Annotated in this window: 71 protein-coding genes, 3 tRNA genes and 9 pseudogenes (1 of these 83 only partly in view); 38 read left to right on the top strand and 45 right to left on the bottom strand. The window is 47.9% G+C overall.

Annotated features, from left to right (window positions below):
- Positions 1-472 (top strand): annotated as a pseudogene (locus tag JCM11216_RS09275) (SDR family oxidoreductase) (it extends 328 nt beyond the left edge of the window).
- Positions 473-500: 28 nt separating this feature from the next.
- On the opposite strand, the gene JCM11216_RS09270 reads toward JCM11216_RS09275, so the two are convergent.
- The 4 genes from JCM11216_RS09270 to JCM11216_RS18565 are packed head-to-tail and all read right to left on the bottom strand — an operon-like array spanning position 501 to position 3474.
- Positions 501-1319, bottom strand: a complete 819-nt coding sequence (locus tag JCM11216_RS09270) for a PAC2 family protein (RefSeq protein WP_054854035.1) — start codon at positions 1317-1319, stop codon at positions 501-503.
- A 24-nt stretch (positions 1320-1343) separates the two neighbouring features.
- Entirely contained in the window at positions 1344-1769 is a 426-nt protein-coding gene (locus tag JCM11216_RS18575) for a molybdopterin-dependent oxidoreductase (protein ID WP_243675928.1), read from the bottom strand.
- A gap of 20 nt (positions 1770-1789) precedes the next feature.
- Positions 1790-3166, bottom strand: coding sequence for a molybdopterin-dependent oxidoreductase (locus JCM11216_RS18570; protein WP_243675909.1), 1377 nt, complete (start codon positions 3164-3166; stop codon positions 1790-1792).
- Positions 3124-3474, bottom strand: coding sequence for a hypothetical protein (locus tag JCM11216_RS18565; RefSeq protein WP_243675908.1), 351 nt, complete (start codon positions 3472-3474; stop codon positions 3124-3126). Before JCM11216_RS18565 ends, JCM11216_RS18570 begins: the two co-directional genes overlap by 43 nt.
- A 100-nt stretch (positions 3475-3574) precedes the next feature.
- On the opposite strand from JCM11216_RS18565, the gene JCM11216_RS09260 reads away from it, so the two are divergent.
- Genes JCM11216_RS09260 through JCM11216_RS09250 form a run of 3 tightly spaced genes read left to right on the top strand, consistent with a single transcriptional unit; the run spans position 3575 to position 6689 of the window.
- Positions 3575-4114: a gamma carbonic anhydrase family protein gene (locus JCM11216_RS09260; protein WP_054854034.1), complete on the top strand. Its 540-nt coding sequence runs from the start codon at positions 3575-3577 to the stop codon at positions 4112-4114.
- Between the two features lie 2 nt (positions 4115-4116).
- Complete coding sequence (locus JCM11216_RS09255; RefSeq protein ID WP_054854033.1) at positions 4117-5226, top strand: glycosyltransferase; 1110 nt, start codon at positions 4117-4119, stop codon at positions 5224-5226.
- A gap of 35 nt (positions 5227-5261) precedes the next feature.
- Entirely contained in the window at positions 5262-6689 is a 1428-nt protein-coding gene (locus JCM11216_RS09250; protein ID WP_054854032.1) for a phosphoglucomutase, read from the top strand.
- 11 nt (positions 6690-6700) lie between these two features.
- On the opposite strand, the pseudogene JCM11216_RS09245 reads toward JCM11216_RS09250, so the two are convergent.
- From JCM11216_RS09245 to JCM11216_RS09225, 8 genes and pseudogenes are all read right to left on the bottom strand, one after another.
- Positions 6701-7818 (bottom strand): annotated as a pseudogene (locus tag JCM11216_RS09245) (M42 family metallopeptidase).
- 73 nt (positions 7819-7891) lie between these two features.
- A complete protein-coding gene (locus JCM11216_RS09240; protein WP_243675907.1) occupies positions 7892-9385 on the bottom strand; it encodes an NCS2 family permease in 1494 nt (497 codons plus the stop codon).
- Between the two features lie 140 nt (positions 9386-9525).
- Positions 9526-9765 carry an ERAP1-like C-terminal domain-containing protein gene (locus tag JCM11216_RS18560; protein ID WP_243675906.1) on the bottom strand — a complete coding sequence of 80 codons (240 nt, stop codon included), beginning with the start codon at positions 9763-9765 and terminating at the stop codon, positions 9526-9528.
- Between the two features lie 62 nt (positions 9766-9827).
- Positions 9828-10541 (bottom strand): ERAP1-like C-terminal domain-containing protein, encoded by a 714-nt coding sequence (locus JCM11216_RS18555; RefSeq protein WP_243675905.1) that lies wholly within the window; start codon positions 10539-10541, stop codon positions 9828-9830.
- A gap of 70 nt (positions 10542-10611) precedes the next feature.
- Positions 10612-11642, bottom strand: a pseudogene (locus JCM11216_RS18550) (M1 family metallopeptidase).
- 16 nt (positions 11643-11658) lie between these two features.
- On the bottom strand, positions 11659-11880 hold the full coding sequence (locus JCM11216_RS18545; RefSeq protein ID WP_243675904.1) for a hypothetical protein: 222 nt from the start codon (positions 11878-11880) through the stop codon (positions 11659-11661).
- 129 nt (positions 11881-12009) lie between these two features.
- On the bottom strand, positions 12010-12900 hold the full coding sequence (locus tag JCM11216_RS09230) for a hypothetical protein (protein ID WP_054854031.1): 891 nt from the start codon (positions 12898-12900) through the stop codon (positions 12010-12012).
- 104 nt (positions 12901-13004) lie between these two features.
- A tRNA-Ser gene (locus JCM11216_RS09225) sits at positions 13005-13108 on the bottom strand.
- A 109-nt stretch (positions 13109-13217) separates the two neighbouring features.
- Between JCM11216_RS09225 and JCM11216_RS09220 the strand changes: the two are divergent.
- Positions 13218-13519 (top strand): annotated as a pseudogene (locus tag JCM11216_RS09220) (ATPase).
- A gap of 44 nt (positions 13520-13563) precedes the next feature.
- Here JCM11216_RS09220 and JCM11216_RS09215 read toward each other — a convergent pair.
- From JCM11216_RS09215 to JCM11216_RS18535, 4 genes are all read right to left on the bottom strand, one after another.
- Positions 13564-13977 (bottom strand): M20/M25/M40 family metallo-hydrolase, encoded by a 414-nt coding sequence (locus JCM11216_RS09215; protein ID WP_054854030.1) that lies wholly within the window; start codon positions 13975-13977, stop codon positions 13564-13566.
- Positions 13978-14159: 182 nt separating this feature from the next.
- Positions 14160-14891 carry a M20/M25/M40 family metallo-hydrolase gene (locus tag JCM11216_RS09210; protein WP_243675903.1) on the bottom strand — a complete coding sequence of 244 codons (732 nt, stop codon included), beginning with the start codon at positions 14889-14891 and terminating at the stop codon, positions 14160-14162.
- A gap of 122 nt (positions 14892-15013) precedes the next feature.
- A complete protein-coding gene (locus JCM11216_RS18540; protein ID WP_243675902.1) occupies positions 15014-15232 on the bottom strand; it encodes a hypothetical protein in 219 nt (72 codons plus the stop codon).
- The gene (locus JCM11216_RS18535) at positions 15225-15650 is read right to left on the bottom strand and encodes an ATPase domain-containing protein (RefSeq protein WP_243675927.1); all 426 of its coding nucleotides are present in this window, start codon (positions 15648-15650) and stop codon (positions 15225-15227) included. Before JCM11216_RS18535 ends, JCM11216_RS18540 begins: the two co-directional genes overlap by 8 nt.
- Positions 15651-15890: 240 nt before the next feature.
- Between JCM11216_RS18535 and JCM11216_RS09200 the strand changes: the two genes are divergently transcribed.
- Positions 15891-15997: transfer RNA gene (locus JCM11216_RS09200), tRNA-Leu, on the top strand.
- Between the two features lie 454 nt (positions 15998-16451).
- On the opposite strand, the gene JCM11216_RS18530 is transcribed toward JCM11216_RS09200, so the two are convergent.
- From JCM11216_RS18530 to JCM11216_RS09190, 3 genes are read right to left on the bottom strand one after another with little or no spacing between them, the layout of a single operon-like run.
- Positions 16452-16979, bottom strand: coding sequence for a glycosyltransferase family 4 protein (locus JCM11216_RS18530; protein WP_243675901.1), 528 nt, complete (start codon positions 16977-16979; stop codon positions 16452-16454).
- Between the two features lie 59 nt (positions 16980-17038).
- Complete coding sequence (locus tag JCM11216_RS18525) at positions 17039-17716, bottom strand: hypothetical protein (RefSeq protein ID WP_243675900.1); 678 nt, start codon at positions 17714-17716, stop codon at positions 17039-17041.
- Positions 17703-18443: a hypothetical protein gene (locus tag JCM11216_RS09190; RefSeq protein WP_054854028.1), complete on the bottom strand. Its 741-nt coding sequence runs from the start codon at positions 18441-18443 to the stop codon at positions 17703-17705. The genes JCM11216_RS18525 and JCM11216_RS09190 overlap by 14 nt, the downstream gene beginning before the upstream one ends.
- A gap of 157 nt (positions 18444-18600) precedes the next feature.
- Between JCM11216_RS09190 and JCM11216_RS09185 the strand changes: the two genes are divergently transcribed.
- Positions 18601-18930, top strand: coding sequence for a PaREP1 family protein (locus tag JCM11216_RS09185; RefSeq protein WP_054854027.1), 330 nt, complete (start codon positions 18601-18603; stop codon positions 18928-18930).
- A gap of 145 nt (positions 18931-19075) precedes the next feature.
- On the opposite strand, the gene JCM11216_RS18520 is transcribed toward JCM11216_RS09185, so the two are convergent.
- The 3 genes and pseudogenes from JCM11216_RS18520 to JCM11216_RS09175 form a co-directional block, all read right to left on the bottom strand.
- The gene (locus JCM11216_RS18520) at positions 19076-19777 is read right to left on the bottom strand and encodes a 2Fe-2S iron-sulfur cluster-binding protein (protein WP_243675899.1); all 702 of its coding nucleotides are present in this window, start codon (positions 19775-19777) and stop codon (positions 19076-19078) included.
- Positions 19774-20534, bottom strand: a pseudogene (locus tag JCM11216_RS18515) (xanthine dehydrogenase family protein subunit M). Before JCM11216_RS18515 ends, JCM11216_RS18520 begins: the two are co-directional and overlap by 4 nt.
- Positions 20535-20539: 5 nt before the next feature.
- Positions 20540-22839: pseudogene (locus JCM11216_RS09175) on the bottom strand (xanthine dehydrogenase family protein molybdopterin-binding subunit).
- A 127-nt stretch (positions 22840-22966) separates the two neighbouring features.
- Between JCM11216_RS09175 and JCM11216_RS09170 the strand changes: the two are divergent.
- Both JCM11216_RS09170 and JCM11216_RS18510 read left to right on the top strand, forming a co-directional pair.
- Positions 22967-23365, top strand: coding sequence for a DUF367 domain-containing protein (locus JCM11216_RS09170; RefSeq protein WP_054854026.1), 399 nt, complete (start codon positions 22967-22969; stop codon positions 23363-23365).
- Positions 23353-23523, top strand: a complete 171-nt coding sequence (locus tag JCM11216_RS18510; RefSeq protein WP_243675898.1) for a hypothetical protein — start codon at positions 23353-23355, stop codon at positions 23521-23523. Before JCM11216_RS09170 ends, JCM11216_RS18510 begins: the two co-directional genes overlap by 13 nt.
- A 3-nt stretch (positions 23524-23526) precedes the next feature.
- Here the strand turns inward: JCM11216_RS18510 and JCM11216_RS18505 are convergent, their stop codons facing one another.
- Genes JCM11216_RS18505 through JCM11216_RS18495 form a run of 3 tightly spaced genes read right to left on the bottom strand, consistent with a single transcriptional unit; the run spans position 23527 to position 24227 of the window.
- On the bottom strand, positions 23527-23682 hold the full coding sequence (locus JCM11216_RS18505) for a hypothetical protein (RefSeq protein WP_243675897.1): 156 nt from the start codon (positions 23680-23682) through the stop codon (positions 23527-23529).
- Positions 23645-23797: a hypothetical protein gene (locus JCM11216_RS18500; RefSeq protein WP_243675896.1), complete on the bottom strand. Its 153-nt coding sequence runs from the start codon at positions 23795-23797 to the stop codon at positions 23645-23647. Before JCM11216_RS18500 ends, JCM11216_RS18505 begins: the two co-directional genes overlap by 38 nt.
- 58 nt (positions 23798-23855) lie before the next feature.
- Positions 23856-24227 carry a hypothetical protein gene (locus tag JCM11216_RS18495; protein ID WP_243675895.1) on the bottom strand — a complete coding sequence of 124 codons (372 nt, stop codon included), beginning with the start codon at positions 24225-24227 and terminating at the stop codon, positions 23856-23858.
- A 152-nt stretch (positions 24228-24379) separates the two neighbouring features.
- Here JCM11216_RS18495 and JCM11216_RS09160 point away from each other — a divergent pair, with 152 nt between their 5' ends.
- The 3 genes from JCM11216_RS09160 to JCM11216_RS09150 all read left to right on the top strand — a co-directional run bounded on the left by JCM11216_RS09160 (position 24380) and on the right by JCM11216_RS09150 (position 25625).
- The gene (locus JCM11216_RS09160) at positions 24380-24514 is read left to right on the top strand and encodes a transcription elongation factor subunit Spt4 (protein ID WP_243675894.1); all 135 of its coding nucleotides are present in this window, start codon (positions 24380-24382) and stop codon (positions 24512-24514) included.
- A 57-nt stretch (positions 24515-24571) separates the two neighbouring features.
- On the top strand, positions 24572-24970 hold the full coding sequence (locus JCM11216_RS09155) for a 30S ribosomal protein S24 (protein ID WP_054854025.1): 399 nt from the start codon (positions 24572-24574) through the stop codon (positions 24968-24970).
- 73 nt (positions 24971-25043) lie between these two features.
- Positions 25044-25625, top strand: coding sequence for a hypothetical protein (locus tag JCM11216_RS09150; RefSeq protein WP_243675893.1), 582 nt, complete (start codon positions 25044-25046; stop codon positions 25623-25625).
- Between the two features lie 89 nt (positions 25626-25714).
- Here the strand turns inward: JCM11216_RS09150 and JCM11216_RS18490 are convergent, their stop codons facing one another.
- The 5 genes from JCM11216_RS18490 to JCM11216_RS18470 form a co-directional block, all read right to left on the bottom strand.
- Positions 25715-26467, bottom strand: a complete 753-nt coding sequence (locus JCM11216_RS18490) for a radical SAM protein (protein WP_243675892.1) — start codon at positions 26465-26467, stop codon at positions 25715-25717.
- On the bottom strand, positions 26413-27141 hold the full coding sequence (locus JCM11216_RS18485) for a cobalamin-dependent protein (RefSeq protein ID WP_243675891.1): 729 nt from the start codon (positions 27139-27141) through the stop codon (positions 26413-26415). Before JCM11216_RS18485 ends, JCM11216_RS18490 begins: the two co-directional genes overlap by 55 nt.
- A gap of 4 nt (positions 27142-27145) precedes the next feature.
- Positions 27146-27313, bottom strand: a complete 168-nt coding sequence (locus JCM11216_RS18480; RefSeq protein WP_243666711.1) for a hypothetical protein — start codon at positions 27311-27313, stop codon at positions 27146-27148.
- Positions 27298-28119 (bottom strand): radical SAM protein, encoded by an 822-nt coding sequence (locus tag JCM11216_RS18475; protein ID WP_243675890.1) that lies wholly within the window; start codon positions 28117-28119, stop codon positions 27298-27300. Before JCM11216_RS18475 ends, JCM11216_RS18480 begins: the two co-directional genes overlap by 16 nt.
- 178 nt (positions 28120-28297) lie before the next feature.
- On the bottom strand, positions 28298-28669 hold the full coding sequence (locus JCM11216_RS18470; RefSeq protein WP_243675889.1) for a hypothetical protein: 372 nt from the start codon (positions 28667-28669) through the stop codon (positions 28298-28300).
- A 235-nt stretch (positions 28670-28904) separates the two neighbouring features.
- Here JCM11216_RS18470 and JCM11216_RS18465 point away from each other — a divergent pair, with 235 nt between their 5' ends.
- The 6 genes and pseudogenes from JCM11216_RS18465 to JCM11216_RS09120 all read left to right on the top strand — a co-directional run bounded on the left by JCM11216_RS18465 (position 28905) and on the right by JCM11216_RS09120 (position 32544).
- Positions 28905-29372, top strand: a complete 468-nt coding sequence (locus JCM11216_RS18465) for an FAD-binding protein (protein WP_243675888.1) — start codon at positions 28905-28907, stop codon at positions 29370-29372.
- A complete protein-coding gene (locus JCM11216_RS18460; RefSeq protein WP_243675887.1) occupies positions 29369-30202 on the top strand; it encodes a hypothetical protein in 834 nt (277 codons plus the stop codon). Before JCM11216_RS18465 ends, JCM11216_RS18460 begins: the two co-directional genes overlap by 4 nt.
- Entirely contained in the window at positions 30199-30399 is a 201-nt protein-coding gene (locus JCM11216_RS09130; RefSeq protein ID WP_243675886.1) for a hypothetical protein, read from the top strand. The genes JCM11216_RS18460 and JCM11216_RS09130 overlap by 4 nt, the downstream gene beginning before the upstream one ends.
- A complete protein-coding gene (locus JCM11216_RS18455) occupies positions 30333-30494 on the top strand; it encodes a 4Fe-4S dicluster domain-containing protein (protein WP_243675885.1) in 162 nt (53 codons plus the stop codon). The genes JCM11216_RS09130 and JCM11216_RS18455 overlap by 67 nt, the downstream gene beginning before the upstream one ends.
- 165 nt (positions 30495-30659) lie before the next feature.
- Positions 30660-31487, top strand: a complete 828-nt coding sequence (locus JCM11216_RS09125; RefSeq protein WP_054854024.1) for an electron transfer flavoprotein subunit beta/FixA family protein — start codon at positions 30660-30662, stop codon at positions 31485-31487.
- Positions 31484-32544, top strand: a pseudogene (locus JCM11216_RS09120) (electron transfer flavoprotein subunit alpha/FixB family protein). The gene JCM11216_RS09125 and the pseudogene JCM11216_RS09120 overlap by 4 nt, the downstream one beginning before the upstream one ends.
- A 378-nt stretch (positions 32545-32922) precedes the next feature.
- On the opposite strand, the gene coaBC reads toward JCM11216_RS09120, so the two are convergent.
- On the bottom strand, positions 32923-34179 hold the full coding sequence (gene coaBC, locus JCM11216_RS09110) for a bifunctional phosphopantothenoylcysteine decarboxylase/phosphopantothenate--cysteine ligase CoaBC (RefSeq protein WP_054854022.1): 1257 nt from the start codon (positions 34177-34179) through the stop codon (positions 32923-32925).
- Between the two features lie 308 nt (positions 34180-34487).
- Here coaBC and JCM11216_RS09105 point away from each other — a divergent pair, with 308 nt between their 5' ends.
- The 6 genes from JCM11216_RS09105 (at position 34488) to JCM11216_RS18445 (ending at position 37229) form a co-directional block, all read left to right on the top strand.
- Positions 34488-34826 (top strand): AbrB/MazE/SpoVT family DNA-binding domain-containing protein, encoded by a 339-nt coding sequence (locus tag JCM11216_RS09105; protein ID WP_054854051.1) that lies wholly within the window; start codon positions 34488-34490, stop codon positions 34824-34826.
- A gap of 178 nt (positions 34827-35004) precedes the next feature.
- Positions 35005-35292 carry a hypothetical protein gene (locus JCM11216_RS09100; RefSeq protein ID WP_054854021.1) on the top strand — a complete coding sequence of 96 codons (288 nt, stop codon included), beginning with the start codon at positions 35005-35007 and terminating at the stop codon, positions 35290-35292.
- 221 nt (positions 35293-35513) lie between these two features.
- Positions 35514-35669, top strand: a complete 156-nt coding sequence (locus tag JCM11216_RS18450; RefSeq protein ID WP_243675884.1) for a hypothetical protein — start codon at positions 35514-35516, stop codon at positions 35667-35669.
- Positions 35670-36305: 636 nt separating this feature from the next.
- Positions 36306-36578 carry a hypothetical protein gene (locus JCM11216_RS09095; RefSeq protein ID WP_054854020.1) on the top strand — a complete coding sequence of 91 codons (273 nt, stop codon included), beginning with the start codon at positions 36306-36308 and terminating at the stop codon, positions 36576-36578.
- Between the two features lie 10 nt (positions 36579-36588).
- A complete protein-coding gene (locus JCM11216_RS09090) occupies positions 36589-37035 on the top strand; it encodes a hypothetical protein (protein ID WP_243675883.1) in 447 nt (148 codons plus the stop codon).
- Positions 37026-37229 (top strand): hypothetical protein, encoded by a 204-nt coding sequence (locus JCM11216_RS18445; RefSeq protein ID WP_243675882.1) that lies wholly within the window; start codon positions 37026-37028, stop codon positions 37227-37229. The genes JCM11216_RS09090 and JCM11216_RS18445 overlap by 10 nt, the downstream gene beginning before the upstream one ends.
- Here the strand turns inward: JCM11216_RS18445 and JCM11216_RS09085 are convergent.
- The 3 genes and pseudogenes from JCM11216_RS09085 to JCM11216_RS18435 all read right to left on the bottom strand — a co-directional run bounded on the left by JCM11216_RS09085 (position 37226) and on the right by JCM11216_RS18435 (position 38986).
- A pseudogene (locus JCM11216_RS09085) lies at positions 37226-38029 on the bottom strand (hypothetical protein). The gene JCM11216_RS18445 and the pseudogene JCM11216_RS09085 overlap by 4 nt on opposite strands.
- A gap of 74 nt (positions 38030-38103) precedes the next feature.
- The gene (locus JCM11216_RS18440) at positions 38104-38562 is read right to left on the bottom strand and encodes a hypothetical protein (RefSeq protein ID WP_243675881.1); all 459 of its coding nucleotides are present in this window, start codon (positions 38560-38562) and stop codon (positions 38104-38106) included.
- Positions 38519-38986: a hypothetical protein gene (locus tag JCM11216_RS18435; protein WP_243675880.1), complete on the bottom strand. Its 468-nt coding sequence runs from the start codon at positions 38984-38986 to the stop codon at positions 38519-38521. The genes JCM11216_RS18440 and JCM11216_RS18435 overlap by 44 nt, the downstream gene beginning before the upstream one ends.
- 537 nt (positions 38987-39523) lie before the next feature.
- Between JCM11216_RS18435 and JCM11216_RS09075 the strand changes: the two genes are divergently transcribed.
- The gene (locus JCM11216_RS09075; protein ID WP_054854019.1) at positions 39524-39916 is read left to right on the top strand and encodes a hypothetical protein; all 393 of its coding nucleotides are present in this window, start codon (positions 39524-39526) and stop codon (positions 39914-39916) included.
- Here the strand turns inward: JCM11216_RS09075 and JCM11216_RS09070 are convergent.
- The 3 genes from JCM11216_RS09070 to JCM11216_RS18425 form a co-directional block, all read right to left on the bottom strand.
- Entirely contained in the window at positions 39913-40167 is a 255-nt protein-coding gene (locus tag JCM11216_RS09070; RefSeq protein WP_243675879.1) for a hypothetical protein, read from the bottom strand. The genes JCM11216_RS09075 and JCM11216_RS09070 overlap by 4 nt on opposite strands.
- A gap of 150 nt (positions 40168-40317) precedes the next feature.
- Positions 40318-40773, bottom strand: a complete 456-nt coding sequence (locus tag JCM11216_RS18430; RefSeq protein ID WP_243675878.1) for a thermopsin family protease — start codon at positions 40771-40773, stop codon at positions 40318-40320.
- A 96-nt stretch (positions 40774-40869) separates the two neighbouring features.
- Positions 40870-41508 (bottom strand): thermopsin family protease, encoded by a 639-nt coding sequence (locus JCM11216_RS18425; protein ID WP_243675877.1) that lies wholly within the window; start codon positions 41506-41508, stop codon positions 40870-40872.
- A gap of 121 nt (positions 41509-41629) precedes the next feature.
- On the opposite strand from JCM11216_RS18425, the gene JCM11216_RS18420 reads away from it, so the two are divergent.
- Together JCM11216_RS18420 and JCM11216_RS18415 are read left to right on the top strand one after the other, a co-directional pair.
- Entirely contained in the window at positions 41630-41770 is a 141-nt protein-coding gene (locus JCM11216_RS18420) for an AIM24 family protein (protein WP_243675876.1), read from the top strand.
- Positions 41767-42197, top strand: a pseudogene (locus JCM11216_RS18415) (AIM24 family protein). The gene JCM11216_RS18420 and the pseudogene JCM11216_RS18415 overlap by 4 nt, the downstream one beginning before the upstream one ends.
- Before the next feature lie 100 nt (positions 42198-42297).
- Here JCM11216_RS18415 and JCM11216_RS09055 read toward each other — a convergent pair.
- The 3 genes from JCM11216_RS09055 to JCM11216_RS09045 all read right to left on the bottom strand — a co-directional run bounded on the left by JCM11216_RS09055 (position 42298) and on the right by JCM11216_RS09045 (position 43533).
- A complete protein-coding gene (locus JCM11216_RS09055; RefSeq protein WP_243675875.1) occupies positions 42298-42870 on the bottom strand; it encodes a hypothetical protein in 573 nt (190 codons plus the stop codon).
- On the bottom strand, positions 42777-43181 hold the full coding sequence (locus JCM11216_RS09050) for a hypothetical protein (protein WP_054854017.1): 405 nt from the start codon (positions 43179-43181) through the stop codon (positions 42777-42779). The genes JCM11216_RS09055 and JCM11216_RS09050 overlap by 94 nt, the downstream gene beginning before the upstream one ends.
- Before the next feature lie 82 nt (positions 43182-43263).
- Complete coding sequence (locus JCM11216_RS09045; RefSeq protein ID WP_054854016.1) at positions 43264-43533, bottom strand: hypothetical protein; 270 nt, start codon at positions 43531-43533, stop codon at positions 43264-43266.
- A gap of 54 nt (positions 43534-43587) precedes the next feature.
- Here JCM11216_RS09045 and JCM11216_RS09040 point away from each other — a divergent pair, with 54 nt between their 5' ends.
- Genes JCM11216_RS09040 through JCM11216_RS09030 form a run of 4 tightly spaced genes read left to right on the top strand, consistent with a single transcriptional unit; the run spans position 43588 to position 45437 of the window.
- A complete protein-coding gene (locus tag JCM11216_RS09040; RefSeq protein ID WP_054854015.1) occupies positions 43588-43965 on the top strand; it encodes a nucleotidyltransferase domain-containing protein in 378 nt (125 codons plus the stop codon).
- Positions 43953-44120: a hypothetical protein gene (locus JCM11216_RS18410; protein ID WP_243675874.1), complete on the top strand. Its 168-nt coding sequence runs from the start codon at positions 43953-43955 to the stop codon at positions 44118-44120. The genes JCM11216_RS09040 and JCM11216_RS18410 overlap by 13 nt, the downstream gene beginning before the upstream one ends.
- Positions 44120-44353, top strand: a complete 234-nt coding sequence (locus tag JCM11216_RS09035; protein WP_054854014.1) for a DUF86 domain-containing protein — start codon at positions 44120-44122, stop codon at positions 44351-44353. The genes JCM11216_RS18410 and JCM11216_RS09035 overlap by 1 nt, the downstream gene beginning before the upstream one ends.
- Before the next feature lie 34 nt (positions 44354-44387).
- Complete coding sequence (locus JCM11216_RS09030) at positions 44388-45437, top strand: hypothetical protein (protein WP_054854013.1); 1050 nt, start codon at positions 44388-44390, stop codon at positions 45435-45437.
- Positions 45438-45484: 47 nt separating this feature from the next.
- Here the strand turns inward: JCM11216_RS09030 and JCM11216_RS18405 are convergent, their stop codons facing one another.
- The 3 genes from JCM11216_RS18405 to JCM11216_RS09015 all read right to left on the bottom strand — a co-directional run bounded on the left by JCM11216_RS18405 (position 45485) and on the right by JCM11216_RS09015 (position 48389).
- Positions 45485-45694 (bottom strand): hypothetical protein, encoded by a 210-nt coding sequence (locus JCM11216_RS18405; RefSeq protein ID WP_243675873.1) that lies wholly within the window; start codon positions 45692-45694, stop codon positions 45485-45487.
- Positions 45695-46031: 337 nt separating this feature from the next.
- A complete protein-coding gene (locus tag JCM11216_RS09020; RefSeq protein ID WP_054854011.1) occupies positions 46032-48023 on the bottom strand; it encodes a hypothetical protein in 1992 nt (663 codons plus the stop codon).
- 48 nt (positions 48024-48071) lie between these two features.
- Positions 48072-48389 carry a hypothetical protein gene (locus tag JCM11216_RS09015; protein WP_054854010.1) on the bottom strand — a complete coding sequence of 106 codons (318 nt, stop codon included), beginning with the start codon at positions 48387-48389 and terminating at the stop codon, positions 48072-48074.
- A 69-nt stretch (positions 48390-48458) separates the two neighbouring features.
- Here JCM11216_RS09015 and JCM11216_RS09010 point away from each other — a divergent pair, with 69 nt between their 5' ends.
- The 7 genes from JCM11216_RS09010 (at position 48459) to JCM11216_RS18400 (ending at position 52522) form a co-directional block, all read left to right on the top strand.
- Complete coding sequence (locus JCM11216_RS09010) at positions 48459-49283, top strand: hypothetical protein (protein ID WP_054854009.1); 825 nt, start codon at positions 48459-48461, stop codon at positions 49281-49283.
- Positions 49284-49407: 124 nt separating this feature from the next.
- A complete protein-coding gene (locus tag JCM11216_RS09005; protein ID WP_054854008.1) occupies positions 49408-50517 on the top strand; it encodes a hypothetical protein in 1110 nt (369 codons plus the stop codon).
- Complete coding sequence (locus JCM11216_RS09000) at positions 50514-50771, top strand: hypothetical protein (protein WP_054854007.1); 258 nt, start codon at positions 50514-50516, stop codon at positions 50769-50771. Before JCM11216_RS09005 ends, JCM11216_RS09000 begins: the two co-directional genes overlap by 4 nt.
- Before the next feature lie 116 nt (positions 50772-50887).
- Positions 50888-51238 (top strand): hypothetical protein, encoded by a 351-nt coding sequence (locus JCM11216_RS08995; protein ID WP_054854006.1) that lies wholly within the window; start codon positions 50888-50890, stop codon positions 51236-51238.
- Positions 51198-51872, top strand: a complete 675-nt coding sequence (locus tag JCM11216_RS08990) for a hypothetical protein (protein WP_054854005.1) — start codon at positions 51198-51200, stop codon at positions 51870-51872. The genes JCM11216_RS08995 and JCM11216_RS08990 overlap by 41 nt, the downstream gene beginning before the upstream one ends.
- Before the next feature lie 233 nt (positions 51873-52105).
- Positions 52106-52291, top strand: a complete 186-nt coding sequence (locus tag JCM11216_RS08985) for a hypothetical protein (protein WP_054854004.1) — start codon at positions 52106-52108, stop codon at positions 52289-52291.
- Between the two features lie 131 nt (positions 52292-52422).
- Positions 52423-52522, top strand: a tRNA-Ile gene (locus tag JCM11216_RS18400).
- 45 nt (positions 52523-52567) lie between these two features.
- On the opposite strand, the gene JCM11216_RS18395 is transcribed toward JCM11216_RS18400, so the two are convergent.
- Both JCM11216_RS18395 and JCM11216_RS08980 read right to left on the bottom strand, forming a co-directional pair.
- Complete coding sequence (locus JCM11216_RS18395) at positions 52568-52834, bottom strand: hypothetical protein (protein WP_243675872.1); 267 nt, start codon at positions 52832-52834, stop codon at positions 52568-52570.
- A 1-nt stretch (position 52835) separates the two neighbouring features.
- Entirely contained in the window at positions 52836-53507 is a 672-nt protein-coding gene (locus tag JCM11216_RS08980) for a glycosyltransferase family 2 protein (RefSeq protein WP_243675871.1), read from the bottom strand.
- Positions 53508-53889 lie beyond the last annotated feature (382 nt).

Raw genomic sequence — 53889 nt, 5'->3', positions numbered from 1 at the left:
AGTACGCAACGAGACTACTGCTCCTAAGTGCCGTGTGGCTCACGAAGCGTGTCGTTAATAACATGGTCAGTAGGGGGGGCTGGGGGGGTAGGTTGATTTACGTAACATCGCTAACCCTTAGGCAGCCAATACCGAACCTGGTACTCTCAAACACCGTCAGGCTCAGCCTAGCTGGTTTAGTTAAGTCGTTGGCCGTTGAGTATGGGCAGTATGGAATAACGGCTAATGGAATAATGCAGGGCTACATAATGACCGAGAGGATAAACCAACTGGCTCAGGAGGAGCTAGGGCCAGGGGGGGTATTAGTGTTGATGAGGTTATTAAGGCGTGGAGTAGGGAGATACCGGCGGGTAGGTATGGAAGGCCTGAGGAAATCGGTTACTTGGTTGCTTTCCTAGCCAGTGATAAGGCTGCGTATATAAATGGATCAATGATCCTAATTGATGGCGGCTATGTGAGGTGTGTATTTTAGTGAATGCCTGATCAATTCCTTAAAATGATTAATAGTATACAGGTAATTCCTCCTCCTTCGGCGGCTTCATATACATCTCCAGGTTTTTGTCAATTAAGAAAGCATACTTACTTGCATGCTCGGCTAACTTATCGGCAGGTATATCAAAACCAACAACCTTACTTAATGCCTTAACTAATTTTAGGGCTGCAGTAACGTCGGGTCCATACCTACCAACCATTTGATTAAGTATTGTCAATACATCCTTGTGGCTCGATAACTTACCACTCTCGATTAACCTATTGATCGCGGTTAATACCTTTGATTCAGCAAGTAGCAACACACCGTTTATATTCCTGGAAAGTACTGAATCAAGGAACACGGCCTCGATACCCGTTATCGTAGCTTCACGAAGCGGTATTAAGCCAAGTTGTTTATACTCATCGACGTGTTCTTCCTCAGAGACAAAATAAACATTATCGCTCTCTTGCTCGCCAAGGAGTGGTGTCGAGGTCAGACATACGACCCTGCCCACGGCATTATCCTCAGCCCAATCCAGTATTTTATCCACGAACTGCCTATAGAGCATTGGTGGAATCGGCACATGCTGCCTAATCACAACAATTGCGTGTTCCCTATCGAAGAATAACCTATAGGGTAACTTGGCCGCACCGTCAATGACGGTGACGATAGGTACATGACCCCTCGGCTTTATTGAACCAATCTCCTCCATCTTGAGGGTCTCTACGAGATACTCAATGGCCACTATGGAGGCCAATGACGGTTCAGGGCATGCCATTATGAGTGTGTTACGTGGATCCCTTGGTATAGACTTAATCTTGATATCGAATGTGGTGGTTGAGGACATACCATGGCTCAATTGATACTTAATTTAAATACTTTGTGTAAGTAATGCTGGGTCAATGGGCACCTTATCAATCCTAACCTTACCAACCCTCCTCCTTAGTATGTCCTCCACGGCGCTTGTCACGGCAGCCGCGGCCACGCCCACGGGCACCTCACCAATCCCCTTAACACCCATTGGAGTCACCGGGGGGGATGGTGATGGGACAAGATGAACCTCAATCTCCGGTATGTCCATGACCGTTGGCAGCCCATAATCACCGAAGCTCAGTGTTAGTAGGTTGCCGTCCTCATCATACCTGTAAGCCTCGTAAAGCGCCAATGATATTCCTATCGCGGTGCCACCCATTACCTGCTCCTTAACGAGCTCCTCATCTATTACATTGCCCGGGTCAAGATAAACCACGTGTTTAATGGGCTTAAGCCTGCCATCCTCATACCTAACAACGGCAATGTCACAGGCAAATGGGTATGCTATGTACCTACCGATCTTCGCCTCCGCGGTGTATGTGAAGGTGACCTCCTCATCGCCAAGCTCGAGAATACTGACTTTCCTACCATCACTAGAGCGGAAGTACCCCCCCTCTCATACGTAATGTTACTGCCGAGCACCCTAACGGCCTTATTATACAACCTAGCCCTCAACTCCTCGACAGCGCCAAGCACGGCACCTGCCGTGAACACTGCCATGCGGCTACCACCAGGCCCAAAGGCCTCCGGGCTCTCATCACTTGGTAAGTACTCATAGGTGACCCAATCCATGGGCACATCGAGGAGTTGGGACACGAGCTTAACAGCCGTGTGTTCATTACCCTGGCCCTCACCACCAAACCCAAGACCCACGACTATCTTACCATTCCTAATCCTCAACTTAATACCCTCAGTACCCTGCGGCGTTGACGGGTCTGTCGACACGGCAATACCAACGCCCGTATTCCCATCCCTCAGGGAGAATAGGTCATTGCGCGACAGGGCGAGCTCGAGAAGCCCCTTTGGATTACCTGAGTCATAATACGCGTAGGGTGCCTCGTACGGGAATGAATCAATTAAGTTCCTCCTCCTTACCTCCGCCCGATCCACGTTGAGCTCATCAGCTATCGCATCCATGACTCTTTCCAAAGCCCAGGTATGAGGGGGGGCGTTCCAGCACCTAAAGGCGCCTGCGGGGGGGTTCTTGTTGGTTGCCACGACCGTGGCGTTATACCTCAGGTTCCTAATCTTGTACGGACCAGCCAATATTCCCAGGGGGGGCTTAAAGGCCTGTCCACTACTCCTGCTGGCGCCCGCGTCCTCCCAAATACTGATGTCCAGTCCCTTGACAATGCCGTCACCGTCAAAGTAAGCCTTAATTCTAAACCTCCTCTCGGGTCCACTTGAGTTGGATGCCATTAGGTGCTCGGTTCTCGTCTCAACCCACTTAATCGGCGTCTTAAACTTATAGGCGGCGTATGCCAGGATTATTAAGTACCTGACTAGGGAGAACTTAGAGCCGAAGCTACCCCCCCCATGCCTCACCGGGACATGCTTAATGGGTATACCCAGCGACCTCTCTATCTCGGCGGTTATTGATTTACCTCCCTGCAGGTTGGAAATTATTGTGACTCCATTACCCTCCGGGTATGCTATGGCTGCGAAGGTCTCTATGGGGTTTCCAGAACTCCTTGACCAATAAAGGTTAAGCTCTAATTCCCTTGGCCCACTGGGCATTTGGCCGTACTCAATCACCTGCGATTGAACGATATTAGTACCCAACTCCTCGAAGACCAGTGACTCGTTTTTCAAGGCGTCATCTATATTACGCACGGGCTTTAGCGGTTCATACTGAACATCAACGAGTTCCGCCAAATCCATGGCCCTGTAGGATCATCAGCAATCACTAGGGCCACCGGTTCGCCTTGGTAACGGGCCTTATCTACTGCCAAAGGCAATGTCTCGAGACCGGCACCCTCCCTCTCTGTCGAGCCCAGGGTTCTCGCTATGAAGTCCTTACCAGTGAGTACGAGGGCTCCCTCGCTAACGGCCTTTGATGCATCAATACTTAGTACCCTGGCGTGTGGGTATGGGCTTCTAATGAATACTCCGAACTTCCCCTTATACGGATAATCATCTAGGAATCCGCCCCTACCAAGCAATGCATTGAGTACATCAATCCTAGGCATGCAATCAATGACTGCTCAATGCCTTTTAAGCGTTTAAGCGGCATTACTTTACGTGATGTATGCCTTAATACTTTAAATAATGCAGATTAATGACTAGGCTATGCCCATCGTGAGGGTTGGGGGGGATAAGGTGCCTAGGATTGGCAGGAACGTCTTCATAGCGAGTACGGCCTACGTAATTGGGGGGGACGTGGTTATTGGGGGGGATAACGTGAGTATCTGGCCCCACGCCGTCATCAGGGGGGGTGATGAGGATAGCATAGTGATTGGCGATAGCTCGAATATTCAGGATGGCGCTGTAATACATACAGACGTTGGTTTTCCAGCTAGGATCGGGCGTGGCGTCACCATTGGGCATAGGGCTATCGTGCATGGCGCCACGGTGGAGGATGAGGTAATAATAGGTATGGGCGCCATAGTCCTAAATGGAGCAGTAATTGGCAGTGGTAGTATTGTGGGGGGGGCTGGCGCCGTAGTTACCCAGGGAACTAAGGTACCACCCAATAGTATTGTTGTTGGTGTGCCTGCCAAGGTAATTAGGCAGGCCACGGATGCGGATAGGGAGTACATTAGGAATAATTACCAGGCCTACCTAAGGCTTGCGAGGATGTACATGGACAATGGGGGGGTTAACCTATAACCATGCCATGCATATCATTGATAACTGACGGGATTGATGGGATAACGGGGGGGCCAATTAGGGTTGCCTATTTACTCGGTAAGTCAATCATTGAGATGGGATTTAACGTTAATGTTGTTGCGCCATATGTGAGTAAAGAGGTTGAGAAGGACCTTGAGTACGTAGGTATTAAGGTAAGGGACCTTGGACTAAGGCCTCCGCTTTCTGGGCAGTCTGGGCATTTTTTAATATGGCTAATGAATGGTATAAGGGGTTTGATCAATTATCGCGATGATTGCCTAACAATAAATCTATCCTTTGAGTTACCAATACCAGCAACCATATTCTATGCGCAGGGCTACGTAGGTGACCTACTCAGGGATTTAAGTAGGGAATTCCCAATACACTATAGGCTGGGTTATTACCTTGCAACACCACTAATAATTGCCGCGGATTCTACATACCATAGGGCACTATCACGCTCTAAATACGTAATAGCCAACTCGAGGTACTCAGCGGAAGCTGTAATATCAAGAAACGTTAGGGTTTGGGGGGGTGTGATAAATCCGCCGGTGAATACGGACTTCTTTAAACCCGTGCCCAACCCCCCCACCCAGGACTATGTGTTGACCTACGTGGGTAAGGAGACCCAATTTAATGTACTTAGGGCCATGGCCAATGCGGGGGGGATAAGGATAGTGGCCTTCGGCTCCAAGGTCCCCCCCTGGCTGCCGCGTTGGTTCGTTAGGCATAGGAACATTGATTATAGAGGTAGGGTCAGTGATGAGGAGTTGGTTAAGTTATACGCCAACGCGAAGTTTACGGTATTTCCATTCATTCATGAGCCCTTTGGGTATGTACCGGTTGAATCTATGGCATGCGGCACGCCAGTCCTCACCTATGGTAGGCAAGGTCCAGGGGGGGAGACAGTGATTAATAATGAGACGGGTTGGTTGGTGGATAATCCAGGGGGGGAGTTTGTTAGGTTGGCGGTTAAACTGTGGGAGGGTAATTATGATAATTTAATGAGGGCTAGGGCTAGGGAGAGGGCTATGGCCTTTAGTGTACCTAGGGTAGTCAATGAATGGTTGAGCGTGGTTAAGGAGCTTTTTCATGATAATGCAGAGGGATAAAATTAATTTAAGGGTTGTTTAATAGGTCTTAAGTAATGAACGATAAACTCACGTTTCATTTTGGAACAGATGGCGTGCGTGGTGTTATTGATACGGAGTTCACGGAGTTCTTGGTTGCCGTGCTTGCTGAGTCGACTTTTCGTTATTGGTCACGTAGGTATGGGTTACGTAGGGTCTTGGTAAGTTTCGACGCCAGGAGGAAGTCTAAGGACTTCGCGTACATTGCAGCCAGCGTGGCTGTAAACCACGGGTTAGATGTCGTTACGGTTAATAAGCCAACACCAACCCCCCCGGCGGCTGCCTGGTACGGCTTTAGGTTCGGTTTTGACCTTGTTATTCAGATCACGGCCAGTCATAATCCATCAATATACAACGGCTTTAAGGTAATAACAAGCAGGGGGGGATCACCGGTTCAGGAGGAGGATACGGAGGAAATAGAAAGATTATATAATGAGGAGTGGCATGATATTAATAAATCGGTTAATACCATTGAATTAAGGCCAATACCCACCGTGGATCCAGCTCCCGAGTATATTAACTACGTCTATGAAAGCGTAACCAAAATGTTCAGGCCAAGGAGTAGGTTCAAGGTAATCATTGATCCGATCTACGCAACCTCAATAGGCTACACGAGTGAGGTTATGAGGAGACTCAGCATGGAGGTTACGGAGATTCACAATAATTACGATCCAAGCTTCGGAGGCAGGGACCCAAACCCAGAGCCGCAAAACATACCCGAGCTCATCCAGGAGGTGACGGCTGGTAAGTACGACATCGGCATTTCGCATGATGGTGACTCAGACAGGATAGCCCTAGTTGATAGGATTCACGGTTACTTAAGCGCTAACGACATACTGCCAATAGTAGTCGAGAGGTTGGCCTCTGCATCAATAATAAAGACGGGTGTTGTTAGGACGGTATCCACAACGCACATACTTGACAACATAGCTGCCAAGTACGGCTTTAAGATCGTTGAGGTTCCGGTGGGTGTTAAGTACGTGGCCAGGGCAATACTGAATAGAGAGGCCGACATGGGTGGTGAGGAGAGCGGTGGCCTTGTGTATTCATGGCACATACCTGATAAGGATGGTATATACACGGCATCTCTAATAATAGCCATGGCATCTGAGTACGGAGGCCTAACAAACCTGGTGAGCGATGTTAGGAGCAAGTACGGTAGGGCTTACTTCAAGAGGGTTGACTTGGACATGAGGAATTCAAAGAAGTTTGTAAATGACAATAAGGACACACTTCTTAAGATGCTTAGCTCGTTAGGTCCGAATCCAAGGCCCGTAACTATTGATGGTGTTAAGGTTGTGTTTGGTGATGGTTCCTGGGTCCTAATTAGGGGGGGTAGTGGCACAGAACCCAAGTTGAGGATTTATAGTGAGGCCCTTAGTGCGGGTAGGGTTGAGGAATTGATAAATAATGCAATAGGCATTGTTAATCAATTATTAAGGTAAATAATGCTACGTCATGTCAATTTAGACTTAATCGTCTTCTCCCTAAGGCTCTGAATAAGTCTATCATTGGCTTTGGATAGTGACTCGCTAAGTAATTTAGCGGCGTTTAGTGCGTCATTGATGTTCAGTAATTCCACAGGGCTGTGAACATACCTTGTGGGTATTGATATGGTGGTCGCCGGTATACCATCCCTCCTAAAGGCAATACCCAGGGCATCCGTAGTGCCGCCAATCAGCACCTCCAGTTGGTATGGTATTTTCAATTCCTCGGCAACCGAAACCAAGAAGTTCGTCAATGCTGGGTGGGCAATGAATACGTTACCCCCCCTACCACCATCCATAACCTTAATCGCGGGTCCCTTACCAATCCTAGTCACGAACTCCCGCTCATTAACGCCGGGTACGTCAGCGGCGATTGTGGTATCAAGGGCAATCGCAAAGTCTGGGTAGACCCTGTCAGCAGCGATCTGGGCACCCCCCCTAAGACCAACCTCCTCCTGAACGGTGGCTACGAAGTAAACCGTAACCTCACTATCCCTCAAATGCCTAGCGGCCCAAAGCATTACGGCAACGCGACCCTATCATCAAATGCCTTACCTGTGACGACATCCTCATTAAGGACTTCTAAATCCCTATCTAGGACGGCCACGGAGCCAACCCTGACACCAAGCTTCCTAACCTCCTCATCACTTGAAGCCCCAATGTCTATGAATAAGTCCTTAAGCTCAGGGGCCTCCCTCTCCTTACCAGGTGGCGTAACGTGAGGTGGTCTACTACCGATTACACCCTTGATCTTCCTGCCATCGGCGGTCTTAATGACAACCCTCTGGCTGACAAGGGTTACCTCGTTCCAACCACCAATGGCCCGAAACCGCAGGAAGCCATTTTTATCAATGTTATCAATTAATAGGCCAATCTCATCAATGTGAGCCGCAACCATGGCCTTCAAGTCCTTCCGTCTGCCGTACCGAATACCAATTACATTGCCCCCCCACCTATCTATCATTAAGTCATCAACATAAGGCTCCAACTCCTTGATTACTAAGTCCCTGACCTCATCCTCAAAGCCAGACGGGCCAAAAGCCTCACTTAGTTTCTTAAGTAGGTTTATGAACTCTTGCGAGCTCATTAATGCTGCATACGTCTATATAACTATTTAAGGATATCCTCACTGCAGGTTGGGGGTTTCCCGCTTCCATTACCTAGGGCTTTGAATGCCTTGATATACCCATAATTATTACTGTGTTTATGGATTGAGCATGGGGGACCATTGCCGTGAAGTATAGGATGAATATTATCGTTATTACCAAGGTTGTCACTGAGATCTCGCGGAACCTGCCAGTAACGAGCTTAGTGAGCGTGTAAGTTATGAAGGCCAGGCCAATGCCGGTGGCTATGCTGTAAGTAAGTGGTATGCTTATCATGGCCACGAAGGCCGGTATGGCCTCGGTTAAGTCGTTAAAGTTTATCCTGGGTATTAACGACACAAACATTAAACCCACCAGTATCAGTACTGGCGCCGTTGCGCAGTCAGGTATCATAACCACTATAGGCCCCAGCGGTAAAAACGCAAGAAATAATAGCCCAGTCACCAACGACGTCAACCCAGTCCTCCCACCACTCTCTATCCCTGAGGCTGACTCAACGTAGATGACCGTCGTCGTTGTGCCAGCCAATGCACCAACAATAGTACCAATGGCGTCTGCATACAATGCCCTTCCTATATTAATGGGCCTGCCATTACTATCCACGAGACCGGCCCTGTTGGATAGGCCCACTATTGTGCCTATACCATCAAAGAACTCTATCATCCACAGCGAGAAAGCCACGGGGAAGGCCAAGCTCACGAGCCTAAACCACCACTCAATGTTATTGGGTAGGTTGGGTATTATCGATGTGGTAAACACCGGGAACTGGACTGGCGTTGATGGTGGCTTGGCAAGGCCAAACACGAGGCTTACCAGGGTTATCGTGACTATGGTTATCAGGAACGCGCCCGGTACCCTCTTAATATATAGGAATACCGCAAGTATGAAACCCACAAACGCGAGTATCGATGCCGGGGGGGTCACAAAGGCTCTCGTATTAAAGGCGACCGGTGTACCACTGCCAGGTATTACGAAACCACCCAGTGAGAGCCCTATGAACGTTATGAACAATCCAATACCAACGCTAATGCCAATGGATAAATTAGGCGATATTGACTTAATGATCCTCTCCCTAATCCCTGACCATGCAGTGAATAGGAATATTAAGCCATCAATGAACACAGCCGTTATCGCAGTCATCAATGCTATCACGGCTGCCTGAGAACCAACAACACCCATGCCAAGCAACACCGTTGTGAAGGCTGGGATCACGGAATACGCAATGAAGGAGTTCTCACCCATGCCAGGGGCCATTGCGAAGGGTAACCTCGCGTAGAACGCCATGAATAATGTTCCAAAGGCAGCCGCTATTGCCGTGCCAGCCGCAACGCCCAGCTTTATCGTGTAAACCAATGCCTGGTACTGCGCACTTAATGCGTTCGTACCCAGTGCATGCATTAGGGCTAGTTCAAAACCATCACCAACTATTGTTGGATTTACGAATAATATGTACGCCATTGTTAGAAACGTTGTCAACCCAGCCAACACCTCCCTCCTGGGATTAATGGTGGTGACTGTTGGTGGTGTCAACCAATTAATAAATGACACGTTGAATGCCGTTATTACCTTCTCTTAAAAATATTACTTTAATACGTGGCATCGTATTTACGAGTATTGTTTAAAGATTTAATTAATTAGGATAGGAAATAAAATAATGATAGTGAATATTGGTTTTTTAACCTGGATGATTAGATATTACGGAATAAGCGTGAATATACCCTCATAAGTTCAAGGCCAGCCTTAATCCCCATCTCGATACCAGGTATACTCAACCCTCTTAAGAACCCCCCCTCCACTTCACCCTCCTGCCCAATGCCTATTAACGGTATTGAGTACGTAATCACCCTAGACAACACGCCGGGATCACCGTAAGCCTCTATGAAGCGCTTATAATTACTCATGAACCACCTCAGGTTAAGGTCACGCACGTACGGATTCCTAGAACCAACCGTGAAGAACTGAAGATCCTGCCTCTTAACCTCGCCAGATATTAGGAAGTCCAGGGACCTCTGATACTCATCCTATTGGTTATGCTCAGCATAGCAGCCAAGACCTTATTCCTATCCTCATCGGTCACCAACGACCTATAGAGCCCCCTAAGGACTTCAAATGGTTTATCACCGACAACGGCGTAGGCATTAACAACCGCCTGCCTCATGACAGGGCTCAAGCCCTGGTAATCCCTAATTAAGCCAGCTATTGACTTCGCGTAATCCTCATCAATAAGTGCGCGGCGGGAGAGCACTAACTCCCTAACATCGTCCATGCCAGAGACACCCTCAAGTAAGGTGCTCTGAGTCCTCAGGTACTCCGTGAATACCTCCTTAACGGCGGATGGCTTTATCGAGTATAGGGTACCCAGTTGGGATATTACCGTAGTCGTCAATAGGTAATTAACTATGTCACTAACGGACCTAACTAGGCTTAGGTACTCATTTAGTCCAATGGAGCCCTGGAGCAAGTGGGCATAGGCATCATTTATCACACTCCACCTCTCAAGGTGATTAGACGCACTGCTCAATGCCCTAGACCAATCACTATACCTAACCCTGTAGTAACCACTACCATTAACATTGAGGAACAGGGACCCTGGTGAACCACTAAGCATTAGTGTATCGCGCTCCATGAGTACGGTATTCACCACGCCATTAAACCTATAGATAATGGGTATGGGCCAGGTATCAGCAGTATTACCGCCAAGCACAAACCTCGACTGCCTAAGTGTGACACCCTTACCGGACTCTTCAACAACTATGACTGGATGCCCCGACTTATCAACAGGCCTTCATGACCTTCATCACGGGCTTACCACTAACCTCCTCAATACTGCCCCACAGGTCATCCTCGGTGGCGTTTGAGTACGCATACTTCCTGAGGTAGTTGCTCAAGCCCCTCCTGAAGTCCTCCTCACCAACGTAGTCTCAAGCATCCTAAGCAGTGAGGCGCCCTTACCATAACTAATGTCATCGAATATTTCGAAGGCCTCCTCCTCACTACTGATAGGTACGTGAACGGGGTGCGTACTCATTAGCGAGTCCCTGAGCATAGAGCCCGTAGTCTCATCAGCCAGGAACCTATACCAAACGCCCCACTCCGAGAAGAGTTTATCCATGGCCTTATAACTCATGAATGTGGCGAAGGACTCATTAAGCCAAAGGTCATCCCACCAATGCATCGTGACCAAATTACCAAACCACTGATGAGCAATCTCATGGGCAACAACCTCCGCAACCCTCCTCTTAGTCAACTCAGTACTGCCCTTACCGACTAACAACGCGGTCTCCCTAAACGTTATTGCACCCCAATTCTCCATAGCACCAGCCGCGAACTCAGGAACATGGATCAGGTGAAGCTTGGGTAGCGGGTATGGTATCCCGAAGTAATTACTGTAGAATTCAAGCACACCCTTGGCAACATCAAGCGCAAACCTGCTATCCTCAACCCTATCCCTAATCGGCGTGGCGAAGATCACGTCAATACCGCCGACCCTATCCCTAGACTCAAAGAACCTGCCAATACCCAGGTAGAGCAGGTATGTGGACATCCTAGGAGTCTCCGCAAACTCAAAGACCTTCCAGGGACCATCCCAATAAACCCTGACCGGTGGCGTGTTGAATATTACGTCGTAATCACCATCGACAGAGACCCTAAACCTAAACCTAGCCTTGGCGGCCGGGTGGTCAACGCAGGGTATGAAATACCTGGCACCCGTGGGCTCGAACTGCGTCGTTATCATGTAGCCACCCCCCCCATACGGAGCCCTGTAAATACCCAACAACCTATCACTAACCCTACCCTCAAACACAACCCTAACAACGCCATTAATGGGGCCCCCCCCGAACCCTCAAAACCCTACCGTCATAGGAATAATCAACGGGCCTACCATCAACCTCGACAGCCCTCACCTTAAAATCAACGGCATTAAGCAATAAGTCGCCCGCGGAATTAACATGAACATCCACAACACCCTCATAACTCAAATCCCCCCCAAACCTAAACCTAAGATCAACTACGTACAACTCAATACTAACATTAAACGACACGTGGAAACAAAATGCACGCATTATTAAGCATTAAGTGTATGACGTTCTTAACCACATCCTCGTGAGCCTCGCAACATCTCTACGGCATTACTACCTTCCGCATCAAATACATCACTATTAATTACTCACTTACCAGGGCCAACAAAATATGTTATAAACAATGCACCACCACAGTGGTTCCTGCGGAAATAGCCCCACTGTTATATTCCCAACATTAGTATGAAGTACGACATAACCATAGGGTATTTGAGCTATGTCCGTTGGGAAACGGTAATTCTGCGTACAAACAACATTTTTCGTAGATGTCGTTGTGAGATTAATTATACGTATATCCATCGCCCTTATCACCTTTGGAGTAGTTAAATTGCACGAGACTAACTCAGTACCACTATAAGAGTAAACTGAATATCCATTCACGTCTATGATGCTTGATGATGGATTCACAAATTCAAGCGATAAGTAGGTTGTATTTAATAAATACGTGGCGAAACCGAATTTGCTCAAGGACGTTGTCTCGGTAACGTTGGTAATCACCTTATTAATCGTGATGCTATAATTAATCAAGTCACTAATACGTAACGTAATACTAACCCTTTTATTCAGGAGTACATTTACGGAATTAATAAAGCAATTAATGCATCCCAAATACGTTGGTGTAAGCCCCACATACCAAATCACATTCTGCGTAGCATTTATGATCGCTATTGCCAATGGTACTTGCACGGTCTCATGAGGAGGTACTAACACCTTAAACGCCTTAATCGTGAATACCGGCGACTTAATGAATAATACCGTTATATTCAACGGATCATCCGTTGGATTCGTTATGACCAGGTAAAGGGCAAAGGTATTATTCCTTGACGGGTACGAGTAAAGCTCAAAATGAATTATATTCGCATAAGGCTGTCTCAATTCATTAATTACATGCATATACTCATTAAACACCACATTTAAGTAAATACCAAGAACCACCATGGCGGTAACGAGAACCACGATAATATAAAGATACGCATTAGGCACATCACTAAGTAATCTATTGTCCCTTTAAACCCATCGCCATTATAACCCTAAACCCACAACATCAAGCATAATCAACATACCACAAAGCCAAGCAACAAACAATTTGGTGCCGGGGGCCGGGATTTGAACCCGGGCCCCCCCTTGCGGGGGACGGACTATCTGCCTACGGTAGCAGGCCCGCGCCTTGGACCTGGCTCGGCCACCCCCCCGGCGTTTTTCTTGGTTGGTTTTGTTTGTTTTAAGTTTTTTGTGTTGTGGGTTTCGTGGCTTCCTTTCTGGAATAAAATTTTAATAATGTCTTATGTCTTGCTTCGTTGATGGTTGGCAGAAGGTTTGTCAGGGCCTTGGTAATGGCAATGCTGGTGCTTAGTCTCGCGGCTTTAATAGTTCATGCCCAGGCCACTGATCAGGCGCAGGTTGAGGCGGCTAGGGCTTTGGCTGCTGGTATTGGCTTTGGGCTTGCGGCCCTTGGTGCCGGTATTGGTATTGGCATCGCTGGTGCTGCTCGGTAAGCGCCCTAGTTGAGAGGAGGGAGTTATTCGCGCTTTACCTGGTATTCGTCGCGTTGGCAGAGGCTATAGCGATCTACGGCCTCGTCGTCCTCTTCATACTATACTAATCTAAGTCCTCGAGAATAATCAGCATCAAAATAACCACTTTTAATCATAAAGAAATCAACCGCCTAACCAACAACGAGTAAAACCTGCTCGTCAACTCCAGGGACTTCACGCTCACGTACTCATTAGGCCCATGCTCATTGCCGCCTATCGGTCCGAAGTCCATTGTCTCAATACCGAGTGGTGAGAAGTACCTTGCATCACTTGCACCAGCCATCTCCATGACTCTAGCCTCAAGACTAAGCTCATTAAGTACCTCGCTGGCTAATTTAACGAGCCTTGAATCACGCGGAGTATACAAGTAACCCCCCCCACCACCCTCACCCTCGACCCTAACCTCAATTCCCTGGAAATCCTCCCTCAACGCCTCATTCATTGCCTCCTCAATGGCCTTCGTATCATCAGTCATGGCCCTGACATTAACCACGAACTCGTGGTAATCACCGACAACCCGATACACGTTTGGTGTTGCTGTGACGCATAAACGCTCTGAGCCTTGACCTTAGGTACGAACCTAGTCAACGGAAGTAAGGCCTAATGAGCCTTGTGAGCCCCACATCAACCTCCTGCTGTGGGCAATCGCCGCAGGGCTTGACCACGTCAGCCTCAATCCAGGTGGGCGTGACATTACTCTTGACAAAGCTACCCCCTAAGGCTAATTACGTACGCGTTGTTGAGCCATACGTATTGGGAGAGGGCAATGACTGGGTGCGTATCCACGCCGTGTACGAAGTAAGCGGCGTGGTATGGAGGCGTGACCTTATAATCAAGTTGAAACCTAATGGTCTCCCTACGCCCATTGACCACCGCCTTCTCAACCCTAGACCTAACCCTGGCATTGAATATCGCCCTCCTCCTATTTATAATGACCATCGAGTTCCCATCAGCATTAATGACATAGTTAGGTCTAAGACCATTACCCAATAGGTAATCCCTCACGGTCTTAGCTCCATTCTCACCGCCAATCTCCTCATCCGTGGTGAACGCCGCAATAACCGTACCCCTACCAATGCTCACCAAGTCCTCGAGCGCCCTGAGCACGGCAGCTACATTACCCTTATCATCAAGTGCACCACGTCCATAGGCAAGGTCACCCTCAACCGTTAACTTAAGCGGGTCGTACTTCCACTCACTGCGTATAAACGGAACAACATCAAGGTGCGCCAGAAGAAGTACGCGGGGGGGCTCGCCAGAACCAACTACACCAACCACGCTCCTATACCCATGACTAACAAGAACCTTCGTCTTAACGCCAAGCCCATTCAACACGCCCTCGACGAAATCAACAACGCCGGGGTCGGGCATTTTAGCATTGTCTGGGTCATTCACCGTGTTGAATTCTACGAGGACTTCGAGCAGTTTAAGTAGGTCCATGATTCACTGACCACCCTGCACCTGGATCCCTAGGCTTTCCAGGGTGTTCTTCAGCATGTTCTTTATTTCATTAATGTCCACGGGAACTATCGTGCCCTTAGCCGTGGTGAAGTAGTACCAATTCATCGAGTGCGACACCCCCCCTTCATCCTCTTAATCCTCAACCTCCTGACTGGTATGCCTAGGTTCGCCATGTTTTCATCAAACTCCATCTCGATTACGCCGTCAAACACGTACTCAATGCTGTTGAGTAGGTTATCAATGTCCTCCGTGGTAACGTGGGCGACTATGAACGTCACCATATTGTAGAGTCTAGACAGGGACTTTATCTGCTTAAGCATTGTGATTAAGCCCCCTTGGGTCAATGTTTATGAGGAGGTCATTTATGGAGTCGATTATAAGGCCGCGGGCACCCCTTGAATAGACCGCCTGGGTCACCTTGCTGATTAACTGCCCGGGGTCTAACTCGGTGATCATGTCAATGACGTTTGAGGCCTTAACCCTACGTTGGTCACTAAGTGAGAACCCATCAATTATGAAGAGCCTATTACTGAAGTCCTTCAAATCATTAACCACGGATTCCGGATTATCATCGAAAGATACGTAAACAAGCGGGTAATAACTCAGTACACTCCGGGCGAGTAATTTAACAAGTAGGGTCTTGCCCATGCCCAGATCTCCACGTATGAGGATCAAGTAACCAAAGGGAAAGCCCGTGGGTAGTAAATCTTCCAGAACCTGGCATTTAAGGAAATCCATGGCCAATCAGAATTAAAGATTATAATGAAATAATTAAGCATTACCTTGTACAAAAACTCCGGGCTCGTTAGGTGGGCTTTCACGTATTAAATACTCGTACAATTAAGCACAAATACTCTGAAACAACCATTTGAGTTGGTTAAGGAAATCCATGGCATATGTAATCAAACATCTTAAACACAGAGGCCATAAGGGAACCAGGGCAAAAAGTTAAAAAGACCGTAAATGCTAACTAATCCTGCGGGGGGGTGCCCGAGCCTGGTCAAAGGGGGGGCGGACTTAAGACTGCAGGTAAGACATCCGCTGGCGAAGGCCTGCGTGGGTTCGAATCCCACCCCCCCGCACCAGGAATCTGCAATCTCATTAATCTATGTTGTTATGGATTTATTTAAATCGATGTACCTTATTGTCGGTAATGTCGATTACCTTGGTCTTTTCATGAATTAATATTTATTGGGTAATGTGGTCATGGACGTACTAATGCTAATACTAACTCACTACTCAGTTCGTACACGATGTGCCTATGCACGTCATTCATGGTATTAAGCGGTGAGCACATTGTCTTGGTCACGGCCTTGCTTGCGTTTCTACGTGGTTTATTGGTTAGTCACGTGTTTGTGTAACCAGTATCCTTAATAGGGCAATGCTTATAACGACTATGTTCCTCCCATATCAAGCACAATGCGTGCCTACGGCATTATGGTAATATCACGCCGCTGATTTGCTCTCTATGGGATTGTGGAAAATGGCTTGGGTCGTCCACTTAACAGTTGGGCAATCCAATAACACCCTACTTGACCCCTAACGTAGGTATTCCTCGATCTTAATAGCCAGTTCCTTGACGAGCTTACTCATTAACAATTGCGATGCTCTCTCCCTGGCATTCCTACCCATCCTATCCCTCTCCTCAGGGTGATCAAGGAGCCTCTCCACGGCCTTGGCCGCGCCCTCTATGTCGTCTGGCCCATTCACGTGTATACCATCAACGCCATCCCTAACGACCCACTTCTGACCATAAACCGCGGAGGTTATTACGGGCACACCGCCATACATGAACTCCAGCTGTGTTAGTCCAAGGGCCTCCATCTTACTCATTATTATGTTCACGTAGGCCTCCTTAATCAACTTCTTCTTATCCTCAACACTCAACTCCCCCCCAGTCAATGTCACGTTACTCAAGCCCCTAGCCTCATTGACCACCTCATCCCACTGATCGCCAGGCTTACCAGCAATGACGAAGTGCACGTCACGCCTATGCCTAAGCAACTTGGCAACCCTAACAACGGCCAGTGGGTTCTTCCTATCCTCAACAGTGCCTAGGTAAGCCACGATCTTGGCGTCATCGGGAATCCTATACTTAACCCTGAAGTCACTTGGATCGACTACGTTTAGATCGGCAACCTCATCATCGTCAATGCCCCCCCCGGAAACACGTAGATTTGCTCGGGCCTTGCACCCATCCTAATCATTTCCTCACCCTCAAGCGGCGTTACACAAAGGACAAGGTTTGCCGCCTTGAATATCTCGGGAAACGCCATGTGGTTCCAGGCGAGCCTATACGTCCTCTCGACCACGTCATACCTCGTTGGGTCTGGCGGTTGGTAATGACTCATGTGGCCGAAGAACACGTTACCACCCTCAAGGCCGAATGTAGTCAGCATTCTCCTCCACATCACGTACTTAGCCGTATCCTCAGGCCCATTCCAAAGTGTGGAATGCGTTATCAATGAGTTCATGCCAAAGTTCTCGCCAATCCTCCTGAGCACATCAACGAAGTTCTTAAACATGATCCTCCTGGGAGGCCACTTGGCCATGTAACTATCAACCCTAATGGTTGGCAGCCCAATGGCTACGTCCTTCTCCTGAAATACGTAACCCTCCAACGACGTCTCCACAGCCCTCCTCCTAACGACCTCATTACCATCATGATAAATACTCGTTATTAGGTAGGCCTCATAACCAAGCCTAAGAAACCACTTAACCATCCTCTGAGCCACCAACTCCTGCCCCTTGGAATTGCTCGTCTGATACATTATAACGCCAATGACAGGCTTAGCCACCGCCATCACCCCCCCTCCTTTCATCCCTACTTCCTGACTGATCCCACCCACGCTCCAGGAACCTCCTCAACGGCTCTCTCAATGGAACCGCCAGCACAAGGCCTATGGCAACCCCCCCAAGCCCAATAGCCACCGCCCAGGCAAGTCCTTGGGCAAATATGTAGAGTATCGTGACATCAACCTTCATTACACTCAACGCTATTGTTATGACCATGTAATAGAGTATGAACCTAAAGGCGTCACCGACGAAGTTAAGCAGGGCCTGTGCGTATTGGTCATTCGCCGGATAACTACGTTTGAAATAATCACTTATCCAATCCACCATTATCAAACCAATGATTAATATAATAACGCCAGACACCAAGTACGGTAGGTATGTCAAAACGCTCTTCGACGTATCGTATAGGAAAGCTAGGTTTGGGCTCGCGTAGGATAGTTCAAGGAGTGCGTAGAAGATTGCGGCTATGTAAATGACCCACTTAACGAATAAGCCTAGGAAGTCGCCAGCCGTATAACCACTCCTAAGCAATGCACGACCGACCGAGGTCTTCCTAAAGAAGGCATCGAGGCCCGTAGTATATGATATCTTCTTAATTAGTATCTCCACGAGTCTCCCAACCACGTAACCAACGATTATTATAACCACGGCAGCTAGTACCGTGTAAAAAACACCCTGTGGTATAAAGCCAAATACCTCGGTCTGCGTTGTTGTTGAATTTACGGTAGCGCTCATTACTAAAGAGATTTACAGCAAGGTATTTATTATTTTGGTGAGAATGCTATTGACGATATGAGTTATCATATTAATGTTGTTAATTTAATATAATGTCTATTGAGTAAACATTAACAGACTTAGTTTTATAATTTGATTAGTATCGTGTACTTAAATTATGGAGGTTCGTATGAGAGGGTTAAACACGGAGACGCTGGCTAAGGAAAGACTTGAGGAGGCTATGAAGGAACTTGATGTGGCGGAGGTTTTCTTAAGGGAGGGCCTTATCAGGAACGCTGCGGGTAAGGCGTTCCTCTCATACCTAGCACTAAGGAATGTGAATTTACTTCAGGAAAAGTATCGCGGGAATAAACGTGTTGGGAATGTCGCTATACCGCTCTATGAGTGGATAGCCGCAGTAGTACCGACTAACGGAATGACTGAGCTGGGTGCGGAGATTGAGAGAATGGTCCTAGGCGTGGCCGAGTTAACGGCCATGGCCCTATAATTACATGAGTATCAATACAACGGTCCAGACCCGGAAGGCATTAGGAGTAAGATACCAAATGATGAAACGGCCACGGCATTAATTAAATCCTTCATAACTAAGGCGAGGGCGTTAATGAGCACTTTAAGTAGTGAGTCGAGTGGTATCAATACATCTGGCTAATGCCAGTGATGTAATTGTTAAGATTGTAGGTATTTGGCGGCTTTCTTAATGGCTTGATTATGTTTATGTAGCCTGTGCAGCGGCAGATGTTCTTGATGCTTAGTTTCAGTATGTCGTCATTAGCCGTTGGGTCTATGTTGGTGAGGTAGTCATGGGTCACCATCATGAAGCCGTGTGTACAATAACCACACTGCATTGCGTACTCCTCAAGGAATGCCCTCTGTATTGGGTGTAATTCCATGCCCTTACTCAAGCCCCTTATTGTTGTTACCGAGTGCCCTGAGACCCTGACCACAGGTACCATGCATGACTTAACGGCCCTACCATCAACAAGCACCGTACATGCACCGCACTTACCCTCATCACAACCTCTCCTGACCTCCCTAAACCCATGCCTCCTCAGGAAGTCGAGAAGCAATAGCCTTGGCTCAACTAGATCCTCAATCCACTGCCCATTGACGTTAACCCTAACCCTAACCAAGTCCCCCACATACTCAACACCATCCCTGAACTCCCACTTAATTAACTCGTCCTTAACAGGAGCCTTAATGTACTGCACCGAACCACTGGCTATCTCGGTCAAGGCCTTGGTTAGTAAGTTCCTGGCCACCTTAACCTTGTAATCACCAGGTGCGTGGGTATCCTCAAGGGGCTTGGCATCAATCGATGAGAATATGGAATTCACAATATCACTGACCTTAGCCCCCCAACCTCCTTAATCCCAAGCCCATTTAAGTGGCCGCTCACTAACACGGCTCTGGGTAAACCGCGCCAATGGCTATCCTGGAGTCTGTTATGACCCCCATCCTTTTCCTGATAGGTGACGGCTATGATAACGCTCGGGAATGACGCACCACCCCCCCTCCTAAAGAACTCATAAACGCCCCCCCTAGAGCCGTTGAGTGGTATCCTGACCTCCGTGATTAATTCACTGGGCTTTAGGTCGGTGGTGTATGGTCCCTTGTAGAGTTCTGAAACCTTAACGGTCCTCTCGACACCAATTCCCCCCCTAATCACGACCTCGGCATCCAAGGCTATCAGGCTGGGTAGTAATTAGCCGCTGGATCTGCATGGGCTAGGCTACCACCTATCGTGCCGAGATTCCTAACCTGAATATCCGCTATATGCCATGCAGACTCACTTAGTACCTTCGCATTGTCGTTAATGAGCTTGTTCATTGCAATGTCGTTATGCGTAACCAATGCGCCAATCCTTAGGTAATTGCCCTCAACCTTGACGTACCTAAGGTCATTAATGCCGAGTATGTCAATTAAGTACTTAACCTCAGTCATCCTAAGCTTGAGCATGGGCATTAAACTCATGCCACCAGCGAGCAACTTAGCATCGCCACCATACTCATTGAGTAGTTTCAACGCATCATCAATTGTCGAAGCCCTAATGTACTTAAATCCCCCCCTGGGAATACCAAGGGCGTAGGCCATGCCCATCACCCCCCCTCGACAGCCCTCATTATCTTATATGGCCTCAGTGGCAAGTCCGTTACTGCTTTACCAATTATTGAGGCCAGGGCATTGACTATCGCCGCAGGCACACCCATCATGGCCCCCCCCTCACCAACACCATGAGCCCCCCCAGAGACTAGGTGCTTCGTGGGTGTTTCAAAGTGTATGAACTCCACCTCCATACCCACGGCCTCAGCAAGCGTTGGCGTTTCATAGATATCGAGACTCGTCGTTAATGGGTTACCCTGATCATCATACATCAATTCCTCATAAAGCGTGAGGGCGAGACCATGCATTAAACCACCCATCAACTGACCATCAACAAACTCCCTCTTGAGTATCCTGCCAGCGTCATGGCTATCACGTACTTCCTAACCTTAATGTCGTACGTGTTTGGGTCAAGCTCTATAACGGCGAGCTGCGCCTGTATTGCGTATGTAGCTGATGAGTTGATTTTATCACCCTCTGCCGCCTTAACCGTTGGCGGCTGATAAAACACAGTAGCGCTCAATGATGCGTCCAAGCCCTCCGGTAGTGAGCCTGGGTCCCAATTAACTGATGATGTCATCCTCCTAATGTCAATCCTCCTACCTGGGTTGTTTATGTCATAGAACTGACCATTCTCATAACCAACCTTATCCGTACCAAGCATTGCCATGGCTATTCTCGTCAACTTCTCCCTCAATTGTCTCGCAGCAAGTATAGCCGCACTAACCACTATTGGGGGCGAACCTAGATGAGTATGAACCATCCGATAGTGCCCACGTCCTTGTCGTATCAACCCTATTCTCAACAATTATCACTGAGGGGTCGACACCCAGTTCTGAGGCGACAACCTCGGCAAGTGTTGTTTCGTGACCGAGCCCCCCCTCGTTGGTGCCATTAACGAAAACCCTAATGTACCCGCTCATGTCAAGGCTGATTGTTACGTAGGAACCAGAGCCGAGTGTGGGTATTTACGCTTGCTTGGTTCTATTGCTAAATCTGTGTAGCCTAAATTCGTGCCCGCCGGCTCTACGAGGACTGCAATACCAACACCAATATTCGGATTCTTCCTCCTCTCCTCAAGCCAACGCCTATACTCAGGCTCTATAGCCCTAACGACCCTCTCATAGTCCTGCCTTGGGTATAGGCCACCTGTGACCGTCTCGTAGAAGTACTCATCACCAATCTTCTTCGGGAACTCCCTAATTAAATTCTTAATCCTGAGCTCGAGCGGATCCACGCCTAGTTCACGGGCTAGTTCATTGACGGCAACCTCAAGCATGTAGTAGAACGGTGGGCCGCCATAAGACCTATTAAGGCCTGATGGTAGTTTATTTGTGACTATCACGTAATCCTCAACCTCAATGGCCCTAACATCATACGCCCCATTCATATTCCCATGAACCCTAAATAGAACGCCAGGATCAGGCGGCCTTGGATACGCACCAACATCCTCATAAAACCTATACCTAAGTCCCTGAATCATGCCATCTCTGGTCGCCGCAACCTCCACAACGCCCTTTCTGGCACCACCTGAGTTGCTACCAATTAAGTGCTCCGTCCTGCCCTCAATCCACTTAACAGGTCTGCCACTAAGTATTGACGCCGCAGCGGCCAGGGTTATATATGGGTATAGCATATACTTAGAACCAAAACTGCCGCCAACGTCCCTAGGGCCAAAGAGCCTAAGGCTACCCGTTGGTAGTCCCAGCGCCCTAGTTATGAAGTACGCTATTAGCATTGGCCCTTGAACATTAGCCCAAACATTTAATTCCCCATTTACGTAATGCGCAAGAACTCCATAGGTTTCCAAGGGCATTGCATTATATTTCTGATAATAAAACTCGCGCTTTACAATCACGGGAGCCTCAGAGAATGCCTTATCCACAGGCCCAAACTTCATGTGCCTATACATGGCTACGTTTGACTTTAACTCCTCATGAACAAGAACATCACCTCTCAACGCATCATCAAGCGTAAGAACAGGTTTTAATGGCTCGAAATCCACCTGAACATAATCAAGAAGATCCATAGCCCTGTAAGGGTCATCGGCAAGGACAACGGCTATCGGCTCACCAACAAAACGAGCCCTATCCCGCGCAAATGGATAATACTTAATCGGCACATCCACGGCGAGCGGGAATGGGTTGGGTATAACCTTAGCCAGGTCACTGGGCCCGTAGGCAATGCCTCCATGCTCAAAGACCCCGCTCAGGTCGACCTTCAGTATCCGGGCGTGGGCGTAGGGGGCTTCTGTAAATCGCCATGTAGAGCGTGCCTGGCGGTGTGGGTATATCATCAATGTACTCGCTAGAACCAGTCACTGCACGGAGACCTTCCCGATAATGAGGCAATTTACTCATTAACTCAGTATTTGGGGGATTGGTTATTAAAGTATTAAGTTATTAATAACGATATAAAGTACTATGGTGCCTAGGATATTCATCTATAGATTGCCACAAGACGATCCAAGGAAGAATACAGCCATTAAGCTGGCTAGATTTGGACTTGCGCAATTAGTGGATAGTATTAGGGCATTACCGAGCGGCTCAATAATGCTTGACCCAACCGCCAAGACGCCATTAACGCCCAGCGATAGGGATGTTGTCGTGTCACGGGGCCTATCACTGATTGATTGCTCATGGAAAAGGGCAACGGATATCCATGCCAAGTTTGTTAAGGGCCGTTTCATTAGGAGGAGACTGCCATTGCTCATAGCGGCTAACCCGACCCACTACGGTAAGCCCTACATCCTGAGTACGATTGAGGCAGTAGCAGCTGCTTTATACATAATGGGCTTTATGAATGATGCATGGAGATTCTAAGGCTGTATAAGTGGGGTCCAAACTTCGTGATAATTAATCAGAGGTACCTTGAGAGGTATGCCGCGGGTGATTTATCGCCGGAGAGGGAACTGCTTGGTGTTGATGATGTTGAGCATGGGCTTGAGCAATTAATGATGGCATTAACCAGGAATGACTAGCGGCTACTTCCTACTATTGGCGTATAGGCACACACCCCCCCTTAACGGGCATTCATCACAAAGTGGGTTATCGGTTAGGCAGTACTTCTTACCAATGGTAACCACGGAGGCATGCACCAACTTATAGGTGTATAAGTCCCTGGGTATTAACCCCCTCAAGCGTTTCCTTCCAGGAATCATAATCATCACCGGGATTAACGCCCAATACCCTACTGAGAACTCGCTTTGTATACTGCGAAATAGGTAGTGTTGGTATGTTCAGGGCGAAGAGCATTATCGAGTCCGCAGTCTCCCTACCAACACCCTCCTGATTAAGCAGGAAATCCCGGACATCACCCCCTAAGCCTCAGCCTTTCTAAACCGCCAATCATCGTAATGTTACGGGCAAGCTTAACAAGCCTTTGGGCCTTCGTGAACCGGTAATTAACGCCCTTAATTACCTCAGCCAGGTAATTAGGGTCGGCATTAGCAATACCCTCAAGAGTGTTTAAACCAAGTTTTCTGAGCCTATTAAGGATCTCGTGAACCACGTCCCAGCGGGTTTGTTGAACGAGTATTGCCGTGATTACGACCTCATCAGGCGTCTCCGCACCGCCCCCCCACCACCTAGTTGAATAGGCATCAGTGGGATACCAACCCACGCTCTCCAACTCGTCCTTAATGCTCTTGAGGGCTTCGATTAGTCTGTTCACGGTATCGTTCATTACCGAGCGTAATACCTGGATAAGTTTATTAAAGTAAACCCGCGCAACACGTGTAATGAGTGCGAGGGGTAGGAGACCAGTCAGGCGTAGCCATTGCCTGGCTACAAGGCTTGCAGGAATTGTAAGGCAGTGGTGCCTGAGGATGTTGATAAGTGCCAGTGTGCGGTGGTACTGACTTCACGAAGGATTGGATGGGCCTAATAATAATACTTAAGCCCGAGGAGTCCTGCATAGCCAAGAGACTTGGCATTACCAAGGCAGGCATGTACGCAATCGAGGTTTTATAGCCCTGGAAATAATTAATTTAATACTTATTAAGGGGGGGTTTCTCCACGTCAAGACTGATGTCAATACCAATGCCGAAATTACCGGAGGGCGTTGAGGCAGGTAAGCTCGTATTCAAGCTACTCAACATTAGGGAGAATAAGGTTATTGGCCGTAAGGAGGTCACCGCCGAGGCTTGGCACGTGGGCCTACCAACACCAAGTAGGGTTCAATTACGTGAGGAGATTGCCAAGGCCATGGGTGTTGATGCCAAGCAGGTATACATTATTAGGGTGATTACGGAGTACGGCAGGCACAGGAGTGTTATTGAGGCTCATGTGTATGATGATCCGAGCATGGGCGAGAGAGTAGAACCACTTTATATAAAGCTCAGGAACATGCCCAAGGAGGAGGCCAAGAAGATACGTGAGGAGATGAAGAAGAGGAAGACCGAGAAGAAGGCCGCGGCTAAGAAGTAGTAGTACACACCGTATAAATCTACACCTGTATAGATCAATAGATTTTTAAGTGAATAACTTCAGTAATGTACCTATGGATTTTAGGGAAGTCCCAATTAATGAATGCCCAATTAAGTACCTGGACACACTTCACCTAATACTATTCATACTTTATAAAAGGACCGAGTTCTGCAGAAACCTCGGCCTTAACTGCATGGACCTACCCGTACTAGCGACAACACCGCTTACCGTTAGGAATTGCGATAGGAATGATGTTCATAAGTTCTTTAGGCGTATGAGGAGGATTGTGGAGAGGATTGGTAATGAGATTGAGATTTTTAGGCTTGGCAAGTTAAGCGCTTCATTGACTATTGAGTTTGGGACTGGTAGTATTAGGATTCATGATAACTTTATTGTGAGCGATAGCGATTGTGATAAGGTTCAGTGTGTCACCGTGAATAACGTCACAACACTATACATGAGACTAATCATTAAATTGAGTGATAAGAACATAGTCGTCCTGAACGTACCTGACATCCTCATTTGGTTGGCAAGGGTTTATGGCTTAGATGCCGTGTATAGTGCGTTGAATATGGTGCATAATTATGTTGAGAATGGTACCTTCGGCAATGACCTTGATAAGGTCCTTGAGGTAGTTAGTAAGTGGGGGCGTTAATTTGGACAGGGATTCCTTTATTAATGCCACATTGCCTGGTAGGAGGAGCCTATTGATTTTGAGGGAGATATTGAGCAACACCACTTAACTCACTCACTGCGTCTAAGTAGTTTCTCTGTGAACCAGGGAACCAGGGAGTTCTTTATCGCGGACATTATCGTACCCAACCTACCATGTATCAACTCATGGATTAGGAAGCCAAGCCTACTGTAGTACTTCACGTAAGCCCACTGAAGCATTTTCTGGGCCTGCTCCTTAGTGAATTTGTAACCCCCCCTCATAACGGCCTTAAGCGTTGTCCAATGTTCCCAATTCCAATCCTCAATGAGGTTATCATTGAGCGCCTGGTAGTAAAGTGGTGTGCCTGGGTATGGCGTGGCGACTGTGAATTGCGCATATGTTGGGTTTAGCTTCATGGCGAACCTAACCGTGTTCTTCATATCGTCTATTGACTCCCATGGGAATCCTATCACGAAGGAACCCACGTGATCTATCTTAATCTCCTTAGCCCACTGGAATACCCTAACCGCCTGCTCAAGAGTTATCCTCTTACCAATCCTATTAATCGTGTCCTGACTCCCCGATTCAACGCCGAAGTATAGTGCGGTGCATCCATGTTTCTTCAGCGCCATCATCATGTCCTTATCAATGGTGTCAACCCTGGAACCACAGGAGAAGTTTATGTCAAGCTTTCTCTCCTCAAGCTCCCTGAGGAATTCATATACAAACCTCTTACCGAGTGTGAACTCATCATCGGTGAATACGATTATGTTCGTCTTATACGTATTCACGGCATCCTCAATCTCATCAGCCACGGCCTTAGCCGACCTATACCTAACCATCCTACCCCCCCAGAAGTATGATGTTGAGCAGAAGGAACAGCCGTACGGGCACCCCCCCTACTGGCCATTACGTGAACTATCCTAATTGGTTTACCGAATATAGTGTACTTATCCATGGGAAGTAGGTGGCGGGCAGGCGGTGGTAATTCATCGAGGTTCCTAATTGGTGGTCTATCGGGAGTCTTAATTACCTGATCACCATCCTTAAATGCCAAGCCTCTTATCGCCTTTAGGTGTGGCGGATCTAGTCCATACTTCTCCACCACGTTTATGAGCTCAAGGGTCGTATACTCACCCTCACCCCTGACTACCACATCCACATTATTGCTTAGTGCCTCCTCATACATGAACGTTGCATGTGGGCCACCCATTATCACTGGCAGGTCCCTATCATACTCCTTAATGGCTTTAATCGTTTCGTAGGCCTTGTAAACAGTTGGCGTTATTGCGGTTATACCAACAACGTCTGGCTGCCAGGACTTAACCTCACCCATGAATGCCCTCAAGTCGATACCCTCGGTCGGCGAGTCAATAATCCTAACCTTATGCCCAGCCCTCTCGAGCACGGCAGCGATCCAGGCAAGGCCGAGCGGCGGTGCCCTCAGACCAAGTACCTTATACAGCTCCAGCTTATCAATACCAGGTGGGACTGCGAGGAGGACCTTCACACTCATCGCCTCACTTGAAGTTTAACGGTGATACCTTCACCTTAATCCTCGGCACATCCTCCTGCAACTTCCTCCACTCGGCCGAGTTATATATACAGCCTGGGTCTGGGGCGAGCACGTCACCGAAGTAGTTATACGCCCTGGCCCTACAACCACCGCAAATCAGCTTATATGGCATTTGCCACAGAACCCCTCAAGTCTATCCCTATCCCTGAAGTTCTCCATGAATGGATCCATCCAAATATCCCAGAAGGACTTGGTCCTAAGGTTACCCACTGGGTATGGCAGGAATACGCATGGCGTTACCGTACCCTCGGGCTCGATGGCCGCATAAACACGGCCAGCGCCACAACCACCAATGAATTCCGTCAACTCCCTGGTTATTGGGTCGTTAGCGACCACGAAGTGCGTTGGTGAGACATCCTCACCATTACTTAATTGATTAACGACCCTGCCGTACTGAGGAGCCGTGCTTATGATCTCCATCTTCCTCCTCTTCATCTCCTTATAAATATGCCTAAGGAACTCCTCCCTCTCCTCGGGTGGCAGGTCAATCTCCAGGTTCTCACGTCCCCTACCTACTGGAACGAAGTTGAAGAACACAACCCTCTTAACGCCAATCTCCTGGGCCAGGTCAAGTATCTTATCAACCTCACTAATGTTGTACTTAGTCACCGTGAACGCCAACGCCGCACTAAAGCCAAGCTTAACGGCATTCCTAAGCCCCTGCACCGCCTTAGCCCAGGCACCTGGCACACCCCCCCTGAACTTATCATGTACATTAGGGTCGGCGGCATCGATGCTTATTTCCACGTACCTAAGCCCAAGCTTCTTGGCCCTCTCGGCAAACTCGATGTTTGCGAATGTTGTCCCATTGGTTGCAATGGCTGGATAGAAGCCCCCCCTCCTACCTATCTCAGCCAGTACTGGCCAGAAGTCCCTGTGAACCGTTGGCTCACCGCCTGACAACGCAATTGCTGGCACGCCGGCCTCATCAAGCTCCTTAACAACCCTAAGCTTCTCATCAAGCGTTAACTCATTGGGCAGTGGCTACCGGCGTTTTGGTAACAATGCATGCACTTTAGGTTGCAGGCGTTTGTGAAGTTCCACACTATGAAGAATGGGGCGGGGAGCTTCTGCGGCGTTGTGACGCCGAACAGCGCTATGCCCCCCTCAAAGTCGTGACTATGCCCCCCCTCCTAATCGCCGGGTCACTAAGCAATTCCTTAATTGGCTCCTCATCAGCATGGAGCCAGGCCGTGGCTAGCTTCATGCCCATCTCGAAGAATGGAGCCACGAAGTGAGCCACCGTTGGGCACTGGGATTCACCAGCGTACTTAGCCAACACCCACTCCATCAATGGCTTCTTCTCACCATTGAACTCCACCTCCTTAGTCAATACCCTGAGTGCCCACCTAACAATGCCCCCCCTATTCAATAATCTAATCGCGGCTATTAACGCACCAGCGCCATTTCCTGAATTCTCAATCTTCTTTTCAATCACATTATCAATACCTTCACCTAGTGATGACATATTGATCAATACCTCTTCAGGTGTCAAATTAAGCCTGTTTATTCGAGAAGCAGCGTGTTTTTTCCATGTGGTTTCTCGTATATGTTGTCTCTTTTTATAATCAGCCAGGATAGAGTCATGTCATTCTATTCCACAGGGTTCGCCCTCATCATCCCTAAGAAAAGAGAATTCAATTGAATTAAATAAGTCTATGTAGCACTAATACTTAATAAGGTGTATGTCTAATCCCTGACTCGTGGGGGGGACAAAGTTCGATGTAATAGTGGTTGGCGCCGGACCAGCGGGGGGGCTTACGGCTGCTCAGCAATTGGCAAGTAAGGGGGGGTTTAAGGTGCTCGTTATTGAGAGGGGGGGCAAGAAGCCAGGCAGTAAGAATGTCTTTGGAGGTAGGATCTACGCCCACGTCCTCGACAGGCTATACCCCCCCGAGTACGTCAAGGAGGCGCCAGTTGAGCGCTGGGTCAGGAGGGAGAGGATAACAATGATGACTGAGGATTCCTGGACTACCGTGGACTTCGAAACCACGAAGGTTGAGCATAAGTCCTTCACTGCATACCTAACAAACTTCGTTGAGTGGCTTGATAAGAAGGCAGAGGCGGCAGGCGCCGTAGTTGTCTCGGAAGTCCCAGTTGACTCATTAATAATTAAGGATGGGAGGGTTGTCGGTGTTAGGCTGGTAATGATGAGGTTTATGGTGACGTGACGATAATAGCCGAGGGAATAAATAGGCTAGTCCTAGAGAGGAGTGGTTTAGCCCCCCCTAAGTTAAGCCCGGAGATAGTGGCTCTCGGCGTTAAGGAGGTCATTAAGTTGAGTAAGGAGGAGATCAATGATAGGTTTAACCTGGATGAGGACGAGGGATTGGCATGGGTTGCGGCTGGATTCCCAACTCATTACCTACCGGGCGGCGCCTTCATATACACTAATAAGGAGGCCATAACCCTGGGCATAGTCCTATACCTAAGCTATGGTTATCAACTCGATGCGCCTATTCATGACCTTATTGAGGAATTTAGGCTACATCCAATGGTTAAGAGACTAATTAAGGGTGGCCAACTCCTTGAGTACTCAGCCCACCTAACGCCCGTTGCCGGCATCAATGCGGCGCCACCTAAATTATACGGTAATGGATACCTAGTTACCGGCGACGCGGCCGGCTTCCTACTACACCTAGGCATTCTAATCAGGGGGGGTGTGGACTTCGCCATTGAGAGCGGTAGGGTGGCTGCGGAGGCCGTTACCAAGGCCCATGACTTGGGTAAGTACGATGAGGAATCTCTATCGGTATATACCAAACTACTTGAGGAATCCTTCGTACTTAAGGAACTTAAAACCTTTAAGAATGCACACAAAGTTTTAATAGAACCGAGGCTGTACAGTGATTACGTGAGGATGATAAATAACCTATTGAGGAGGTACTTCGAGGTTGATGGAACACCCAAGAAGATAGGCTCAACATTCCTAGAGAGTAAGGGTAAGTTAACATTAATCGACCTTGCGAAGGACGCAATTAGGCTGGTGATGAACCTATGAGCCTGGACAGAAAGATAATAATCGAGGAGAGACTAAATAGCAATGCCTGGGATGTCGACCAGAGGCCTCACATTAGGATTATAGACCCTGACCAATGCAGGAAGTGCGATAAGAAGCCCTGCCTATACCTATGCCCAGCAAGGTGCTACACACCAGGTCCAGACGGCACGGTAGTATTTTCGCACGAGGCTGCCTAGAATGCGGTACATGCCGCGTGGTCTGCCCAGAGAACAACATTGAGTGGAATTACCCCCCCAAGAGCGGCTTTGGTGTTCAATACAGGTTTGGTTGATTTAGGCTTAGTAAAAATCATTAATGATGAAAATGAACAAGTCTTTGCCATTGTAGTAAGTACCCACCCCCCCATCCGCATGTTACGAGGGCTATATATGCTTGGATAAAACTATATATGTCAAAGGCTAGAAATGCATATTAAGTCAAATGGCTATTCCCAATCGTGGGCGGGTTAACAATAATAGTCCCAGTGAAGGCGGCGGTGCCTAACGTAACGGCCGTAAGGCTTGACCCAGTAACCCATAACCTGGTGCGTGAGGGAGTCCCACTAATGATCAACCCATATGATAGGAACGCCCTCGAATTCGCCCTCAGGCTTAAGGATAAGTATGGTGGTAAGGTAATAACACTATCAATGGCACCACCAAGTGGCAAGGACTTCCTAGAATCCACAATAGGCATGGGCGCTGACGAGGCATACCTAATCACTGACAGGGCATTCGCAGGTGCCGATACATTGGCCACCTCATACACCGTGGCAAGGAGCATACAGAGGCTATTCCCCAACTTTGACCTGATAGTCTTTGGTGAGGAGACCACGGATTCATCAACGGCCCACATGCCTGCCCAGGTAGCCTCATGGCTAAGTCTGCCCTATGTTTATTACGCGGTTGATGCTGAGGTTAAGCTTGAGGATAGGCTTATCGTAGTCACTAGGTACCTTGAGGATGAGGGTGTTTATGAAACGTTCGAGTACAGGATGCCAATAATAGTTAGTGTATATAGGAATAGTAATCCACCCAGGGACATAAGCCTCGTTAGGAAGGTTGAGGCCAAGCTAAATAACTTGGTAAAGACCGTAGACAACAATACGCTGAAACTGGAGAGGGAGTGCATAGGCCTTAGGGGGGGTTCACCCACGATAGTCGCCAAGATCGAGGATGCAAAGCCCATAGAGAGGAAGAAGCAAATATTCAAGGGCGACCCCCCCAGGGAGGCGGCCAAGTGGTTACTTGATAACCTAACCAAGGAGGGGGTGATCAAGCCATGAGCGCGGCCCAGGCTCAGCAGAAGATCTGTAGTGAGTGGAATCCAGTCAACAAGAGCGAGCATAAGGCATTTGGGTATACGTTGAGTACGTCAATGGTGTGATTAAGGACGGTAGCCTACAACTGATTGGTAAGGCCAGGGAGCTAGCCAGTAAGATTAGTACTGACGTGACGGCGATAATGCTCGGCCATAACCTCGGTGACGTAGTTAAGGAGCCCATCTACTATGGCGCGGACAGGGTTATCTACGTTGATCACCCAGCCCTGGCTAAGTACGTACCGCACATATATTCCAACGTCATTGTTCAACTAGCCAATAAGTACAAGCCGGAGATAATACTCTTCGCAGCTACAAAGAGGGGGGGTAGGGAATTGGCACCATACGTGGCCAACACACTCAGGACTGGAATAACGGCAGACTGTACGGAGCTTGATGTTGACCCAAAGACCAGGGACCTAGACCAGGTAAGGCCTACATATGGCGGTAACATACTCGCACACATAAGGACACCAAATAGGAGACCCCAGTTAGCCAGTGTTAGGCCCAACGTATTCCCAACACCACCAAGGGATACGAGCAGGAAGGGCGAGATCATTGCGGAAGCCATCGAATCGTTGCCAAATATTAATGGGCAGGGTTTAATCGAGGTTAAGTCCGTGGTAAAGGGCGAGGAGTTACCACCGGTTGAGAAGGCCGACGTAGTCGTTGTTGCTGGGCGTGGCGTGGGTAGTGCTGATGGTGTTAAGCTACTCACGGAGTTGGCCAAGTTATTGGGTGGTACCATTGGTGGTACTAAGAAGGTTGTGGATGCTGGTTGGTTGGCTGCCGATAGGCAGGTTGGGCAGACTGGTAAGACCATAAGGCCCACGCTTTACATTGGTGTTGGTGTTAGCGGCGCCATTCAGCATGTCTTTGGCATGAAGGAGTCCAAAATAATAGTGGCGATAAACAGCGATCCAAATGCACCGATATTCCAGTACGCGGATTATGGGATAGTTGGTGATTATAGGGATATTGTGAAGGAGCTAATAGAACTACTAAAGAACTATAAGAAATGATTAAATTAAATACATTTAACTTATTTTTAACTACACCGTAATTTCATTCAAGCTGTTTTCTAACGGTTCCAGGGCCTATTGATGTGCCTATCATCACTGCCGCACCAATCATTATGACGATTGATGATGCCAGGGCTGCTGCGATTATTGGTTCATGCCACCCTCTAGGTTGGTATACCCAAGGAATCTATTGATGTAGTCACTCTTGTTTTTACCCTTAAGGTGTACCAACCAGCCTAGAGTAAATCGGGAGGTCATAATACTCAAGGGCCCATGCGAAGAAGGTATATTGACAGGTATTAAGCCCCTCCTTCTAACTTGCTCAGGAATTGATGGCTCGCTCATAGTATAGTATCAAGTTATGGCTATTTAACATTTCTAACTCTTGGCACGTGGCCTAATCATGGATAGGTATAAACTTAGTACCTCCCTCGCCAATTCACGCTTGTGCAATGGGCCTATCCTCCTAATAACCCTATCCTTACCTAATACGAGTACCTCATCCCTCTCAGTGCCAAATCCCCCCCTACCCTCACCAACCAAGTGCGCAAGCGCCAAGTCCCAATCACCCTCACTAGCCCTCCTCATTGTCTTGTTGATTAACTCCTCCTCCGTGATCCCAACCTCGGCCTTATAGGCTATTAAGAATGTACTTGGCGAGAACTTCTTCAGATCCCTGGCAATCTTAGGTGCTTGAACTAACTCAATGACTACCTTATCCAAGTCACTACTTAATTTGCCGCTTACTCGATCTTTAACGTAGAAGTCGAGTGGTGCTGCCGTGAGTATTGCCAAATCGTAATGGCGCTTACTGACTAGCTTAATGGCTACATCATACATCTCGAGGACGCTCTTAACCCTGTAGATCTCAGCACCAGGTGGGTCACTAATGCCTACCGGGCCCTCAATTAGTGTAACCCTGGCACCCCCCCTCGCCATCGCCTCCCTGGCAAAGTGATAACCCGTTAAGCCACTACTCGGTGTTGTTATGTACTTGGTGGCATCGATGTACTCGTGCGTTGGACCTGAGGTAATAAGTACGGATAAACCAACCATGTCCCTCGGCGATAATAAATCAATTACCGAGTCAACGACCTCCTGATTAGGCGCCAACTTAGCCTTACCCTCCTCAATAACGGGCTCAACGAAGCGAACCCCCCCTAAGTTACGCAATTTCTCAATGTTTGTCTTAATGACTGGGTTTCTCCACATTGACTCGTTCATTGCTGGAACGAGCAATAATGGCACGCCTGAGCCGAGGGCTGTCATTGCGCATAGGGTTACCGAGGTATCACCAATGCCATTGGCGATCTTACTAATTGTGTTTGCCGTGGCTGGTGCAATAACTACTGCGTTGGCTGTTGTGCAGATGTTAACGTGTTCGGCGTAACCACTTAGTTCCACGTATACGGGATTGCCCGTAGCCCACTCCATGACCCTTGGACCAAGTAACTCACTTGCCTCCTTACTCATGAACGTGGTCACATCAGCCCCCCCATGCCTAATCAACTCCCTAGCGATGTCAGGGACCCTATAAATGGAGATCCCACCAGTTAAGGCGAGCGCAATCCTCTTACCCTGTAATAACCTGCTCTTTGAGCCTCTGATTAATTCAACGTCCTCCCTAAAGGGCACGGCTAATGCAAAATCACTGGGTTATTAAGTTATTCAGACCATGCGATTCCAATCACCATTCATGACCCAACCGCGTCATCACTAGGCACTAATGCGCTGTAACTCATATTTAAGCCTGTGGTGCCCTGTGGAGATTATCGGAAAGTATTTACTGAGGTGGTATCTGGTCTTTTATTTTATTTTCAATTACTAATTAAATCCACACCATAAGCCATGGGAGTAATTAACTAAAAACGTGGTGTTTCACGTTGGTTTCATAATTCTGTTTCACAAAATTCCTTAAAAAAATAATTACCACGTTATCGATGATGGCAATCACAGAGGAAATAAAGATTGGTAGAAAAGGTTTGCCGGTAAGTGAATTACCATATACGATAAAGGTGTACATAAATAACCAAGTCCTAATACCAGCAAACCTAATTAGGTCACTAGCGCTCGATAAGGTTAAGTACGCCGACATAATCATAGAGTATAATGGGCAAAGTATTAAGCTAAGTAATGTTAAGCTCCTTAAGACGAAACATACCATGTCTAGGCAATTCACCATACCCAGGGAGATCAGGGAGAAGTACGGCATTAAGCCATTCGATGAAGTGGTAATTCAGATGATAATACCGAAACAAAGGACAATTAATAACGTGGAATAACGCAGTATAGAGAATTAAAATTATCTCTCTTGGTCAATGTTATTAAAACGTTGCGATACTAATCTTAATAGAATGGGCGGTTCATCACATGAATCGCTTATTACATACGGTTAGTTGCGCATTTCCTGCATTGTCGGATTACGTAATGCTTATTAAGTGGTGATGCACGTGATTTCTAATGAATAGGGACAAGGCTGTCGGTACTGGGTTGCTTGTGGTGTCGATAGTGATTATACTGGCCTACATATACCTAACCTTCTTCACACCCTACACAACACTGGTGCTTCAAATAACCGATACGCTAATAATAATCGTGGTCTTCGGAATACTCGCCTGGGTGGGCTACGCACTAGCCACAACGCCGCCACCAAAGCCCATTGAGGAGATTGAGAAGGAGATTGAGGCTGAGCTCAAGAAGCTTGAGGAGGAGACAAAGCAGGAACAACAAAAGACCCAGCAACAATAATAAAATCATCAAAATCAAATCATCACTAAAATGTATCAACCCTTAATGGCCTCCATTCAATTATCGCAATGCATCACCTAAAGTGCTAAATTAATCAATAGGCACTCACGAAATTAACACCTAGGCAAGTCATAAGTATAATTACATGACAGTCTCATGAAGAACCAATTCCAAACCTGGCAAGTGGTATTAAGGTTAATGTTTATGAGCTCTCTCGATCAATGCTTAGCTTCAGTAACGTATTAATCGATGTCTTGGCAATTAAGAACGTGATTACGCAGTCCAAGGCCACGGCATTGAGGGATTACCTATCCATGGTGCCATCGCCAAGACGAAGTACTATACGAAGAAGGATGAGGGAAAGCTTAAGTACTTAATAACGGTTAAGCTACGAGGAGTACACGCAGGACGATGTGAGGACCCTAAGGGAGATTGTAGACCACATGATTAAGGAATTCCGCGAAACAGGTAAGGAGGAACTCCTGGACTACGCATACAAACTACTATTCTTCACATGAATAGTCGAAGGACACCTAATAGCCGGAATAATAGGTCCAAATAGAAAGAAACAGGGACAACAAAATCGACCAAGCCAAGAGTAATGCTAATGTTTTCCTTATCTACGTATTAATTAATAGTTTGTATGAATTTACGCGGGAGGAATACGTGGGAAAGATTTGATAAAATCGCTAATACCCTAAATGATTTTTGGAAAAGACCGCACTGTAGGATCATGAGGCTCGTTAATGAAACTACTCTCTTACTTAATGGTGAATTCCTCATTTATGGAAATTCTTCCCTTAGGCAATAAAGCCATGCTGATTGCGGATAAATTATTAAAAATTATACAATGTATCATTTTTGTTGATGATTTCGTAAATTACATATTATAGCCTTACTTAGTTTGTTAGTATTACTTCTTCATGCTCATTCTTTGAATAGCTTAACATATTTTAATCATTTATTATTGCATCATACTAATAATTTTCATAATACCTATTAATTACAATGCAGTGAGTACCAAGTGGGGGGGCTATAATTACGTTGACATATTAAATAGGGTGCTAAGTAACATGAGGGGGGGCGACATTAACTACCTATCAAGGAAAATTTTCAGGGGGGGTCAGGGGTATTGCTTCGTGAAACATCATGGGGGGGCTTTCTCGAGGGTTAGGATTGAAAGGTCGTTAATACTAATCGGTGAGGAGAGACTATCGGTCGACGCGTTGAGTGTGCTACAGGGGGGGTTAGTGGGTCGTGAAAACGTTAAATACTTACTCGTCTAGGCGTTGTTTGATGGGTCATGATAGGATATGTCTCTTCGGACCTGATGGGTCTGGGAAGAGCACATTGGCGCAGTTACTTGCTCAATACATGATGAGGGACGATTACGTTAGGATTTCCTGGATTAGGGGGGGCTCGCACATGGCTGCATCGCTACTGGCCAGGTTCCTGGCGTTATTCCCAAGCATGAGGGGGGGTATTGATAATCCTTATTACGGAATTTCAATACCGAGGAACTTGAGGCCAGTTTGGTGGTTCCTGGAATTCATATCAGTGCTGCCCAACTGGTTCTTCAGTTTCATAATGTCTGGCTTTTACGAGACCGTGATTGGTGAGAGAGGGCTTCTGGATTTCCTGGTGTGGGTCTGCGTAACCACCGAGCCAGGCTTCCTCAAGACCCTGTGGGGGGGAGGGCGGCACTGGCGTTGGCGATCAAACACTGTAAGAACGTGTTTGTAATTGCCGACCTCAAGACATTAATTAAGCGTAAAGGCCGTGAACTAACCGCAAGGACACTACCGAGGCAGTGGGTAATATATAATGCATTGGCTAAGTCCCTCAACCTGGCTAGCGTGGACACGAGTAGTAGTACACCGATTCAATCCCTAATTAAGCTAATAAAGGAATTAAACATCGCCAAGCAAAATCATTAAATGCTCGGTGAATTCCTCTCCCTACCAGACTCAAGGAACCAAACACCAAGCCTATTAGCCTCCTCGACAGCGCCCGGCATGGCCCTTAAGCAGTAGATAACCTTGATGACTCTTCCAGGGAATTTGTCGGGCATTGCCTTAACGGCATTGTCTATCTTCTCAACAACCCTCCTAACAGTGTTAGGACTAGTCCTAGTCTTAGCCTCACCAACAATCGTCAACTGCCCATTAGTACCATAAACATCAAACTCAAACCGACTATTGAAATGCATAGGCCTAGTCTCCACAACAATACCCCTCTGCCTAAGGAAATACTGAACAACATCATTAGCCTCCTCCTCTATTGACAACGTCACATGCTCCAAAGTTCTCCTAATACTCCTTATTTCCTGCCAGATCCTGTTGTTTTCTTGCCATAGTTTTTCTATGTTTTCGTTGATTCTCTTGTTTTCCTGCCATAATCGCTCAATGTTCTCGTTTATTCGCTTATTCTCCTCCCATAGTTTGTTTATGTCGGTTCTCATGCTTCCTGGCCCTCGCGTAATGCCTTGATTTCCTGCCAAATCTTGTTGTTCTCCTGCCACAACTTGTTTTGGTCTTCACGGAGTGCCCTAACCTCCTGCCACAATTTATCCTGACCCTCGGCGAGTCTTTGGACAGTCTTTGTTAAATCATTAATGGCATTGATTAATTGCCTTAATGATGATTGAATGTCAGTAATACCCAAAAGCCCCCATCACAGCAAGCCTAAACTCCTCATCCTCCCTCAACAAACGCAAAAAATCACCACGAAAAGACATCTTGATTAAGATTATTGTTCCTTATTTATAAGGGTTTGTGGCTTAAGTTACGACCGTGCTATGGGAAGCAGTATTTAATAGCTTATTCTCATGACACGATTGGTGAATTGCGTAATTGATCTTGCGTCCCAAATCCTCCTAATTCCCTGCATTAGTGATGGAACGTACTCCCTGCGACCTAGAACTCTCGCTAGTAGGTTCATTGCCCAGAAACCCAGTGATAACTTGTACGGCAATACTAATGATCCGGTGATCGATGATAGTATTACGGATAAGGCTAATTCCATTGCGTTCCTACACCTTAACTGTTCGCATAGCTTCACGGCATCATTACTAAGCCAAGTAATTATTGTCACGGCATCATTAAGCGTTAAAATGCCCTCCTTATAAATGGCGTGTAGTATCGTTAGTACGACCTCGGCATGCCTATCTATCGTATTTACCTCAATCCCGTGATACTCACCACGAGTCCTTAACCTAAGGAATTCCTCACCCCCTGGCGTAGGTGAGGTTGGCAGCTGATGGATGTACATATAGGTCAACATTAATGCCATCCTTAACAAGTGTTATTGTGTAGGGCTCATAAAGCAGCAACCTATAACCAAGCCTAGTCAATTTAGCCACAGCCAACAGCACCTGGTCCCTCTCAACGAGCACATCAACATCAGCAGGCACATACACGACTGGTTTAATTAACTTAATGAAAGCATGTTCAATACCATCCAGCGCATCCTCAATCTCAGAAACAACGTTAATAATTCTCCTTAGATCATCCTCCTGCCTCCACCGCAACTCACCTCGATAATCAACAACCCTAAGGACATGAAGTAACACCTTATTGAGACCAGCTAACCTAATAATGCCTTGGTCAACCTCAATGCGCTCACCATTAATCAATGCCCTAAGCATCATCCTAAATCTCTCAACGTCATTGAGACTACTTGCAGTGGATCTCATTTAACCACCAATCCAATACACTGCAATGACTAAAGTCGATGCTATGCTTTTAAGTTAAACTAATAATTAATTTAATGCATGGAACCTGACTCACCCAATAATTAGAGATGCTGAGTATGGTCGGTCCTCCATCAACACCATCAAGGCATCCATCACAAACCAATAATACATAGTTAACTATGACCTTAGGCAGTTAGCCGCGGTGCTGAGCAGGCCAGGAATACGAGGAGGTTTGAACCATGAAGACACTACTTGTTGTGATTGCAATGCACTTTACGAGTTAATGAAGTTCATGATGGAATTGGGAATCGAGATTGGGGGTCATACCTGAATTCGCATTGGCAATTTATGAGAAGGGCCTTTGGGCGTCATTTACCCTATGCGTTGACCTTAATCAAAGTAAAATATTTATACAATCATTAATCACTTTATTATTTATATAATTAATCCTGGACCCAGCAGTATTTTCTTCAAGGAACTATAGAAAAATATGTTCTATAGCTTAAGCCTTAAAAATTGGATTAAATATGATAGTGTGTGGACTTAGACCCAATATCACTGGTCAATAATGCACGGAAGGACCTTCAAACAATGGCAAACCTTGTGAGCACCTATGAAAATACGAGGGATACTAACATCCTCAGCAATATTATGAAACTAAGCCTATCAATCTACGATAATGCCGTAAAGGCCTACCTAGTTGTTAAGGGTATTAGGGTTAGGGACCCCCCCGAGCACTTGGTCCAGGTCGTCCGTGATTTCATACCAAATGAAGTAATAAGCAATGACTTAAGGGATCTCTTAACCAAGTGCTCATCATCAATTGAATGTGATGGGAGTACGATCACGGCGATGATCAGAGAGTTGGAGAAACTCGTTAATTACGCACATGCTGCGTCAACGCATAGGGTTCCCCATAGCGGTCTCTAACCTTTAATACCATACTTACTAATTAATTCCTTGATCAAAATTTCCAAATCCTCCCTCTTGATCATCCTACTCTCAATATCATCAAGCCTCTTCTCAACATCACTAATCCTAGCCCTCAACGCATCTAAGTCTCCATAACCTCCAGTCGGTATTACAAGGGCTGTTAGTATCCTCAGAAGCATTGCCGGCAGTACCAATGGTAGTGACGCCGTCAGTGCCATGAGCCTAATGAGGATTTCCGGCCTATTCATCAAAGCCCTAACTAAGGCATCCGGTTCGTCGTTAACAAATCATTTAAGGCATCAATGAGCAATCCAGGGTTTTTCTTAAGTCTCTCAATATCCTCATTAGCATCCATACATCAACTTATTCAATGCATGCGTTAATAAACACTACGGTTACTAACCACCCAACTTCTGGTAATTATTATGACCAACCACCAACTCAACTGCTGAGGAACCAATGGGCAATACGTAAACATTAACCGCATACTCGCCAGTGGATATGCCGAAGGAATAGGTTATTGGGTATGGAACCCACGAAGTACCATTCCAATAAAACAGTGATAGGTATGCATTCAAATCCCTAAACTCAACGCCACCACCATTACCTGGCCCGCCGATTACGAATTCAGTATCCATGGGCCAACCATATGGGCCCTCAGTGAGGCTGGTCACTACGTAGGCGGTCGCGTTTGGGATTGGTATCAACTCATGGGCAAACCAATTAATCCTGGGATTAAGGGTCTCATTACCCAGCCGTAGCAGTGCATATCCATAGTTAATCACCACGCCATAACTCGTTGAGTTCACGGCAATTATTAACTCACCAGCCATCGGGGGTCTCGAAACACCCAAATACGCACTTACCCTGCTCATAAATAACGTTCTTGTACGAACCAATGTAATTAATGACATCCACCTCACCCTGGAACCAATACTGACCACCCAGTACTACCAAGCATCCTGAACCCAGTGAATGACGTAGTTATCATCGTACTTAATGACCACGTATGCATTCAACTGAAGCGAGAAGCCTGGTTCAGCGGTGCCCGTTGAATTCTCTATGTATGCATTGGTTATGTTGAAGAGTCCAAGCACGGCGTTGGTCGTGATGTTGCTGTGGTCCGGCCCGTAATAGGCCGTGACGCCCATGGCCGTGTAATTAAGAACCCTGTAGGTAATCCCCGTATTACCACAGACCAGCAATCCGTAATTACCAGGGCTGGGACTAACCACGTAGATGCCAGGCACGGAACTAAACCAGGTATAATTACTTGGTGCCCCAGGCCCACCACCCCCCCATGCGCTCAGTTGGGAATTGGTGAGTAGGTAAACGTATGAACCATTAACAACCTCAACAAACAGGGGCTCACCATTGGTTAGGCTCACATTGACAAGACTCCAGGAGGTGCATGGACCGCTCACAGGCCTTGTGGTCAGCACTGGTACGTTTATTGTACCGTTAATCACATGGTTCATCACGTAATTAATACCTGAAAGCACCAGGCCATTGAGCGACGGATTTACTAAAAATACCGATACAACCAATGCAATGATTATTAATAATACCGCATCCCCCCCCAGCCTCATTACGCAATCAACATAGAGATTATTAATAAACTAAACTCACCAGCCCCCCCAACCTACCTCTTCAAAATCAACTTTTAAATACGTTAGTAACTAGGTAATTACCATGACAAACTTCAAAATAATGGGTAACGACATTCAGCACCTATACGTTGAGTTGGGACCTAACGAGAAGATCTACGCCGAGGGCGGGCACTTGATTTGGAAGTCCTCAAGTGTCAACATAAAGGCGACGACAGGGGGGGAGGGCTGCTTGCTGGGTTGAGGAGGGCAATAACTGGGGCGAGCTTCTTCGTGCTGGAGCTTGAGGGCCCTGGAGCCGTGGATATTGCGGGCTTTGCACCAGGTAAGATTGTGGAGATTAACCTCAATGGCAATGGCATCATGGTTGAGCACAGGGCCTTCCTCGCCATGGAGCCCACGGTCAATTACGACGTTAAGCTGGTTGGTTTAGGCTTTGGCTGGCTTGGCGGTGAGGGATTGCTAATGGCTAGGCTTCATGGTTATGGAAGAGTATTCCTACACGCAATTGGCGATGCCTAATGCTTGAGCTTGGTCCCGGCGAGAGCGTGGACGTCGAGGCCGGCCACGTACTGGCCTTCGATGAGGGCATGAGGGTTGGCGTTAGGCGCGTCGGTGGCTTGAGGACGATGCTCTTCGGCGAGGAGGGGGCTGTGGCTGGCGCATGTTGAGGGGCCCGGCAGGGTTTGGCTAAGGACGCTTAGTAGGCAGCAGATGATAATGGGCCTAATGCCGGAGCTAGCCAATGTGGTGAGGTCAGGTTAGGACGGGTTAAACGTTCTCGGTAACCTCCCTAATAACGTCACTTGGTTCAACACCTATTGACCTCTTGCTCGCCATAACCCTGAGCACCCAGTAATAAGCAGGTAATTGGGGGGGCAGTATGGTTATTACATTGCCCGTATTCACATCCCTAACCCAGGGCTCATTAGGCAACTCACTCAGTCTCAACTCATAATCATAAACGTTAAGGAAAACGTTCATAGCAAGAAGCTCATCAAGGGCCATGCGGGCTACATAGCCAAGCCCATGAGCTCTAGCCTCGGCGATGTTGAGCCCATACCTACCGGCTTCCTCTAGGAAGGCCAGTACGCCATTAACACCACTCAACTTAATTATCACGTCCCTAAGCCACTTCTCAATACTCCAATCATTGTTAAACACAATCCTCGCCAACTCCCTGAGATTACCGCCAGTTAATTGCCAGAGAAGCTCAGCATCTATTGAGGCGCTTGGCCTAACCCTCATTGTTACCTCGTTGAGTACGTCCATGAAATCAGCCTTCGGTATATACCAGAGCAGTAACCCCTCAAGCAACCCCTTGCCGCCATACTTCCTAACCACATTGACGGCGCCCTGGTCACTAAAGCCAAACACGACAGATAAGCCTGGACCTTGCCCATTGTTGGGAAGTTCTCAAAATGCTCCGCATAGCTCATAACCTCACCCTCAATAGGCCCATAACCAACCTGGGCATTGTCGGATGCGTTAAGCATGGACCTATACCACTTATCCAGCTCATCAAATATGAGCACAACGTACTTATCCCTAATCACCGCCTCATCACTCACACCCCCCCTAATGATGTCCATAAACAACCTACCAACACCAACCACCGCACCAAGACCAACCCTATCAAGTACCGGCCCCCCCAAGTCCTCTCCACAGCCTAATTATTGAATCCCTAACACCACCAGCTAGGCCGGGTATATAAGCCCTGACAGCGTTCATGAAGCCCTACTCCTCGAAATTAACGTAAATCACTATGACATCACTCCTGACCTCACCGAGTGCCCTGGCCAGGTTCATGAGTAGCGTCGATTTACCACAACCCAATGGCCCATAAACAACCCTAACACCAACCAACCTATCGACAAGCCTCCCAACCTCCAACTCCCTATCCCTAAAGGCTATTGGGAAACCAACGGCACCACCGAAGTACGCGCCATAGCCCTTAACAATCCTAGCCAACTCACCAATGTCGATACCGGCTAATGGATTAACCACGGGTAATTACCAACGCCACAGTTTAATAACACTTAATTTAACTGGCAATGAGGAATGCAGGACCTAACCAAATTCCCCCCCTGGCGGGAATTCAACATAGAATTCGCAATACTCTTCGGCTCAAGGGCCGGCGGAAAAATCATTAAGGGCGACTGGGACATCGCGGTCTGGTTTAACGACATCAACGAGTACGCGGACCTATTGGCATCACTAGCCAGATTCCTAGGTGTTAGGGAGGACCTGGTGGACCTAGTACCGCTTAATCATAGGCTGCCCTGCCAATTAATAATCGAGATACTCCGCCACAGGCCAATATACGTTAGGGACATTGGGAAGTACCTAGACATTAGGTTTAGGCTTCAGAACCCATGCATCGACTTTTTCATAAGCATGAGGAAGCTCGGCCTCGGTGAGCCGCCATGGCCGTTATAGGCAGGTTACTGAGGATAATAGAGGAGAGGGAGGCACTACTCGATAGGTACTCACCCAATGAATTAAGCGATATTAAGACGTACTACTCAGCCATATACCTACTACAGACGCAGGCCCAGGCACTAATCGACCTAACCCAGAGGCGGCTACGCTAATGGGTATGGAGGTAAGCGGCTACGTGGACGCCGGCGAGAAGTTAAGCATACTCGGCGTGATAAGTCCCGAGGACCTGAGGCTCTATAAGTCCGTAGTGGCCTTTAGGAACATAATTGTTCATCAATACGCGGTAGTTGATCTCGAGGTTATTGGGAGGATCATAGCGAATAAGGAGTATAGGAAGGTTACGGAACTCGCCAGGAAAATAGCCAGCAGAATCAACGACCCATAAAGCTATTAAGGCAGGAAAACAATAACGCCCCCCCATGGGACTAGGCGATTGGTGGTACTACACGGGTCCAGCAACCAAGGCAATAACAATAATAGGGATTGCCGCAATAGTCCTTTTGGCAATAATAATCGCCAGCCCACGCGTCAAGCCACTACAGCCAATAGGCAAGGCGCTGGGCCTGGTCCAAGTCCAGAACCAAACAATTTACGTGCCCGTGAACCACACAGTTTACGTAAACCAAACAATTGTCAAGTACGTGAACCAGACGGTGCCAGTGTACATTAATAGGACTGTTTACGTGTATGTTCCCAATAATCAGTACGCAGCATCACCAAGTGAGTTTGGTGGAATTACACCGGGTACTTCCTGGGGGACTGGCTGGTGCTGGGGGGGTAGGGTAATAGTACTCCCAAACGGGACTGCGTGGTACGTAGCCACCTGGATCGCGCCAGTCAGTATAGTGGGAAACCCAGAAATAACGGTTTACAATGAGAGCCTATTCCAATGCAAGCCACATGGAAACTGCGGCAACTGGACCACGCCATACGGCACGGAATACGAGCACGTATTTGGCCTTGCACCAATTTACTTGATAATTAACGGTACAACGCAAATATTTAATTTAGGCGGCTTTGCATATACGTGGTATAGTAATGTGACGCTCAACTACCCAATGCCAGGCTACACAGTGGTGATTTGGGGCGACACGCCCGGTTACGGGCCAATACTAATGTATCCAAAGGTAATTAACCTAAGCGGAAACTTAGTAACTCTTGAAACAACAACTAACATAACTCTTGCAATTAATAGGACGTATTATGGCTATGCAATGCTGCAAATGCCCGCGTGGTCCCCCCCAATACCATCGCAGACGTACATAGTGCCCTGCAGGTTAGACATCATCTACGCACCAAATCCGCAGCTTGCGCTGAATATAACCGTGCCCTTCGGCCAATACGTAGCTGCTGCTGATAACTATGTTGCCTACAGCATATTGAGCCCAGAGCCATTCCCATATAGGGAAACATTTGGTTGGTGGGTTTGGGATTACGAAGCTGAGCCTATGAATATCTCGGTAGGTTAGGGATTGAATGTTTAAAATAGCTATTAAATCAAATTTTATAACAGATCTTAATGATATTTACTGCTTGGGTTGCATTGGAATGTTACTGATGCGTTGGGTAGCCAGTTGCTTTCCTGCCAGCCTGGCGTTGAGCCGCTCGTTGGTGATACGCTCACTATGTTGCAGTTGTAGCCGCTTGGGCTGCTTACGTCGAGCGTTGTTGAGGCGCTGAGCTGTGGGGCCGTCCCGCTCTGTGAGTAATAGTCTGTGAGGGTCACGCTTATGGTCAATGAAGTTGAGCCAGGCGTATAGGTTATGCTCCACGAGCCGCTTATGTACTCTGGGTCCTGCCAGGTGAAGTACGCTGTCGTTACGCTGCTCAGCGCGTATGTACCGTTCCCGGGCGCGTTTATTGTGGTTCCCCCCCACCGACGGTTAGGTACCTCTTGTAGTAATACGCCGTGCCGCTCAGGGTGTAGGTTTGGTTACTGCCTAGGTTGCTTGCAGGTGAAGGTGTAGCCCACGCCGCTGTATTGGCTGGTGGTTACCGCCTGCCCATTGAGCGTGACCACCCAATTATTGAAGTAATACGTTTGTCCCTGGTACGTCACTATGTTATACTGTATACCCCCCCAGGTAAACAACTCCGACTGCCCGGGGGCTGAGGTACTGCGTGCCTGACGGACTAACATACGCGCCAGAGGCACCCCCCCCAACATTATCACCGGCGCTTGGCTTAACGATGCAGTAGTACTTACTCGGCGGTGGTTGGTTGTTGCTTGTGCAGCTTACTGTGAATGTTACTGAGCCTCCTGGGTTGGCGCTGGTGCTTGTTGGGCTTATTGTGCATGTGTAGCTGCTTGGGTTTGAGGTTATCAAGGCCGTGAAGTCCACAGTGCCCGACGCCGTTATAGACCAGGATGCCGAGCTCGAGCCGCTCTTACTCCCACTAGCCCCCCCACCGCTCCAGGAGACTGACCAACCAGCCCCCCCGTAGGAGTCCTGGACCGAGACGCTTATTGAGCCGGAGCTGCTTGAGCCGCCGCAGTTCACGGTCACGTAGTAATTACCGGCACTACTGGGCGTGATGGTTGATGGAGATACAGTGCAGCCTTTGGACGCGGAGAAGTAGATTGGGCTATTGGTCGGGTGTATTGAGAACCACCATGAGTTGGATACTGGGCCGGTCCCGCTGGCCGACTCGGACACGGCGCCGGATGCGGTTACCGTCCAGGAATAACCGCTGGGCGCATTGACTGTTAGGTAGAATTCTGCATAGCCGCTACTACCGCTATTGCTTGACGATGATGTTGCGGCTACATTGCCATATATTGTATATACGCCATTGATGCCAAATGTAACTGGTGGGTTGGGGTTGTAGCTTTGAGTTTCGCTATCTCCGCAATTAGCGTTGTAGAGCGTGGACGAAGTATAATCAATGTCGATGGATTTTACGGTAACGCCTGGTGGGCCGTTGTAGAGATAGTATGTTTTTGTGGTCGTGGTTGTGGTCGTGAAGAATATGTAGTAATACTTCTGCGTGCCGTTTGGATATTGTAATAAGGCATCTCCACTGACGTAATAGGTGCATACGTAGCTCTTGTATGGCGTGAACGTCACGCTGAGGTATACTTGCACGCCACCTTGGCACTGTACGTTGTATGTGTACGTACCTGGGCCCGTTATTTGCGTGGGCCCGGTTATGCTGCATGATTGATAGCCTGGCGGTATGCTTGTTATTGAGGCCGAGACGCTTTGTGGGTAATTAAGTGTTTGGTTCACGTAAATTGTTTGGGTACTGCTTCCGCTCCATGATAGGCCGCTTGGGGGGGTTAGGCCTATCGACCAGCCAGCGCCGTATGGGTCATTAACCTGGATAACCACCGAGTAACAAAAAACATTGAACTCTTGCACACTTCCTGCGTTGTACGTATTTGCTACTCGGCTAGGAACTACCTGGCACTGGTAGTACCCATTGGGCGTGCTTGTTATTGATGCCGTGAAGCTTATTTGAATCGGCACGTATGGCGGGTTTATGAACCAGGTGTATGACTGGGCCTGGCTCACTGAGTATGACTGACCGGCGTAGCTCCACGTGACTTCCCATCCAGCGTTGTATGGGTCGTTGACGGTCACATCTATGAGGCCGGAGCTGGGTTGTGATTGCGACTGGGGTATTAATGGTATTGAGTTCACGGTCGATACGTTGACGCTGAATTCCTTAATAATGCCTGGGTAATCCATTGGTGAGGCTAGCACGGTTATTGAGGTTGGTTCGTAGCCTAGGCTTAGGGTGTAGACGTAGTACTGGTTCACGCCTAGCACCAGGTTTGGTGCATACTCATGGATTGAACCGTCGATGCCCTTGACGTATACGTACTTAACCACCGCCCTGTAATAACCAATGTTGTACATCGGTATGTACAGTGTCCCATTCACGTAGATAGGCTGTGGCAGGTATATGTATAGGCCCGTGTAAGCGAGCCTCGCGTTGTTGGTTGTTGACACGGTGATTGTTAGGTAGGTTAAACCGCCAATTAGCACCAGGCCAAGTGCAATGGCCAGTATCAGCGTGAGCCCCTCGAGGACCAGGTCAGCCAGGGCCATAACCAGGCACCCAGTAACCCGTGGCATTACCTGTGGATTTAACCACAATCACGCAGCCATCAAGGAACAATAGGCTTCACCGTTAATGCCTGAGAGGTTTATTTCATGGTAGTAGCCGGGACCCACCATGCTGGGTATTGAGTACTCCACGTGCGCGTCGTACGGAAAGTAGAGTGAGCCATTGACTAGGTAGGCAATGCAGGACCTGGACAATTGGGTGAGTCTCGTGTTTATCCTACCCATCATTGATGATGCTTGGTACGCTGTGTATAGGTAATCACTTACTAGGTATATTACTAGGGATGCGGCGACTATCAACAGCGCGAGTACGACGATACCACCTATGGTGAAGCCCCCCCTCGACATATCACTAATTACTTAACAGGGCATTAAAGCATTACTACTTTTTAAGGGGGTTCCAGCGGTTAATTACTTATGTCGGCTGCTCAGTGGGTGGTTACGGTATCCCAGGTACTCAACCTACTGGTCTCGACAGGCATGGTGTACATAGGCATAGCGGCCCTGGCGATAATAGGCATAACAACCGTGGCCCTATACCTAATGGGTAGGCCAAACGAGATTTGGGACTTCATTGATGAGGTTGTTAATTACTTGGCCATAATCGGTGGCGTAATTCTGGCCATAGCCATAGTGAATAAGGTGCTCGTCGGCTCGCTAACCATAGATCCCGTCACGGTTTATAAGACTATTTACGATTACGCATGGAATGCCGTTAGGTTTAGGGCATGGCTCCTCTGGAACACTTGTACCTGCCCATTGACTTATCCTTGGTGTGACGTTAGGGGGGGCGTGCAAACCGAGAATGCCACGTTGATACTTGAATCTACGGAGGATATCGTGCCCATGATCTACCTGGCTCAATGGACGCCAGGCCTATCCGCATTATTGATCGCGATGGGGCTTGGCCTTTCCGTGTCTAGGCTTAGGGGTATTGGTTCGTTGTTTATTGCCATTGGCCTTGGGCTCTACGTGGTTATTGTGGGCGGCGCTGCCGTGATTGCCTCACAACCGTTTTACGTTGCCATGATCAATGACAAGGGTATACAGGCTATAATTAACCCGGTGAATTTCGAGACTACCTGGTGCGAGAACGTGGGCATTAGCGTGAGTGGTCTTGGCAATGTGCTTAGTGCCTATAATAGGCTTGCCGTCTATATTGCGCAGGCGGACACCATAGTCATAATTCTATACGCACTGCTCTTTGCGGTTATCTATGCCATTAGGTCCGCCTTCTCGTGATGGGCATGCTTGGTCTGGCCCTCGTTGTTGTGACATTTGTTGGTTTGATGATTATTAAGGCGTTTAAGGGCTTGGTTAGGGTGATGGCTTTGTTGTTGGTGTTGATGACCTTGCCTGGTTTTTCATGGCCCTTGCCGTGGCCACTAACTTCTTCGGTCTGTTACCCAGCGATCTTTACCTTGTCGGTACTGCGGTGAGTACGATTAATGGGTTGTTGAGTAAGTACAATTACCTGGTGAACCTATTGGGTATTGCTGATGAGGGTCTTTCAGTAGCTATTGAGGTTGGGTTACCCATAGCCGAGGCTGCGGTGTATGCCGCCACGGGTTCCGGGCTTGGTTCGATTACCATAGTGCTTGAGGTTCTAGAGCACCTGATCGCCTTAGTAATTGGTTACGTGGTTCACGTGATCTCCATGCTCGTTGCCGTGCTGTGGTTCATTAAGTATGCCTTAATGATCGGCAGGGTGCTTGGGTTCTTCATTCCATACATTGTCTTCCTCCTTGTTATACCCAGGGTTAGGGATGTGGCTGTGATACCCGTGGCCCTCTACCTAATCCTCGGCGTTGCACTGCCCCCCCTGGGCATAAACACTACCCACGTATCACCAGTTATCAATATAATTAACGAGACGCAGTTTGCACCCGGCGAGGTTGGTTTTGTAAATGTCGAAGTCGTTGATGCGCTGGGTAGGCCTGTGCCTGCCGTGCTCTGCATAGGTGGTTATGGCTTCTCGTATAGTGAGACCATTGGCTTACCAAGTGGTTTTGGCGTGATAGCCCTGCCCATACGCGCCCTTAGGGGGGGTTTGGTGATTCCATACATTATTGATTGCCTGGTTGCCCTATTCATTAAGTTCAATGTTAATTACATGATTGCGCCAAGTACCGTGCCCAGTAATAATACCGTGATCATTAGCTTACCAATGATTGCCGTCTTCAATGGGAGTTCCCTAACTGCCCTATTTAACTATACATGGAGCGGTATTGGTTGGGTCAGCACCAGTGCCGGTAGTGGGTACGCCATTATTAACGTTACAACACCGTGCAGTGGGGAGTTATCGGTGACCGCCTACGCATCGCGGGTAGTGCTAGGGCCCATCAATTCCACGGTTGGTAACTGCTCAATAACCTACTCCGTGGCTCAAGGCATTCCGACAAACATGGTCCCACAGTCCTGGGTTAACAACGTCATTGAGAACCACGAACTCTTCTGCCAAGCCTTGAGCAGTTGATTAACCCATCAATTACGTACCAGGGACTTGATGCACCACCGCAGGTGGTTAATGCACTACTTGGTATTGTTAATGAGTCATGCAGCGGACTTGGTAACTACACGGGCGTGGTTAATGGGTTGAGGCATGTTGAGCTTAGCGTATTGCTTAGGTGCCGTGGTAATTGCAGTGACGTTAGTATTACCGCTTACGTGATTGGTGTTGAGCCGTACAGGCTTAATTACTACGCATTGTGGGGGGTGGTTCATACATAACCTGGCTAAACAAGTCCCTATTGATAATAAGGAGCGTCGGGATGAACCGTTCAGCCAGGTACAGTAATTAGTCTATTCATGAACACGGTGTACTACTCAGCTTATGCTGGGCGTCATTGGCCTGGTGGCTGTGGCCCCCAAGGATCAGTTACTGGGCTAGGTTAATGAACGTGGTCAGGGTTAGGATCGGTATTAATTATGGGGGGGATTTGGCGTCAATGGTTGTTTCCGCGGCCTCGAACGTGGCCGGCAACCGCAGGGTCGGCAATGTCGCCGAGAGGTACTTACTCGTGAGGAGGATCCACGAAATCACCAGCCGCAGCCGCATTAGGCACCTGCTCAGGCTGGGTATTGGGCCACTAGGGACTTGCCCAGGGTGTCCGCTGCCCCCCCTACGCCGTATTGCCGGCGCTCTATGGGGTCTCCGTGGCAAGGGATTACCTAGTGAGGAGGGTGTCGATGATTGAGAGGGAGAGCCTTAGGAATGCGTTGAGGGTCGTGGTCAGCACCACCGTGTCACCGAGCCTAGTCCTTAGGCCATACTCACTGGCAAATCCGTTGTTTCGTTACGGCATTAAAACATTGACAAGCCACCTAGGCATTAGAATCAGAGAGGCATCAAGCATCTACGGCTCACTGAGGAATTACCTAAACCCACGTATTGCATTTTACGTTGCACTTAAGTCCGCGGCTAGGGGCATTGGTAATTACGTTGTTGAGACCGTGCAGGAGACCTGGCGGGCAGTGGATAGGCCCCCCCTTGATGCGCTGGCTGTTATTAGTGCCAGGTTTGGCGCACTTAGGATTATCGATAGGGACCTAACAATGCAATTGGTTGATGAGGCCCTTACGGAGTTAATGAGTAGGCATGGTTCCTTGGTGGGCGTTAGAATCGTGGTTAATAATGCCGTAGTTAAGCCTGAGGACTTGGCGGGGGGGGTTGATGATTATGCTGACGTGACGGTAGTAACCGGTGAGGAAAATATCATAGTTAAAGCGTGGGTAGCCAAGGAATTGCTCAGGGTAATGGCCTCAGTTAAGGACTTAAAAACACCGCACCAGCGTAGTTACTGGTTTGGTGAGGAGAGAGGAGGTGCCTGACACCTGATGAGTACGGCTATACACTGATTTCTTATGAGGACAACTAATCATTAATGAGTCAGGGCAGGTCAGTCTCCTCACCGATCAGTACTGCAATGAATCATCACCAATCAATCAACCGCATTAAGACTCAAAAACACTACTGTTCATTTAAAATAATAACAGAAAGATAGATACTTTCCAGAAACAAGGCAATTAAGCCCAAAACCCATGCCCATCCATAACTTTCAATTATGAACCCGACAAAGGCCATTGACGAGGCCCTAGTAATAATTGGCAGGGCAAGGATGGGCAAAATACCCTGCGACAAAGCCCTTGATTGGTTATGGGAAATACTCATAAACCTAGACTTCGAATTGAAAATTACAAACACCATCAACGACAAAGCTTTGGAATTAAAGTCGCAATTAATGAATTAAATAGGAATTCATTATAGAAAATAGGGCTGCCGTAATGGTTCAAAATCGAATGCCATGAGACTCACGGCTTTGTCTCGTAGCGATTTCCGATACGAAAAACTTAAAATTGCCCTATAAAACCATTAAAGCCAGGGCCCGTAGCTTAGCCAGGTAGAGCGCCCTGGGGCATGTGCCCCCCCGCGTAAGGCTCATAACCGGGAGGTCCCGGGTTCAAATCCCGCGGGCCCACCACCCGTGCTCGTCCTTGCCATGTTTTGTTGCGGTTGATTGAGTTGTTTAGTCCCTGCGTAATGACTCAATGGCCTTTCTGAGCCTGTACTCCATTCTTTTCATGTATATTGCCATGGCGGCCATTCCGAGGAATTGTAGGCCGATTAGGGTCATTATTATGGCGATTAACCCCCCCTTTAGGTAGTACTTAATGCCGTAGAATATGTACCAATAACCAACGTAGGCGCCAAGGGCCAGGCCAGGAATGAGGAGGAGTGCGCCCAGTAGGAATAGTATTAGCATTGGGTTGTACCTAATGGTTAGCCTAACCATGTCACTGAATATCCTCAGCCCACCCCCCCCTCACGCCAAGCTTCTTCCTACCAACCCTGCGCCTATACTCGATCGGCACCTCCCTGACGACCCTACCCGTGCTAACCATGTGCGCCGTTATATGAGCCTCAATACTGAAGCCTCCAACCTCCGCAACCGCATCCCTAAGCGAGTCGGCCTTAATTATGTACATGCCGCTGAGTACGTCATGAAGCTTCGTGCCGAATAGTAGGTTGAAGGCCCAGGTGAGTATTTTATTACCAAACCTATAAATGAAGCCCTGACTGCCTGGCAATGGCCTTCTAACGCCTATGACTTCGTCAGCCCCCCCCGTCCTCACTATCTCCCTAACCATCTCCGGAACGTATTTGGCCGGGTATGAGTAGTCACCATCCATGACGAGCATGTAGGGCGTATTCACGTACTTCAGCGCCGTCCAAATGGCCATGGCCTTACCCCCCCTACCCTCCTGCTGAATAACCCTGACGCCGTACTTCATAGCCACATCCACAGTACCATCCCTACTACCACCATCAACGACGAGAATCCTCTCCCTAGAAACACCAACTTCGAACAACTCATCAAGAACAAGCCCAATACCCTCAACCTCATCCCGCGTTGGTATGACTATGGTGGCCAGGTCCAGTAATTTATTGTCAATATCACTGGCCATATGTAAGTACTAACTAACTTTATGAAACATGCACAATTAAGCATTACTGCTAAGAACGGACTGAAACAACACTGGTGAGGCATAGCCACTGCATAACCGCGTATATTAGGGAAGGTCGAAGAAGACGGGTTAGGCCGTAATGTGGTATGGAATCAATAGTGAGGAATTAAAGAAGGCCCTAAAACCAGGACGGCGAGATGAAAAACGCCTCAATCGGATAATAGGTATTAAAGGGGGGGAGGATGAGGAATAATCACTGTGAGGAGGGTTAGGCTGGCTTCGCCAATTTAACGATTGAATTCACTGATAGGGACCTTGCCCTTAGGCGCATTGAGTATTGGGCCACTAGGGTACTGGATTCCCAAAGGTTATTTACGGCCCT

This window comes from Vulcanisaeta distributa JCM 11216 (assembly GCF_001315985.1).
GTDB classification, from domain to species: Archaea; Thermoproteota; Thermoprotei; order Thermoproteales; family Thermocladiaceae; genus Vulcanisaeta; species Vulcanisaeta distributa_E.
Note: the sequence above shows the minus strand (reverse complement) of the source record. Positions and strands in the feature narration are given on the sequence as shown.

Coding starts and splice junctions, on each gene's coding strand:
- JCM11216_RS09270 (WP_054854035.1), bottom strand. CDS start 1,319: ATGTCCTCAACCACCACATTCGATATCAAGATTAAGTCTATACCAAGG.
- JCM11216_RS18570 (WP_243675909.1), bottom strand. CDS start 3,166: ATGGATTTGGCGGAACTCGTTGATGTTCAGTATGAACCGCTAAAGCCC.
- JCM11216_RS18565 (WP_243675908.1), bottom strand. CDS start 3,474: ATGCCTAGGATTGATGTACTCAATGCATTGCTTGGTAGGGGCGGATTC.
- JCM11216_RS09260 (WP_054854034.1), top strand. CDS start 3,575: ATGCCCATCGTGAGGGTTGGGGGGGATAAGGTGCCTAGGATTGGCAGG.
- JCM11216_RS09255 (WP_054854033.1), top strand. CDS start 4,117: ATGCCATGCATATCATTGATAACTGACGGGATTGATGGGATAACGGGG.
- JCM11216_RS09250 (WP_054854032.1), top strand. CDS start 5,262: ATGAACGATAAACTCACGTTTCATTTTGGAACAGATGGCGTGCGTGGT.
- JCM11216_RS09210 (WP_243675903.1), bottom strand. CDS start 14,891: ATGGACCTACTTAAACTGCTCGAAGTCCTCGTAGAATTCAACACGGTG.
- JCM11216_RS18540 (WP_243675902.1), bottom strand. CDS start 15,232: ATGCTTAAGCAGATAAAGTCCCTGTCTAGACTCTACAATATGGTGACG.
- JCM11216_RS18535 (WP_243675927.1), bottom strand. CDS start 15,650: ATGGATTTCCTTAAATGCCAGGTTCTGGAAGATTTACTACCCACGGGC.
- JCM11216_RS18525 (WP_243675900.1), bottom strand. CDS start 17,716: ATGGCGGTGGCTAAGCCTGTCATTGGCGTTATAATGTATCAGACGAGC.
- JCM11216_RS09190 (WP_054854028.1), bottom strand. CDS start 18,443: ATGAGCGCTACCGTAAATTCAACAACAACGCAGACCGAGGTATTTGGC.
- JCM11216_RS09185 (WP_054854027.1), top strand. CDS start 18,601: ATGGAGGTTCGTATGAGAGGGTTAAACACGGAGACGCTGGCTAAGGAA.
- JCM11216_RS09170 (WP_054854026.1), top strand. CDS start 22,967: ATGGTGCCTAGGATATTCATCTATAGATTGCCACAAGACGATCCAAGG.
- JCM11216_RS18510 (WP_243675898.1), top strand. CDS start 23,353: ATGGAGATTCTAAGGCTGTATAAGTGGGGTCCAAACTTCGTGATAATT.
- JCM11216_RS18500 (WP_243675896.1), bottom strand. CDS start 23,797: ATGCTCTTCGCCCTGAACATACCAACACTACCTATTTCGCAGTATACA.
- JCM11216_RS18495 (WP_243675895.1), bottom strand. CDS start 24,227: ATGAACGATACCGTGAACAGACTAATCGAAGCCCTCAAGAGCATTAAG.
- JCM11216_RS09155 (WP_054854025.1), top strand. CDS start 24,572: ATGTCAATACCAATGCCGAAATTACCGGAGGGCGTTGAGGCAGGTAAG.
- JCM11216_RS09150 (WP_243675893.1), top strand. CDS start 25,044: ATGGATTTTAGGGAAGTCCCAATTAATGAATGCCCAATTAAGTACCTG.
- JCM11216_RS18490 (WP_243675892.1), bottom strand. CDS start 26,467: ATGGTTAGGTATAGGTCGGCTAAGGCCGTGGCTGATGAGATTGAGGAT.
- JCM11216_RS18485 (WP_243675891.1), bottom strand. CDS start 27,141: ATGAGTGTGAAGGTCCTCCTCGCAGTCCCACCTGGTATTGATAAGCTG.
- JCM11216_RS18480 (WP_243666711.1), bottom strand. CDS start 27,313: ATGCCATATAAGCTGATTTGCGGTGGTTGTAGGGCCAGGGCGTATAAC.
- JCM11216_RS18470 (WP_243675889.1), bottom strand. CDS start 28,669: ATGTCATCACTAGGTGAAGGTATTGATAATGTGATTGAAAAGAAGATT.
- JCM11216_RS09130 (WP_243675886.1), top strand. CDS start 30,199: ATGAGCCTGGACAGAAAGATAATAATCGAGGAGAGACTAAATAGCAAT.
- JCM11216_RS18455 (WP_243675885.1), top strand. CDS start 30,333: ATGCCCAGCAAGGTGCTACACACCAGGTCCAGACGGCACGGTAGTATT.
- JCM11216_RS09105 (WP_054854051.1), top strand. CDS start 34,488: ATGGCAATCACAGAGGAAATAAAGATTGGTAGAAAAGGTTTGCCGGTA.
- JCM11216_RS09100 (WP_054854021.1), top strand. CDS start 35,005: ATGAATAGGGACAAGGCTGTCGGTACTGGGTTGCTTGTGGTGTCGATA.
- JCM11216_RS18450 (WP_243675884.1), top strand. CDS start 35,514: ATGCTTAGCTTCAGTAACGTATTAATCGATGTCTTGGCAATTAAGAAC.
- JCM11216_RS09090 (WP_243675883.1), top strand. CDS start 36,589: ATGGGTCATGATAGGATATGTCTCTTCGGACCTGATGGGTCTGGGAAG.
- JCM11216_RS18440 (WP_243675881.1), bottom strand. CDS start 38,562: ATGTACATCCATCAGCTGCCAACCTCACCTACGCCAGGGGGTGAGGAA.
- JCM11216_RS18435 (WP_243675880.1), bottom strand. CDS start 38,986: ATGAGATCCACTGCAAGTAGTCTCAATGACGTTGAGAGATTTAGGATG.
- JCM11216_RS09070 (WP_243675879.1), bottom strand. CDS start 40,167: ATGAATAGGCCGGAAATCCTCATTAGGCTCATGGCACTGACGGCGTCA.
- JCM11216_RS18425 (WP_243675877.1), bottom strand. CDS start 41,508: ATGAGGCTGGGGGGGGATGCGGTATTATTAATAATCATTGCATTGGTT.
- JCM11216_RS18420 (WP_243675876.1), top strand. CDS start 41,630: ATGGGTAACGACATTCAGCACCTATACGTTGAGTTGGGACCTAACGAG.
- JCM11216_RS09040 (WP_054854015.1), top strand. CDS start 43,588: ATGCAGGACCTAACCAAATTCCCCCCCTGGCGGGAATTCAACATAGAA.
- JCM11216_RS18410 (WP_243675874.1), top strand. CDS start 43,953: ATGGCCGTTATAGGCAGGTTACTGAGGATAATAGAGGAGAGGGAGGCA.
- JCM11216_RS09035 (WP_054854014.1), top strand. CDS start 44,120: ATGGGTATGGAGGTAAGCGGCTACGTGGACGCCGGCGAGAAGTTAAGC.
- JCM11216_RS09030 (WP_054854013.1), top strand. CDS start 44,388: ATGGGACTAGGCGATTGGTGGTACTACACGGGTCCAGCAACCAAGGCA.
- JCM11216_RS09020 (WP_054854011.1), bottom strand. CDS start 48,023: ATGGCCCTGGCTGACCTGGTCCTCGAGGGGCTCACGCTGATACTGGCC.
- JCM11216_RS09015 (WP_054854010.1), bottom strand. CDS start 48,389: ATGTCGAGGGGGGGCTTCACCATAGGTGGTATCGTCGTACTCGCGCTG.
- JCM11216_RS09010 (WP_054854009.1), top strand. CDS start 48,459: ATGTCGGCTGCTCAGTGGGTGGTTACGGTATCCCAGGTACTCAACCTA.
- JCM11216_RS09005 (WP_054854008.1), top strand. CDS start 49,408: ATGGCCCTTGCCGTGGCCACTAACTTCTTCGGTCTGTTACCCAGCGAT.
- JCM11216_RS08985 (WP_054854004.1), top strand. CDS start 52,106: ATGAACCCGACAAAGGCCATTGACGAGGCCCTAGTAATAATTGGCAGG.
- JCM11216_RS18395 (WP_243675872.1), bottom strand. CDS start 52,834: ATGGTTAGGCTAACCATTAGGTACAACCCAATGCTAATACTATTCCTA.
- JCM11216_RS08980 (WP_243675871.1), bottom strand. CDS start 53,507: ATGGCCAGTGATATTGACAATAAATTACTGGACCTGGCCACCATAGTC.